We start from the raw sequence: 57,671 nt of genomic DNA on the forward strand, positions 1-57,671 counted from the left end.
AAGAGAAGAGGCGGGGCATGCCCCGCCTCTTACACCACATCTCTGCGCGCTACCCGATGCTTTTTCTCAAAATCGAGAAAAACGTCGAATGTTGGGACGGTTTGAGGCGGGGTGAGGAGCATGGAGGGCCAAAGCACCGTGCCCGAACGGGTTAATCCAGCTCTTTTAAGCCGTGCGCCAGCTGCCAGTACTCGCCGTGCTGGGCGAGCAACTCTTCGTGGGTGCCGCGTTCGATGATGCGGCCGTGTTCGAGGACCATGATCGCGTCGGCGTCGCGGACGGTGGACAGGCGGTGCGCGATCATAAACGTGGTACGGCCGCGCATGATGCGGTCCATGCCGCGCTCGATGAGCTTTTCGGTACGCGTGTCAATGGAGCTCGTAGCCTCGTCCAGAATGAGTACCGGCGGATCGGCCACGGCCACACGCGCGATGGCGAGCAGCTGGCGTTGGCCCTGTGACAGGTTGGCGCCGTCCGCCGTGACCGGCGTGTCGTAGCCTTGTGGCAGGCGGCGGATAAACGAGTCGGCGCAGGCGGCCTCGGCGGCAGCACGAACCTCCTCGTCGGTCGCGTCGAGCTTGCCAAAGCGGATATTCTGCGCAATGGTGCCGCTAAACAGGTGCGTATCCTGCAGCACAATGCCGAGCGACCCGCGCAGGCTGGCCTTGGCGATATGCTTGACGTCGATGCCGTCGTACGTGATCTCGCCGTCATCGACCTCGTAGAAGCGGTTGATAAGGTTGGTGATGGTCGTCTTTCCGGCGCCCGTCGAACCCACAAAGGCGATCTTTTGCCCCGGCTTGGCAAACAGATTGAGGTCCGTGAGCACGCGCGTGCCCAGCACATAGGAAAAGTCCACGGCATGGAAGCGTACGTCGCCGGCAAGCGGCACCAACCCGGTCACAAGTTCGGTGCCGTCGGCAGCCACCGCGCGACCCGCATCGTCGACCGAGGCCACGTCGTGCAGATGCCCGTACGCGCCCACGCCACGGCCCTCGGGAATCTTCCACGCCCACGCGGACTCGCCCGTCTGCACCAGCTCCACGCAGCCCTCGTCCACCTCGGGCTCAAGGTCCATCGCGGCAAACAGGCGCTCGGCACCGGCCAGCGCGTTGAGCAAGAAGTTGCCCAGCTGCGTAAACTGGTTGATGGGCATGGCCGCCTGGCGCACAAAGACCAGGTAGCTCGCGAGCGCTCCCACGTCGGCCAGGCCGTTGATGCAGAGCATGCCGCCCGCCACCGCAACGATGGCGTAGTTGGCATACCCGATCACCACGGTCATGGGCACCATCGAGTTGGCGTAGGCCTGCGCGGCGCCACCGGTGCGGCGCAGCTCATGGTTGCGCGCGTCAAAACCGGCAACGTTGGCCTGCTCGTGGTTGAAGACCTTGATGACCTTTTGACCCGACACCATCTCCTCGACATATCCGTCTAGGTCGCCGAGCGATGCCTGCTGGGCGGCAAAGAAACGCTTGGATCGAATACCCGAGTAGCGCGCATACAGCACGATGGCCGCATCGCACACGAGCGTGATGATCGTGAGCTGCCAATTGAGGATGATGAGCATAGCCGTGGTGCCGATCACCTGGATTGTCGCCTGGATCACGTTGGCAAAGCTGTTGTTGAGCGCCTCGGAGACCGTGTCGACGTCGTTGGTGAAAAAGCTCATGATGTCGCCCGAGCGCGTGCCGTCGAAGTAGCTGAGCGGCAGCGTCTGGATGTGCGCGAACAGGTCGCGGCGAATGTCGGACACCACGCACTGGGCTGCGCGCACCATGATCTGCGAGTAGCCCAGGGCCGACAGCACGCCCGCGGCATAGATGGCAGCCGTAAAGAGAACCTGCTTGGCGAGCAGCTCCTCCCCGCCCGTAGCCAGGCCGTTGACGATGGGGCGCACCATATAGGTGCCGGCAAGGCTCGCGATGGCGGCGATAGAAGCGAGCACACCTACCGCAAGCAGCGAGAACTTGGCGTGGCCCATATAGCTGAGCAGGCGGCGGAGCGTCTGCCCTAGATTGGCCGGGCGGGCCTGAGCGGATGTTTTAGGCATGGCGCTCACCCCCTTCTCGGGCCAGGGCATCTGCGGTCGTATCCCCCGCGAACTCCATCTGCGAGGCATAAATCTCCTGGTAGATGTTGTCACCCGCCAGCAGTTCCTCATGCGTGCCCACACCGTGAACACGCCCGTCGTCCAGAACCACAATGCGATCAGCGTCCATCACGCTCGCGATGCGCTGGGCGATGATGATCACGGTCGTATCGGGAATCTGCGCGATATGCTCGCGGATCTTGGCGTCGGTCGCCATATCGACCGCACTGGTCGAGTCGTCAAAAATGAGCACGCGCGGATGCTTGAGCAGCGTGCGCGCGATGCACAGGCGCTGCTTCTGCCCGCCCGAAACACCGGCGCCGCCCTGGCCCAGCTCGCCGTCGAGCCCGCCGATGCGGTCCAGGAACTCGTCTACACACGCCGCACGGCAGGCACGTAGCAGCTCCTCGTCGGTGGCATCGGGCGCGCCCCACTGCAGGTTCTCGCGCACGGTGCCCGTAAACAGCACGTTCTTTTGCAGCACAATGCCCACGGCATCGCGCAGGGCGGCCAGGTCGTAGTCACGCACGTCGCGCCCGCCCACGAGCACGTCACCCTCGGTCGCGTCGTACAGACGCGCGATGAGCTGCACGAGCGAGCTCTTGCCCGAGCCCGTGCCGCCGAGCACGCCCACCGTGGAGCCCGACTCGATGCGAAGGTCGATATGCTCGAGCACGTCCTCGGCAGCATCCGCGCGGTACTTAAACGACACGTCGCGGAACTCAATGCTTCCGTCGGCGGCCTCGCGCACAGCCACGTCTGCCGCGGGCGCCTGGATGAGCGACTGCTCGTCGATCACCCGCGAGATGCGCTCCACGCTGGCAAGCGCGCGCGTGAGCAGCAAAAACACGTTGGAAATCATCATGAGCGAGTTCATGATCAGCAGCACGTAGCTCATAAAGCCCGTGAGCGAGCCCACACCTAGCTCACCGGCAATAATCATGCGCCCGCCGATCCACAGGATGGAGATGGCGGCCACGTACATCGACAGCTGAAACACCGGCAGGTTGAGCACGGCATTGCCGAAAGTCTTCGTCGCCGTGTGCGCGAGCTCGGTATTGACGGTATCGAACTTGGCTTCCTCGTGCTCGGCGCGCACATACGCCTTGACGGCGCGCACGGCAGTGAGGTCCTCCTGCACCACACCGTTGAGGTGATCCATCGAGGTCTGCAGCTGGCGGTAGAGCGGACTCACACGGTAGGTGATAACACCCAGCACAATCGCCAGTACAGGCAGGATAATCGCGAAGACCGTGGCGAGCGGGCGCGACAGTACCAGGGCATAGACCAGGCCGACGATGAGCGTCACCGGTCCACGCACCATGGGGCGGAAGCCGTTGCCGATGGCGTTTTGGATAACGGTGATGTCGGTGGTCATGCGCGTGACGAGCGAGCTGGCGTCGTAGTTGTCCAGATTGCCAAAAGCGAGCGTCTGAATCTTACGATACTCGGCCTCGCGCAGGTTGGCGCCCAGACCCGAGGCCACGCGAGCGGACGTGCGGGCATAACCCAGGCCCAGTACCAGCGAAAACGCCGCGCACACCAGCATGCACGCGCCTTGCAGCAGCATGTAGTTGACGTCGCCCGCGGGCACGCCCACGTCGATGATGTTGGCCATGATGACTGGGATAAACAGCTCGAGCGCCGTCTCGGCCGTAACAAAGAGCACGCCGAGCATGGCGTCGCGACGGTATTCCCCCAAGTAGGAAAACAGGATTTTGAGATTGCGCACGCAGGTTCATCCCCCATCAAACGTTGTTCGCAAACGCACGTATTATTGCGCGCCGAGCGATGGTGTCAAGTGTTCCGAAATCGATTTCTATAAGGCCGGCGCAGGCGCTAAGCCCGCGCGGCGCGCGACCGTATTCAAATGGAAATGATTGTGGGCGAGAAATTTTCTCCCTACTGGCACATGAACCTTGACTCTACAATCGTTGTAGGGTTTTCACTACACTGGTACGTAAACGAACCAAGCCAGAAAGTGCCCGCCCATGGAACACGACCTCACACGCGGTAATGTCCTCAAGACCATCGCGGTCTTCGCCCTGCCTTATATGCTCTCGTACTTTTTGCAGATGCTCTACGGCATGGCCGACCTGTACTTTATCGGACAGTTTAGCGGTGCCGCCGGCATCACCGCCGTGGGCAACGGCGCGCAGACGCTTTACATCATTACCGTGACGCTCGTAGGCCTGGCCATGGGAACGACCGTCATCGTCGGCCACGCCGTGGGCTCGCGACGCTTCGACCGCGCCGAGGCCGCCATCGGCAACACCATCACGCTTTTTATGGGCGTCTCGGTGGTACTGGCCGCGCTTCTGCTCGCACTGTGCCCGCAGATCGTGGCACTCATCGGCACGCCGGCCGAAGCGGTCGAAGGCACTGCCGCCTACCTGCGCATCTGCTTTATCGGCATACCGTGTATCGCCGCATACAACATCCTTTCGGCCATCTTCCGCGGCCTGGGCGATTCGCGCTCGCCCATGTACGTGATCGGCGTGGCGTGCGTCATCAACATCGCGCTCGATTTTCTGTTTATTGGCCACATGGGGCTCGGCCCCGTGGGCGCGGCGCTCGGCACGGTGATCGCGCAGACGGCAAGCGTGGCCCTCGCGCTCGTCTGGCTCAAGAGCCGCCGCACAAACATCCACGTTAAACGTAGCGACCTGCGTCCGCAGCCCGAGGTGCTCAGCAGCATCCTTAAGATTGGCGTGCCCGTGGCCGTGCAGGACGGCTGCATCCAGGTGGCGTTTATGTTCATCACCGTTATCGCCAACCACCGCGGACTGGTCGACGCCGCCGCCGTGGGCCTGGTCGAGAAGATGATCAGCTTTTTGTTCATTGTGCCGAGCTCCATGGGCGCCACCGTCAGCGCGCTCACGGCGCAAAACGCCGGTGCGGGCAAGGGCGACCGCGCGCGTCAGGTGCTCAAGGACGCCATGACCATCTCGGTGGTGTACGGCTGCCTGATCACAGCCCTCATGTGGCTGGTGGCACCAGCGTTTCTCGGCTTTTTTGCCAAGGACGCCGCAGTGGTCGCCGCCGGCACCGGCTATATGCGCAGTTACATTTTCGACGCGATCTTCGCCGGCATCCACATTTGCTTTAGCGGCTTTTTCGCTGCGTACGGCAAGAGCTACATCGGCTTTGCGCACAACGTGCTGGCCGTCGCGCTCATTCGCGTGCCGGGCGCATGGTTGTTGTCGAACGCCTATTCCGACACGCTGTTTCCCATGGGCATCGCCTCGCCGTGCGGGTCGATTCTTTCGGCAGCCATTTGTGTGGTGGCGTTTACGGCACTCAACCGACGTGGCACTTTTGACAAGCTGGTGGCGTAGCGGGGCGACGCAAGCCTAGCAACCCTGTCCCGCTTTCTGCCGAAAGGAGCGATCCCGTGACTGACACGTCCAACGAACATACCGACGGCCTGCTCCGCATTGGCGAGGTGGCGCGCCTGTTTAACCTGAGTGTGGGCACGCTACGCCATTACGAGCAGATGGGCTTGCTGGAGCCGGCGCATATCGACCCCGCAAGCGGCTATCGATACTATGGAGCGCGACAGCTCTCCACCCTCAACACCATCAGCAACCTGCGCGTTCTTGACTTGCCATTGGCGCAGATACGCGAGTTTGTCGCCACGCGCGACGTGAATCTGATGCAGCGGCAACTGGCCCAGCAGCAGGAGCTCATCGAGCGCAAGCGCCGCGAACTCGAACGCGTGTCGCGCAAGATCGATGACCGGCTTGTCTTGTTGCGAGACGCTTTGAATGCCGAGCTCGACACCATCCGCGAGACCGAGGCACCCGAGCTTCGATGCGCCGTACTACGTGAACGCGTCAACCCTACCGACGCCTATGCGCTGGAGTGGCAGATCCGTCAGCTGCAAAAAGGGCAGCACGAGACCTTCGTCTTTCCCGGCAACTTGGGCGTGGGCATCGCGCCCGAGCGCCTTGCCGCCGGCGACTTCGATGGCTACGACGAGGTCTTTCTGCTGCTGGATGACACGGACGATTACCTGGGGGACGTCGAGGTTCGGTCCGCCGCACGCTGTTTGACCATTAGCTTCCGCGGCACGCACGGGCAGGCGGCGCTGCGCTACGAGCGCTTGCTCGATTACATGCGCGAGCGTAACCTATCCCCCGCCGGTCCCTCGCGCGAGATCGCCCTCATCGACGACATCATCAGCGACGACCCGGCGACCTACGTCACGCAGATCACGGTGCCTGTGTCGCTAGGCTAGACCGAGCTTCGCTTCTAGCTCGGCCAACGCCTCAAATGCATCGCGAGATATGCCTGCCGCGCGCTCGCACTCGGCAACGCGAATTCGCGCCATCAGGTGCTCTTTTGCCTGCGTTTGGGAGCGCCTCGTGCGCCCTTCCGCCTGCGAGTAATTGTGGTTCTCGATATCCATTACGCCTCTGGCACCTCACCAGTCGCAAGGATCTGCTCGAGTGCGTCCTCGTCCAGCACGGGCACGCCGAGCTGCTCGGCCTTGGTGAGCTTGGAACCTGCCTTGGGACCGGCGACCAGGTAGCTCGTCTTCTTCGATACACTGCCCGAAACCTTGGCGCCGAGCACCTTAAGCGCGGCACCCGCCTCGTCGCGCGTGCGATTGACGAGCGTACCGGTCAGCACAAACGTCAGGCCCGCAAGCGGCTGCGCGTCGGCGAGCTCGCCTGCTACGCCGGCATCGGCTGCAGCCTGCGCATGTGCGGCGCCCAAGTCAACCTCGAGTGACAGGCCCGCTTGACGCAGGCGTTCCAGCACGGCAAGGTTCTCGGACACAGCCAGGAACCGCTTGACGCTCGCTGCGATTTTGGGACCGATACCCTCGCACTCGGCGATGTCCTCTTCGCTCGCCAAGATGAGCTTGTCAATCGACAAGAATCGCTCAGCGATGAGCTCACCCACGCTCTTGCCCACGTGGCGGATACCCAGGGCAAACAGCACGCGACCGAGCGGCTGGCTCTTGGACTTGTTAAGCTCGGCAATAATCTTCTCGGCCGTCTTGAGACCAACCGGAATGGGATCGCCCTTCTTAACGCCCTTTTTGCTGTTGGAGCTCGCGTACACGCGGCCCGTGTCCAGGCCGGCAATGTCGTCGACCGTGAGCTGGTAAAAGTCGGCGACGTCATGGATCAGACCGGCGGCGATCATCTTGTCGACAATCTCGTCACCCAGGCCGTCCACGTCCATGCAGCCGCGGCTCACCCAGTGGAGCAGGCGTTCCTTGAGCTGCGCGGGGCAGTCGATGGAGACGCAGCGGTAGGCGACCTCGCCGTCCTCATGCACGACCGGACTGCCGCACACGGGGCAGACCTCGGGCATATGCCAGTCGACCGAATCGGCCGGGCGCTTGTCGAGCACCGAGCCCACAACCTCGGGGATCACGTCGCCCGCCTTATGAACGATGATGGTGTCGCCCTCGCGCACGTTTTTGCGGCGAATCTCGTCGATGTTGTGCAGCGTAGCGCGCGCGATGGTGGAGCCGGCGACCGTTACCGGATCGAACTCCGCGACCGGCGTGAGCACACCGGTGCGACCCACTTGGATGCGAATCTCGCGCAGAATGGTCTGCTTCTCCTCGGGCGGGAACTTAAAGGCGATGGCCCAGCGCGGCGCGCGGGCGGTAAAGCCCAGGTCGAGCTGCTGTTGGAAGCTGTCGACCTTAACGACCACGCCGTCGATGTCGTAGTCCAGATCGCCGCGATGCTCGAGCGCCTGAGCGCAGAACTCGTGGACCTCAGCCGGCGTGGCGCAACGGGCCACGTTAGGGTTGACGCTAAAGCCGGCGTTGCGCAGCCAGTCAAGGAACTCGCGCTGGCTATGGACGTGCAGCGGATCGGTATCGGCGATGGCGTAGATAAAGGTGGCCAAGTCGCGGCGCGCCGTAACCTTGGGATCCTTTTGGCGCAGGGATCCGGCAGCGGCGTTGCGCGGGTTGGCGAAGGGGTCGCGGCCCTCGGCATCGGCCTCATCGTTCAGGCGCACAAAGCTGCCCTTGGGCATGTAGACCTCGCCGCGGACCTCGATTGTACGCTCGCGATCGGCACCCATGTGAGCGAGCGCCGGCTCGGACAGGTGCATGGGCACGTCCTTGATGGTACGTACGTTGAGCGACACGTCCTCGCCCGTGGTGCCGTCGCCGCGCGTGGCCGCGCGCACGAAGGTGCCATTCTGATAGGTAAGCGCCACGCCCAGGCCGTCGATCTTAAGCTCGCAGGTATAGGTGACGCTACCGGCACCGAGCGCATCCTCGGTGCGTTGGAGCCACGCGTCGAGCTCGTCCAGATCCATGGCATCGTCCATGGAATACATGCGTGCCATGTGCGTGACCGGCGTAAACTGTTCGCTCACGTAGCCGCCCACGCGCTGGGTATAGCTGTCGGGCGTCACCAGATCGGGATAGACCGCCTCGATTTCCTGCAGCTCAACGAGCATTTTGTCGAAGGCGGCGTCCGTAATCTCGGGAGCATCGAGCATGTAGTAGCGGTAGGCATGGTAGTCGAGCTCGTGGCGCAACTCGGCCGCGCGCGCTGCTGCCTTGGCGCGGGCATCGGTCGGTGCGGTGGCATCCGCGCGCGCGGGCGTTTCGGTATCGATGTCCACGCCGTCACCAAACAGGCTCGATTGCTCCATAGCGGCACTCCTTCGCTCGATTTCAAACGGATACAAGAGTACCACCGGTCGCAACGGGGCCGAATAGCGGTCTCAAACCGCACCGAATCGGCAGCCGTCGGATCGGGGTGGACAGTTAGTTCAGATACGTATAAATCTGCGAACCGAATCGAGCTCAAATGGCGCCATTTCGCTCAATTCGATCGTCCCGGAGCGGCACGATCGGCTTATTTCTCCTTCCGAGCACCCATCCGAGCCTCATTTCCATCCCAAAACAGCTCCAAACACATCCCAGACTGCCCCAGATTTATACGTATCTGAACTAACTGTCCAGGCCCTTCCGAACAAAGCTGCTCGCCAGCTCAAAATGATCCGTTTTCCTCCGTCCCCGGGGGATCATTATGAAAAGAGGGGCTGTCCCGCGCTGGCGGAACAGCCCCCTCTGGCATTGGTATGTGCGAAACGGTTCGTTAGTAACCCTGGCCGTAACCCTGACCCTGGCCCCGCTGGCCCAGCAGCTCCTCCAGATACTGGCGTAGTTGCTCGTCGGTGATGCTACCGTTGCCGGTGTCGGTCGCGCTGTCGTCCTGCTGCTGGCTCTGCAGCTCCTCGTCGGAGCCCAGCTCGACGGTGACCTTCTTCTCGTCCTTGCCGCGCACGAGCGTGATCTCGACCTTCTCGCCCACCTCGTGGCTACGCAGCGCGATGATCAGGCCGTCGGCGCTCGTGATCTCGTCATCGCCCAGCTTGGTAATGACATCGCCCTCCTGGATACCGGCCTTGGCAGCGGGACCGTCCTCGACAACGCTCGCCACATACGCACCGCTATCGGTGCTCAGCTTGTTGGTACGGGCGTTGAGTGCGTTGACGCTCGAAAGCGTGGCGCCCAGGTACGGATGAACCGGCGTCTTGCCGTCGATAATCTGGTCGGCGATATTCTTGGCGTAGTTGACCGGAATGGCAAAGCCAACGCCCGAGCTAGAGCCCGAGTAGCTCTCGATGAGCGAGTTGATACCCACGAGTTCGCCGTTATCGTTGACGAGCGCGCCGCCGGAGTTACCCGGGTTGATGGCGGCATCGGTCTGAATCATGTTGGCATAGATGGTGTTGCCGCTGGTAGAGCTCATGGCCGTGGAGCGGTAGAGCGCTGACACAATACCCGTGGAGACGGACTGCTCGTTGCCGAACGGCGAGCCGATCGCCATGACCCACTCACCTACGTTGAGCTTAGAGGAGTCACCGATCTCGATCGGGGTGAGCTTGGAGGAGTCGGCGTCCTTGAGCTTGATGACCGCCAGGTCGCTCGAAGCATCGTTGCCCACGAACTCGGCCTCGTAGGTGGTGCCGTCGTCCATGGTCACCACGTACTGGTCGTAGCCGTCGACCACGTGGTTATTGGTGAGGATATGGCCCTCGGTATCGAGCACCACGCCCGAGCCGACGCTACCCGAGCTATCCGACTCGTCAGCGGACTGCGAAAGCGAACCACTCTGGCTGCCGCTCGAAGTAGCGGTAATGGAAACCACGGAGGGCAGTGCCTTGGCAGAGACGGCCTCGGCCAGCGTAGTGTCCTCGGAGTCGATCGTGATCTTTTGCGTCGACGATCCCGAAGCACCCGCCGTCACGGCATTCTTGCCGCCACCGATATCGAGTGTGCCGCTCATGATAAGCGCGATGACCAGCAGGGCGCCGCACGCGCAGCCGGCGAGTGCCGTAATGAAGATCGGCAGCTTTTTGGTCTTGGTCTTGACCACCGTGTGCTTGTTCACGACCTGCTGGCCGCCCAGCGGCTGGCCGGTCTGCGTGTCGTAGGCCTGCACATAGGGAATGTTGTTGCCACCGGCAGGCGTCGACTCCACCTGCACGCGCGGCTGCTGCTGGGTCTCGCCGGCGTTGCCCGCATCCTGGGGACGCTGGGAATCGTACTCGCTCATAGCTGCGATCCTTTCGTCTAATAACCAAAGGCCCGCCAAACATGTGGCGGGCCATCATTGTTCACGTTGAGTTGTACCCCAATATGCGGGCGCACGTGTATGAAAACGCAATCTTTTAGGAAGGCTTAAGTTCTGTTGCAAACCCGAAAGGGACCCGCACCTGCGGTAAAACCACCACAAAGGTGCCTGTCCCCTTTGTGGTGGAAATCTAGTCCTTAAACAGGTAGCCCACGCCGCGGACGGTGGTGATGTGCGCCGCAATCTGCGGGCCCACCTTGGAGCGGATACGACGGATGTGCACGTCGACGGTACGCGTGCCGCCGCAATACTCAAAGCCCCACACGCGGTGCAGCAGCACCTCGCGGCTGTAGGCGCGGTTGGGGTGCGTTGCCAAAAAGCTCAGCAGCGAGTACTCCATCAGCGTCAGATCGATGGGCTCATCGTCGAGCGTCACCTGGTAGGTAGCCAGGTTGATCTCGAGGTTATCGATGTTGAGCACGTCATCGGCGGTGACGGTCTCCTCCTCGCCCATCAGGCGCTGCGCACGAGCCTTGAGCTCGTTGGGCGTCGCCGTGGGGCATACGAAGTCGGCATGCGCGTGATTCGGCAGGCGCAGGGTGCCGAGCGCCTCGTCGTCGACAATCACCAGCATGGGAACGCCGCCGCGATCGTCGAGCCACTTGGCAATCTGATCGATACGGTCGCTGCGGATGCCGTCGGAATCGAGGATCAGCAGGTCAAAGTCGTGCGCCGCAGTCGGCGAATCGGGGGTGGCAAGGCTCACCTCGACACCCAGGGTGGTCGTCAGGCTGCGGGCAAACTCGTGGAAGCGCGTCGTGCGCGCCATGAACAGGGCACTCTTTTCGGACATATCGGCCTCCAAGGAAATGAGCTCAATCGTACTGGAACAAGTCAGCGCGATTAGGAGTTCGCCAGGTAGTGCTTGATCTCCCATTCGGTGATCGTAGACTCAAACTTATGCCACTCGTCGCGCTTCTTTTTGAGGAAGAAGCTGTGGATGTGCTCGCCGAGGGCATCCTTCATAAACTGCGAGTCCTCAAACACGTCGAGCGCCTCTTTGAGCGAGCGCGGCAGCGGCGTGTAGCCGGCCTCGACCATCTGACGGTCGGTAAGCTTGAGCGTCTCGGCCGTGGCCTCGGGCGGGAGCTCCAGCTTGCGCTCAATGCCGTCCAGACCAGCCGCCAGCGTGACGGCGTTGACCAGATACGGGTTAGCCATGGGATCGGGACTGCGCAGCTCGATGCGCGTGGACAGCTGCTTGCCGGGCTTGTAGACCGGGATGCGGACCATGCTCGCGCGGTTGCGCAGGCCCCACGTGGCGTACTGCGGCACGGAGTCGCCACCGGTGGTGATGCGCTTGTACGAGTTGACGGTGGGGTTGGTGATGGCGCTGATCTCGCGCGCGTGCGCCAGGATGCCGGCCATGTAGTGTTTGGCGACGTCGGAGAGATGGTACTTATCGTCGTCCTCGCCCCAAAAGACGTTGTTGCCGTCGTGGTCGAACAGCGATTGGTGCAGGAACATGGCGCTGCCGTCCTCGCCCGCCAGCGGCTTGGGCATAAAGGAGGCGTGGCAACCGCTCTCGTAGGCCTGCTGCTTAATGATGAGCTTGGCCGTGGTGATGGCGTCGGACATGCTCAGGGCCTCGGCGTGGCGCAGGCTCATGCCGTGCTGCGAGCGGCCGGCGGCGTGGAAGGTGTACTCCACGGGCACGGACATCTTCTCGAGCGTAAGGACCGTGTTGCGGCGCAGGTCGCGGGCGGCGTCGCTCACCGAAAGGTCAAAGTAGCCAACGTTGTCGAGCGGCTCGGGCGTGCGCTCGTCGGGGAAGTAGTAATACTCCAGCTCGGCGCCCACGTTGAGCAGGTAGCCGGCCTTCTCGGCCTTGTGGAACATGCGGCGCAGGGCATCGCGCGGGTCGCCGGCGAAAGGCTTGCGATCGGGAGTGCACACGTCGCAGAACACGCGGGCGACGCCGTTGTGGCTCGGGCGCCACGGCAGGATCTGGAAGGTCGAGGCATCGGGGAACGCGAGCATGTCGGCTTCCTCAGGCGTGGCAAAGCCCTCGATGGCCGAGCCGTCAAAGCCAATGCCCTCCTCAAAAGCGACCTCGAGGTCCTCGGGACTGATGGCAAAGTTCTTGAGGCGACCGAGAATGTCGACAAACCACAGACGAACAAAGCGGATGTCACGTTGCTCTACGGAGCGGAGTACGTAATCGATGTTCTGCTGGTTCATGTCGCTCCCCTTTCTTTCGGGCGGGTTTCGACTGTTCTATATCGCAGATACTATCGCAGAAAAATGTTTCCGCAGGGTTAAAGCGTGTCCGGCGCTCAAAAAACGTGCGCGAGCAGGCGAGTGCGGGTCGGTGGCCTAGCGCGAAGTGGAGGCTCGGGACTCGATGTGGCCGGGGATCTCGATGTGTTTGGGCGCGAGCCTTGCGGCTTCGCCTACCGTGGTGGTGACGATGTCGATGCGCTCGGATAGGCGCTCGACCACGCGCTCGGCGATCGCCAGAGTGTCCTGCGCGGCTGTGGTCACACCGCCAAAGAGCACGTGGTTCCAGGGATAGTCATCGAACGTCGCGATCTTAAGGCCTGCCGGCAGCGAGGGGCCAAGCTGGGCCAGCGCCTCGGTCAGGCGCAAGAAGACCAGGCCGTTGACGGCGATAAGGCCGAGCTTTTTACCCGCATAGCCGCGGATGGTCTCGTCCAGGCGACTGACACCCTCGACACCACCGTCCGCCAAGGTGACGACCTCGCCGGCCAGGCCGCGGCGCGAGAGCTCATCGGCAAACGCCTCGGCGCGTTCGCGACGCACGGGGCTGTCGTCGCTTGCCTCGGTGAGCAGGCACAGGCGCTCGCTGCCCGCAGAGGCCAAGGCGTCTACCAGGCCGGCGACCAGCTCACGGTTGTTGGAGGTCACCAGATCGACACCGCCGTCGGCAACATCGCGGTCGAGCAACACGACCGGTAGGCGACCCGCAGCCGCGGCGATCGCCGCGTCGTTGCCGCCGCAGGTGTTGACGACCAAGCCGTCCACGCCCGCATCGATGAGCCTGGTGAGCGACTCGCCCTCCTTGGCAGGGTCGTTGCCGCTGATGGCCGTCATAAGCGAGCAGCCGCGTGCGGCGGCGCTGGCGGAAAGGCCCTCGAGCATGGCGCTCGAGAACGGGTTGGCGATGTCGGCCAGGATCACGCCGATGAGGTTGGTGCGCGAGCTGCGCAGGTTGCGCGCGGCGGCACGGGGACGATAGCCGGTGCGCTCGATAACCTCGGCGATGCGGGCGCGAGTCTCCTCGGTCATCTGCCCAGGGCGGTTGTTGAGATAGCGCGAAACGGTGGCCGGGCTCACGCCCGCCTCGGCAGCAATGTCCTTGATTCTCATATGCGCCATAGCGCCCCTCGTTTCCCACTTAACGGCAATCCTTAGCCATTTAAGCATTTTTTAAAAATCTCGGTTGCAAAACGTTGTAGGTGAGTATACTACAAGCTGAAACGAAACCGATTTCGTAAACCGATTTCGGTAAGCGTTGGCACGGAGGTGCAAAGATGCACCCTACCGTCTTGGCACCTCCGTGCCAACGCCATATCAAAGGTGTACGCACAGACAAAAGGAGCTACGCGACCATGGGTAAAACGGTTCTTACCTTCGGCGAGATCATGATGAGGCTCTCGCCCAAAGATCACCTGCGTATTGAGCAGGCCACCGAGTTCGACGTCCGCTACGGCGGCGCCGAGGCCAACACCGCGCTTTCCCTGGCCTATCAGGGCGACAAGGCCGCTTACGTTTCCGTCGTTCCGGCCAACCGCCTGGGCGAGTGCGCCCTGCGCTCGCTGAAGGTCTACGACGTCGACACCACGCGCGTCGTGCGTCAGGGCGACCGTCTTGGCTCCTATGTGTTTGAGGTCGGTGCCTCGCAGCGCGGCAACGGCTGCGTCTACGACCGCAAGTACTCCGCCATCAACATGGCCAAGCGCGACGTCTTTGACTGGGACGAGATCCTCAAGGGCATCGACGTCTTCTACTTCTCTGGCGTGACGCCCGCCGTCTCCGACGAGATGGCTGCCGCCTGCAAGGACGCTCTCACCGCTTGCCGCGCCAAGGGCATCACCACCGTGTGCGACGTTAACTACCGCGGCAAGATGTGGTCGCCCGAGAAGTCGCAGGCAACCATGAAGGAGCTCCTTCCGCTCGTCGACATCTGCATCGCCAACGACGAGGACGCACCTGCCGGCCTCGGTATGACCTGCGTCTCCGGCTCCCTTGCCCACGGCATCGAGGAGCGCGACACCTACGTCGAGATGGCCCGTCAGATCTGCGCCGAGTACGGCTGCAAGAAGGTCGCCTCGGTCGTCCGCAACATCTCCTGCGTCGAGCGCTCCATCTGGATGGGCATGCTCTATGACGCCGAGAGCGGCGAGCACTGGTTCTCCCCTGCTCACGACGTGCACGTGCTCGAGGGCGTTGCCGCCGGCGACGCTTTCAACGCCGGCCTCGTCCATGCCCTCATCAACGACTTCGACCCGCAGGATGCCGTCAACTACGCCATCGCGGCCTCGATCCTCAAGCTCACCATCAAGGGTGATTCCAACCTGGTGACCGCCGACGAGATCGCTGCCGTGGCCAACGCCGCCGACGGTGGCACCCGCGTCGCCCGTTAATTCGTTCCCCATTCCGCGGGCTGCAGTTTCCCATACCCATACCTCTGCAGCCCGCTCCCCGATTTCTCCGGCCAGGTAGAACCACTTAGTCCCATTCCGGCTCTGCCTGGCATTCCTTCACGACTGGCCTCGTAGCCGGTTCCGAAATTGCTTGTGACCCAAGCAGTGCCTCCGATAACCAATCCGGAACCGGCTCATGGCCAATCTTCTTTAGCAATTACGCGCACTCGCGCGCCGCACATCGAAAGGAACATCATGTTCGATCAGTTCTACACCACGCTTGAGTCCCTGGGCATCGTGCCGGTCGTCGTGCTCGACAAGGTCGAGGACGCCGCTCCGCTCGCTCACGCCCTGATGGCCGCCGGCATGAAGTCCGCCGAGGTCACCTTCCGCACCGCTTGCGCTGCCGAGTGCATCGCCGCTATGGCCGAGGCCGAGCCCGAGATGTGCGTGGGCGCCGGCACCGTCCTGACCGTCGAGCAGGTTGAGCAGGCCCGTGCCGCCGGCGCTAAGTTCATCGTCTCCCCGGGCTACAACGAGGACGTCGTCAAGCACTGCATCGACATCGACCTGCCTGTGCTGCCCGGCACCGTGACCCCCTCCGAGGTCACCGCCGCCGTCAACCTGGGCCTCAAGGTCACCAAGTTCTTCCCGGCAGCCCTGTACGGCGGCCTCAACACCATCAAGGCCCTCGCCGCCCCGTTTGTCGGTCACCGCTTTATGCCCACCGGCGGCGTGAGCACCGCTAACGTCGAGGAGTACCTGAGCTCCTCCGCCATCATCGCTTGCGGTGGCACTTGGATGGTCAAGCCGGCCCTGTTCGCCGACGGCGACTTCTCCAAGGTCGAGCAGATCGCCCGCGAGGCCATGGACGTCGTCAAGAAGGTCCGCGGCTAGGGTTAGCTCTCTATCGTGAAAGGGGGCGTGTCCTAGACCTCGCCCCCTTTCTTTTAAAGCGGCTCGGAAGCGCGCCGTTTCCGTCACGAGCAAGAACCAAAACCGTCTTGCATGCTGATAGAACGTGACGGAAGCGACACGCCCCCGAGCCGCTTTGTCTACTCGGCTGGCAGTCGCGCTCAGCTGAGCCACCTCGACAAAAGCCAGTCCACCAAAACAGCTGCGGCGCCGTCTGGAGGAATGGACCCTTGCTTCCGGTCTTTTCCTCCAAGCGGCGCCGCAGCTTTTCATGCCCCGATTGCACCCCCGCACTTGCGGTGAAATACGGACTGTTTACGCCACCAGAGCCGCAAAACAGTCCGTATTTCACCGCAACTAAGTAAGGGAACGAGTTAGATTGCCGAGTCTTTGGACAGCTCAAAGTAGTCGGGATGCAAGGCGATAACCGGGCCCTGCTCCTCGGGCATTAGATGCAGGTGCGTCTCTGCCAGGTAGCTCGCCGTGTCGGTATCGCCCTTCTTAATGGCCTCAAGAATCCGGCGATGTTGCCCACGGATCGGCTCCCAGTCCAGATCCTGCGACACCATACGCAACCAGTTGTATCGCTCGAAATGCGTGTTGACGCTCTTCATCCAATCCCACAACATGTGGCGGCCGGCAATCTCAAAACATGTCTCATGAAACAGGTTGTCCAGGTCAAAAAAGCGACGCGTTTCGCTGTGGTCGAGCGACTCGGACTCGGCAAGAATCTGCTCGAGCCGATGCTTTTGCTCGGGCGTGGCGGCAGAGCAGCATTTAATGAGCACACTTCTCTCGAGTTTCTCGCGCAAGAAACAGGCGTTCTCGGCGCGCTCCATGCTGATTTTTGAGACATAGGTGCCGCTTTTGGGACGCGTTTCCACCAGCTCTTGCTCGCGCAGGCGCACAAAGGACTCGCGAATGGGCGTGCGCCCGATTCCCGTCTCCTTTTCCAGACCAATCGCCGAAAGGCGCGTGCCGGGCTTGAGCTCGGCATAGATGATCTTGGAGCGCAATGCGTTGTATGCCTGATCTTGCAGGCTCTGATAATGCTGGTGCTGTTCCATAAAGCCCTCGAATGAAGCCCACGGTTTGTCGAATCTCATCACGTAATACTATCGCATCCCCCATCCCCACAGTTGCGGTGAAATAGTTCCTGCTCGCAGCCTTCAGCAGCAAAACCAGGCAGTCTTTTTGGGACGGGGCTCTTTTAGCTACCCTGGCCCTCAGATCGGCCCCCTTGCCACAAAAGGGGCCGATCTACTACGTTAACGCGGATAGCCCCGACCATGCCGAAAAATGAGAAAACAAAACCGACGCTCCTATAAGTTGTCAAGAGGCAGTTTGCGGGAGCGCTCCCTTCAATTCGCACAGGAGCTCGTAATACCTCCTCTCCAGTTTCGTCGACCGCCGTTTCCCCCGCTCCAAGTGCCCGAGTGTGGCTGCGGACAGGCCGAGCTCCGCGGCGGCCTGCTTCTGAGTCACCCGCATCGCCTTGCGCATCTTCGCGAGCTCGGGCCCTTCCGGCGCGGCGCCGTCGGGGTTCGGGTCCATGAGCACGCGGTACACCTCCCGCGCTATGTAGCGCTTCAGGCAGCGGACCGCCTCCCGCCGGGACTTCCCCTCGGAGGTCCGCCTCGCCACGTACCTCCTCGTCCTCTCGTCGTACGCCATGCGCTTGATCGCGATCTCGTAGAGCGCCCAGTTCGCCTGCCGGTTGCCGCCGCGGTTGAGCCTGTGCCGTTCCGTCTTCCCGCTCGACGCGGGGATCGGGGAGACGCCGCACAGCATCGAGAACGCCGCCTCGCCCTTCAGCCTGCCGGGGTTGTCGCCGGCGGCCACGACCAGGGCGGCGGCGGTCGTCGTGCCGCAGCCCTCGACGCCGAGCAGCGCGGGCGCGTTCGCCTCCAGCAGCGCGCGGATGCGCTCGTCGAGGAACTCGACCTGGCTGCGGGCCTCCTTCCAGACCGTCGCGACGGACCGCAGCGAGGCCAGCACGCTCTCCTCGAGCGCGCTGGCCGCCTTCCTCCCGCGCGCGAGCAGCGGCATGAGGTCCTTCGGCCGCTCGCGGCCCCTGAACCGCTCCCTCAGGGCGCTCGGGGCCGTCGTGAGCATCGACTTCGCGCAGGCCACGCAGGACGTGGACGTCGCGACGGCCAGCCTGCGCGCGACGTAGAGCTGGCGCACCGCCTCGACCCAGCCGTCCTGCGACTTCGGCACGGAGCAGCCCCTCCCGGACGCCGCCTTGCGCGCCGCGCGCTCGGCGTCCAGCGGGTCGCTCTTCCCCTCGCCGGGCCTCACCTTGTCCCTCTTGGGCCTGAGCACCTCGACCACGTTGTACCCGAGCTCCACGAGCCTCCTCGTCAGCCCGGCCCCGTACGACGCCGTGCCCTCGACGCCGACGACCACGCAGCTCCCCGGGTCGCCTATCGCCTCCGCCAGCCTGTCGTAGCCCTCGGGGTCGGCCCCGAAGCTCCCGCTCCGGATCTTCCTCCCGAGGCCGTCGAGCAGGCACAGGACATGCACGTCCTTGTGCGTGTCGACGCCCGCGATGACCGTTTCGCCTTCCATTTTCGCTCCCCTCGGTCTGCCGCCTGCTCCGCGCCCGGGTCTCCCAGACATTGCACTGACGGGAGCGCTACAATCCAATTGGCTTGTCCGATTGTCCGCGCTCATGCTCCTATTAGGTCATGGCAGGACTCCGGGACGCGGATGCCGGGGCGAGACAGGTCGGATTTGAGGACGGCCGAAGAGGCGTCAGCAGGTCAGTGGGTCATCGTCCCGGCATTCAGCATCAGGGTAGCGCTGCGACGCGGAAATCGCGCGCCGTTGCCGCGCCCCGCAGTGCCCGCTTCCCCCGAGAACAATTATCAGTGCCGCGCCCCGCAGTGCCCGCTTCCCCCGAGAACAATTATCAGTGCAGGTAGACGGCTTGCCGATTTTCAAAAAAGCCGGCTATGGTTGACCCCTACGGCTTAAACGTAGTAGATAGCCCATTTTCGTGGCACAGCACTATTCCATCCCAAATTGGCGCCCCGGGCCAACTATAATTTGCGGTGAAATAGGGACTGATGGCGCCGCTGGAGCCGCTTAACAGTCCGTATTTCACCGCAACTTATGAGGGACTAAGGGTTTTACAAGTTGGCGATGATTGCCTGGGCGACCTCGTCGTACTGAGCCGGCTCGAGCGTGACGCGACCGGGATTCATGGCGAACACATCGCCAAACTCAAACGGGTCATCCTTGTACTTGGGGACGATATGCACATGCAGGTGATGCATGGTGTCGCCATAAGCACCAAAGTTGATCTTGTCGGGGTTGAACGCCTTGTGCAGCGCGGCGGCGACGTGGCGGACATCGGCCATAAAGGCGGCGGCGTCCTCCTCGGACATGCAGGAGATGTCGTCGACGTGCTGCTTGGAGGCCACGATTACGCGACCCTTGTGGCTCTGCTCCTTAAACAAGATGAGCTTGCTGGCGGGCAGGTCGAGCATGGGGACGCCAAAGGCATCGACGAGCGTGTTGTCGGTCCCGCACATGCAGTACGAGCAATCGGTGTGCTGTTCCATGGTGGTCCTTTCGATCCGGGTGAAAGCGTTCGCCGCAATGCGACCGACGGGCGCAACCAAGCTGGCCGGCAGTCCACGACGAACACACGATGCGCTCTCCAACCGTTGCGAAATCGGTTTCGAGTATGTCCTTGCCATGATACCGCCAACGAGTTGTTGCAATTAGGTGAACGTTCACCTTTTTATTATTTTTCTCTTTGCAAAAGGAATCCCATGCGTATACTAAGGCTCAAACGAAACCGATTTCGTTAAGCATGGGCAATAGGATGCTAAGACGCACCCTACCATCTTGGCATCCTATTGCCCACGTCCTGTCATTCACTTTTCTCCCGTCTCGTTGGCCCTTTAGTCCCATTCCGGCACAGCGAGACACTTTCTAGACGACTGACCGTGGGGCCGGCTTTTCTGCTTTTACAGCAGTGCCTCCGATAACCCTCTTTTGCCGGCCCAGGTCAGCCCAATTCCTTACAACCGAAAGGACGGCAGCAACATGCGACCGCTCATCATCATGAATGGCGAGAAGATCGACTGGTGCCATACCGTCATCAGAATGCTGATGTATTTAGCAGGTGTCGCGACGCTCGCCCTCGGCATGAGCATCCAGACCGCATCGGGCCTGGGCGTTGCCGCACTTACCTGTTTTGCCACGACGCTGTCCATGCTCACCGGCAAGACACTCGGCTTTTGGATCACCGCGACCTACGTCGCATACATCGCCGCACAGGCAGCCATCTTGCGCCGCGAGTTCCAGCCGCGCATTTTGCTCGAGCTCTTTTTCTCAACACTGATCGGTGGCTTTACCGACTTCTTTATGGACGTCAACCCTCTGCACCCCACCGCGTTGCCGGCACAGGTTGCGACCATGCTGCTCTCGCTTGCCATCACTGCGTCTGGTGTAAGCCTCGTCGTCAACATGGGAGTCGTTCCCAACGCGCCCGACGGTCTGGTGCAGGTCATTGCCGAAAAACTCAAACGCCGCTTTGGCGATGTGAAGGTCGTATTCGATTGCTCGCATGTCGCCGCCTCGCTCGCACTGTCGCTGGTTTTTATGCACAACCTGGGCGGCTTTGGCGTCACGACCGCCATCTCGGCATTATTCCTGGGCCATGTCATCAACATCGCCAACAAGCTGTTCGCCCAGCGCTTTATCCGCGCGGCATTCGGAAAATAGCACCACCGCAAGAACCCGCGAGCAGCGCTATACGTTGCTATATCTCACTATACGTTGCTATATCTTGCTATACTTTGCTATAACTTGCTATATCTTGAGCAAAGGTGGCTCACATGCAAACAAACCCTTTTAAGCCCACGGCAGGCAAAACACCTCCCACGATTATCGGCCGCGAAGATGTACTCGAGGAATTCAATGAAGGCCTCGTCAACGGGCCTGGTGCCCCGGGGCGCCTTATGCGCATAGCCGGCGTCCGCGGAACGGGCAAGACAGTCCTCCTTGACGAGTGCTCACGTTTGGCGCAAAGCCATGGTTGGACGGTCATAAGAGAGGTCGCAACTGAGGGGCTTTGCCAGCGCATTCTCGAACAGCTGCAGCCCAAATTCCAGGCCAAACACGCCAGATTTGAGCCCACCGTAGCTGGCATATCCATCGGCAGCATAGACATTGAGCGAATCGGTCCATCGCTGCGCGACGCCATGAGGCAGGCTATATCCAAGGATGGAAATGGCCTGCTCATCACCCTCGACGAGGTTCAAGACGCAGAGCTCGAAGAGGTCCGAACACTCTCCATTGCGATTCAGCAGGTTATCGGCGAAGACCTTGATATCGCCTTTGTTTTTGCGGGGCTGCCTTCGATGATCGAAAGTGTCATCAACGGAAAGACACTTACGTTTTTGCGCCGCGCCCTCCCCTTTGACCTGAAGGCTGTGGCAGTAACCGAAGTGTCGTACTCCCTCGAGGAAACCATTGAAGCGTCTGGCATGGAGCTACAGCCAGGTATTGCCGGGCAGCTTGCCGAGGCAACGCAGGGCTATCCTTTCATGATCCAACTCGTTGGATATTACGCATGGCAGCTGGCAAGACGCGCCCATACAACTGTTATTGGAGAGGAAGAGGCAAGGCGAGGCATCGCAACAGCGCGCGAACGCTTCTGCGCCATGGTGATTGAGCCCGCGCTGCAGCGCATTCCACCCACGTGCATCGCTTATCTGCTGAGCATGGCATCTTTGGGGCAGACGAGCTCGACCAGCATGGTTGCCGATGACTTAAACAAGACGCCTCAGCAGGTGAGCTCCGTCCGTAGCCGACTGCTCAGAGAGTCGATTATCGAGGCACCTTCGTACGGCAAGATATCGTTTGCCATCCCCTACATGCGCGACTACCTCAACGAACACAAAGCCGAACTGGAAGTTGAACTGTAGAAGCGGCAACCGCCCTGCAAGACGAAAACCGTTTGCGTACGGTTTTTAACCAGACGCAAACGGTTTTCGTCTTATTTGCGTACGGAAATGAGACGCAAATTTCGATTTCGTCTGATTATTCGCCAGACGTAACACACTTTCGTCCGGCAATACGTCCGCAATCCAGACGAAAAGAGCCCCGAGCTCGTATGAACTCGGGGCTCTTTGTGCTACGCATCTATGAGAGGAGAAATTCGATGCGTACGGGCGCTACTCCATGTAGCCACCCTGAATGGCGGAAACTGCATGCTCGGTAAAGAACTTGAGCGTGCCGGAGGTATAGCGGTTAGCCTTGGGCTTCCAAGCGGCGCGGCGCTCGGCCAGGACGGCATCGACCTCGGCCGGCTCCATCTCCTTGCCGGCGATGCCCACAACGGACAGCGAGCGCTCGGGAATGTTGAACTGGATAAGGTCGCCCTCCTCGATCAGGGCAATCGGACCACCCACGGCGCTACAACCGCAACATGATCACGGAAGGCGCACAGACGAAAAGCAAATAACTGGCATCGCAACAACCAATTTCAACCGTTCGCCTTTTAAAAGTGAACGTTCACCTATTTTTAAGGAAATAGGGGCGTTAGTTCCTCCGCTTCTCCTATACTGAGCTTGTATCAGAAGCAAGACTTATATAGATGAACGTTTCTTTTGAAAGGATCGCTATGTCTGATCTTATGGACAGCTTCCGCCTGGATGGCAAGGTCGCACTCGTGACCGGCGCCACCTATGGCATTGGCATGGCCATTGCCGAGGCGCTCGGCGAGGCCGGCGCCAAGATCGCCTTTAACGCACGTCACGCCGACAAGGTCGCCGAGGCCGAGAAGCACTATCGCGAGCTGGGCTTTGAAGCTCACGGCTACGTGGCCGATGTTACCGACGAGGCCGTTGTCGCCGAGCTTGTCGCCAAGATCGAGGCCGACTTTGGCACCACGCCCGATATCCTGGTCAACAACGCCGGCGTTATCCAGCGCACCCCCATGCTCGACATGAGTGCCGAGGACTTCCGTCGCGTCGTCGACATCGACCTTAACGCCCCGTTCATCGTCTCCAAGGCCTGCCTGCCCGGCATGATCGCTAAGGGTCACGGCAAGATCATCAACATCTGCTCGATGATGAGCGAGCTTGGCCGCGAGACCATCGCCGGCTACGCCGCCGCCAAGGGCGGTCTGAAGATGCTCACCAAGAACATCTGCTCCGAGTTTGGCGAGGCCAACATCCAGTGCAACGGCATTGGGCCTGGTTATATCGCCACGCCGCAGACCGCACCGCTGCGCGAGACGCAACCCGATGGCAGCCGTCACCCGTTTGACCAGTTCATCATCGCCAAGACCCCGGCCGCCCGTTGGGGCACGCCCGAGGACCTGAAAGGCCCCGCCGTGTTCCTGGCCTCCGACGCTTCCAACTTCGTCAACGGCCACATCCTCTACGTCGACGGCGGCATTCTCGCCTACATTGGAAAGCAGCCCCAGTAGGCTGCGGCCGCGTGAGCCACGCCATCTCGCTCACCGCGCTCCCACATTTAGGTTCATTTAGTAGTTGCGGTGAAATAGTTCCTGTATAGGCCATCTATCAGGATGAATAGGAACTATTTCACCGCAGGTTAGAAATAGGAAGGTATTTCGCAATGAAGATCGCTCTCATCAACGAGAACTCTCAGAACTCCAAGAACCCCATGATCGAGGCTGCCCTTAAGAAGGTCGTCGAGCCCATGGGCCACACCGTCTTTAACTACGGTATGTATGCCGACGCCGACTCCAAGCCGCTCACCTACGTTCAGAACGGCATCCTTGCCGCCGTGCTGCTCAACTCCGGCGCTGCCGACTACGTCGTGACCGGCTGTGGCACCGGCGAGGGCGCCATGCTCGCCTGTAACTCCTTCCCTGGCGTGCTTTGCGGCCATGTCGCCGATCCTCTGGATGCCTACACCTTTGCCCAGGTCAACGACGGCAACGCCGTCGCCATGCCCTTCGCCCTCAAGAACGGCTGGGGCCAGGAGCTCAACCTCGAGTACACCTTCGAGAAGCTCTTCGGCTTTGGTTCGGGCAACGGCTACCCGGCTGAGCGCGTCGAGCCCGAGCAGCGCAACAAGAAGATTCTCGACGGCGTCCGCGCTGTGACCATGCGTCCGCTCGTCGACGTCCTGGGCAAGATCGACCAGGACCTGGTCAAGGGCGCCCTGGCTGGTGAGCACTTCCAGGAGTACTTCTTCGCCAACGCCACCGACGAGGCCATCATCGCCAAGGTCAAGGAGCTCCTGGGTCTCTAATCGCGACCCATCGCATCTAACGCAAGCGGCGGCCGCCCCAAACACGGGACGGCCGCCGCTTTTTGCTATCGACTGGTGCAATGGGGTCAGGTTTGCATGCACCAAAACCGCAAGGGCAGCCCGTTTAAGATTCCTCGATAATCTGCCGGCATGCCGCTGCAAGAGTGGGAAACTCTGATGTCACCGCGTCCCAAACCACGGCGCGATCGACGTTGCCGTAATCATGGGCAAGATAGTTACGCATCCCGATGATACCGCGCCACTCAATCTCGGGATGCAGTCGCTGCGCCTTCTCGGACAGCTTACCCGCCTCCTCCGTCACCCTAAGGGCACACATAAGGAGAGAATCGGCGAGCGTCCTGGCCTTGATGTCATCCGCATGGAGGAACTCGTCTTCCGTCACACCGAACGCTTTGATTCTCTCGGTCGTCTCATCAATCGCCTCGAGAATCTCCTGAGCGCGCAACGCATCTGATTTACGGGCGAACATACAGCACCACGCCCTCCCTCTCGATAGCCTGCGCAATATCTTCTCGCAAGTGTTCGCTCGAAACGACGTCGACCTGCTTGCCTGTGGCCTCTTTGATCTCATCCGCGAACGAAGAAAGAGCGAATAACCCAAATGTCACATCGGGATCGACCTCTATACGCAGGTCGATATCACTATCGGCATTTGCGTCACGCCGGGCATACGAGCCGAACAACGTGACCGACCGAATCGCCTTTCGAGTACCCGCCGCGCGAATAACGGCATCCTTGATTTCGCCAACGGTCAAAACGTCGGTCTTACCCCCGCCCCTTTCGACTGAAAGAGAAGGGGTGAATGGAAGCGACCGCTCCCGCAGCATCTGTCGCATGAACATGTTGACCGCCACGGAAGACGTCATGCCGAGCTCCTCGCAGAGCTCGGCAAACGATTCCTTAATTGATGCATCAACACGGACGCTCAAAACTGAAGCACTCATCTTAGCCTCCTGTATGACAGTAGCTATACAATATCATACAGAGAAGCAAGATGACTGGTGCAAAGGGGTCAGGTTTGTATGCACCAGATTGGTGCAAAGTAACCTGACCCCCATGCACCAAGGGGTTGACTAGAGTTCGCAGGCAACCTTGTAGCCATCGCCGATGGCATCGCGGATGTTGCCGCACTTGTTGGCATCGCCCAGCACGTGGGTGGCAACGCCGGCAGCGGCAAGGTCGTCGGCCAGCTTGGTATTGGGACGATAACCCATGGCAAGCACCAGCGTATCGGCACCGGTGATGGTGTGGACCTCGCCGTCCTTCTCGTAGCTGATAGTATCCTCGGTGATCTCGGTCACCTTGGCCTCGGTCAGCACGTGAACGCCCTTGGAGAGCATGCGCGTGATGAGCACCGCGCGGCCGGCGCCGCCCTCGTTGGCGGCAAGGGTCTTGGTCATCTCGATGACGGTGACGTCGCGGTTGGCCGGCGACAGGTCGTTGACCAGCGGAGCCAGATAGTCGGCCGTCTCGCAGCCGACGGTGCCGCCGCCCACAATGACGATCTTCTTGCCCGGGAAGGCATTGCCGCCCAGCAGGTCGTCAGCCGTCATGACCTGCTTAAAGCCCTGCATAAAGGCCGGAGCGATAGGCTCGGCGCCATAGGCCAGGACAACCTCGTACCCGGCGTAGTCGCGCTGAATGTCCTCGGCCGAAAGCTCGGTACCAAAGACGCACTTCACGCCGGCCTCGGCCAGACGACGATACTGGTACTTAATCACGCGGGTGAGCTCCTGCTTTGCCGGCGGGACGGCCGCGATGCGCATCTCACCACCCGGCTCGTCCTGCTTGTCCACGAGCACCACGTTGTGTCCGCGCTTGGCGGCAATGAATGCCGCCTCCATGCCAGCGGGACCGGCGCCCACAACGAGCACGTTCTTGGCCTCGGCGGTAGGCTCGTAACCGGCCTCGTCGCGCTCGACATCGGGGTTAACGGTGCAGGAGATGCGCTTGCCAAACATGATGCCGTTCAGGCAGCGCAGGCAGCCGATGCAGGGGCGAATCTCGTCGGCGTTGCCGGCAGCCGCCTTGTTGCAGAACTCGGCATCGCACAGGTTGGCGCGACCCATCATGCAGATGTCGGCGGCACCGTCCTCGATCAGCTCCTCGGCAATCCATGCCTCGTTAATGCGGCCGACCGTGGCGACGGGAATGTTCACGTGCTTTTTGATCTCACGCGAGCAGGCGGCGTGCGAGGCCTGCTGGGTACCGGCGGCGGGAATCGCGGAGCCGCGCTTGATGGTGGTGCCGCCCGACACGTGGATCATGTCGACGCCGGCCTTCTCCAAGCGACGCGAGACGTAGATCATGTCGTTGAGGGTCAGGCCGCCGTCGGTGTACTCGTCGCCCGAGATGCGGACGTCGATGATGAAGTCCTTGCCGCAGCGCTCGCGAATCTCGGCGATGACCTCGAGCAGGAAACGCATGCGAGCATCGAGCGAACCGCCGTACTCGTCGGTACGCTTGTTGTAGAGCGGGGTCAAGAAGCCACCGAGCATGCCGTGGGCGTGGGCAGCATGGACCTCGACGCCATCGACGCCGGCCTTCTGCATACGCACGGCAGCGTCGCCAAACTGGTGCGTGAGCTCATGGATCTCATCAACCGTAATGGGGCGCGGTGCCTCGCGGGCATAGGACGGGCCCACGAAGGACGGGGCGATCAGGCGCGGCGTGCCCGGGATATTAAAGGCCATGTAGGCGGGGTGGAAGAGCTGCGGCATGATCTTGCAGCCGTACTCGTGCACGGCGGCGGCGAGCTTTTCCCAACCGGGAATGAACGTGTCGTCATAGCAGCACATGTCGCCCGGCAGGTAGGTATAGGTGGGCTCGACCGTCACGACCTCGGTAATGATGAGGCCCACGCCGCCCTTGGCGCGAGCGCGGTAGTGGTCGACCAGGTCGTCGGTCACATAGCCATGGTCGGCCAGGTTAGTGGATACCGGCGGCATAAAGACACGGTTCTTAACCTCGGTCGTACCAACCTTGATGGGGCTAAAGAGCATCGGATAGGCGGAGGACTCCATGCAGGCTTCCTTTCGTTTGGGCCGCGCAAGGCGGCATTTGCTAACTCACCTATCGTATCAGCATCCGCCCGGCGCACGGCCGCACGCACTCCCCCGGCTTTCGCTCGACGCACAAAAAGTTGCGGTGGAATACGGAGCAATTGAGGCTTTTGACAGCAAAAACAGTCCGTATTTCACCGCAACCAATAAGGGTGGGATGGGTTAGAGGCCCAGGTAGGATGTCATGCCTTCGACGGCGAGTTTGGCGCCGGCCACGGCATGGACCACGGTAAGCGGGCCGTTGACCACGTCGCCGGCGGCAAAGACGCCCGGCACAGTGGTCATGCCGTGCTCATCGACCGAAAGCAGGCCGCGATGGTCGGTCTCCAGGCCGCCCGTCGTAAGCACGAGCTTGTCCTTGGGCACCTGCGAGGCCGCGATGACGATGGTATCGGCCGCGGCATGGTCGAGCTCTTCCTCGTAGCCCACCACGTTGTTGTCCTCGTCAAAGATAGCCGTCTCGAACACGGGGCCGTTATCGTCGATAGCGCAGATGGCCTTGCCGCACACGATCTCGGCACCGTCGAGCTCGGTCAGCTCGACCTCGTCGTCAATTGCCGAGATGTGGCGTGAGCGGGCATACACGGTAACCTTACGAGCGCCCGAGCGCAGTGCGGTACGGGCAACATCCATAGCGACGTTACCGGCGCCGATAACCGCCACGTTCTGTCCGATCGCCACACTTGTGGGGTCGACCAGATAGTCGATGCCAAACAGCACGTTGCCGCGCGACTCACCGGGAATCCCCAGCTTGCGAGCACGCCAAGTGCCGGTACCCACAAAGACCGCGTCATAACCGTCGCGCAGTAGATCGTCGATATGCAGTGCGCCGCCGATAGTCGTCGAGGGGCGCACGCGCACGCCGAGCGAGCACATCACGTGGCGGTACTTTTGCACCAGCGAACGCGGCAGTCGGAACTCGGGGATGCCGTACTCCAGCACGCCGCCGATCTCGGGGCGCTGCTCAAACACGGTGACCGCGCAGCCCAGCTGGGCCATCTTGATGGCCACGGTAATACCGGCAGGACCCGAGCCGACCACGGCGACCTGTTTGCCGCACGACGGCGCAGGCTTCCACTCCTTGCGATCGAGGTAGGCCGTGGAGATATAGTTCTCGATGCTCGAGAAATGCACCGGCGTACCCTTGCGGCCTTGAACGCACGAACCCTCGCACTGGCCCGAATGGTTGCACACCATGGAGCAGACCGCGCTCATCGGGTTGTTCTGGAACAGCAGCTCGCCCGCTTCCTCCAGACGACGCTGCTTAAACAGATCGATGACCTGCGGAATGGGCGTCTGCACCGGGCAGCCCTTGATCTGGCAGAACGCCTTTTTACAACCCAGACAACGATTTGCTTCCTCGACAATGTGGATAGCCACGCGATTCCCCTCTGATTTGCATCAACACAATAGCGGGCAGTTCCAGATGCTGCCCAGTACCGTCTAGCCGTCCGCCCGTAGCGACCGTCGGCCACGCTACATCTCCCGATGCGCGCCTTCGCAACGGGCAGACATACGCTCGAGCGTCGTCAGACAACCAGCTGCTGTCGCCGGCACGCTATTCTCGACCACACACGGAATGCCCGGGCAGGCAGCGGCAGCCCAGGCAACGACAGGCTCAAAGTCGTAACGACCCGTCTCGCCCACGCCGTGGCACACCAGACGCGAGCCCGTGCCATCGCACCAGCCAGCCTCATCCTCGTTATCCACGACCTCGTAGTCCTTGGCATGTAGCACGCGAACCTTGCTGCCGCACAGATAGAGCATGTCCGATGTAATCTCCTGTGCCTCGCCGACAACGCTCGGATGCAGCAGCGACACCGGGTCGTAAATCACGCCGAGTGCCGAGCTCGGCACGCGCTCAAGCACCTCGCGGCAACGCTGGGGCGTGTTGACCGTCTCGTTCCAGCCGGGCTCAATCAAAATCTGACCGCCCGTTGCCTCGGCACGACCACAGACATACTTGAGACCCTCAACAAACGCATCGAGCGCCTCGTCGGTCATGCGATCGTCCGCCACGTTATTCTGCACGTTGGGGCGACCGGTCTCGGTGCCCACCGGGCAGCCGCCGAGCATCTTGGCAAAGTTCAGGCATGCCTCGTACTCGGCAAAGTTATCCATGAGCTGTTGACGATCGGGGGTCGCCAGGTTTTTATAGCAGCCGAACACGGCGACCGAAACGTCTGCCTCGTCGAGCACCTCGCACAGGTGGTCGGCGAGCTCGCGGGTCAGACCGCATCGATCGATTCCCATTGATGCGTAGAGCACCTTGCTCGGCAGCTGAATGCACGAAAAGCCCAGCTCTCCTGCCATGCGAATGCGTTCCTCGACGGTCCCCTGCGGAAGGTCGTGTAAACGCACGCCCGGAGTAATGGCCCCCACGCTATTCACGCCCCTTATGAGCATTGATGCCCGGGGTGTATCCGCCAAACGGGTCGTCGATGGAGCACACGCCCGAAGGGGCAAGCGGATCGCGCTTACCGGCAAGCTTGTCATGATGCATGGTCTCGATATAGGCAAGCACCAGCGGCGCCACGCCCTTCGCGTCGTTTTTGACAACGGGCTCGCTCATGTAGTAGCCAAACGTGCCCTCGCGGTGCGTGGTGTTGCCAAGGCCCGCCACCAGGCAGATGTTGTCGAGCGCCAGCTGTCCGTCGCGCTCGGACAGGCACGTGTCGCAGATGCCGTCAAACGCACGGCGGCCGTACTGGTAGTAACGCTCGCCCAGCACGCCCAGACGCACACCCTTCATGATGGCATTGGCAAAAATCGCGCTGCCCGACTCCTCCAGATAGTTGGGGGCGATATTGGGCAGGTTGATGACCTGGTGCCACATGCCGGTCTTCTCATCCTGATACGGCAGCATAGCGTCAATCAGGTCGTGGAACATCTTGCGAATCTCGTCCTTTTCCGCCGACATCGAGGGCGGCATGAGCTCCCAGGTATCGATGAGCGCCATGGCAAACCAGCCCTCGGCGCGCAACCAGAAGTTGGCCGAAAGGCCGGTGACGGGATCGCACCAAAACTGCTTGCGGCTCGCGTCGTAAGCGTGATAGTACAGACCGTTGAGGGGGTTGCGCATCAGGTCGTGCACCACTTGGAACATATGGAAGCTATCCGAGCAGGCACGGCGGTTGTGGAAGCTCAGCTCGTACTGCATGTAGAACGGCTGCGCCATGTACATGCCGTCGAGCCAGATCTGGTTGGGATAGACGGCCTTGTGCCAAAACACACCCTCTTTGGTACGCGGCTGGGTCTCGAGCTGGCGATAGATCGTGTCCATGGCGGCACGGTACTTGGGCTTGCCCACCAGGTCATAGAGTTTGTAGAGGGTTTTGCCCGCGTTGACGTTGTCGAGGTTGTACTCCTCGGGGTTGTAATGCTTGATGGTGCCGTCATCCTGGACAAAGAAGTCGATATAGTCGTCGGCGAAGGTCAGGTAACGCTGCTCGCCGGTGATCTCGTACAGCTCGATGAGTGCCTTGATCATGCAGCCGTCAATGTAATTCCAGGTGTTCTCCTTGCCGGCGCGAAGCTTTTCGATATTCCAGGCCGGCGCCTGCGGCGTCGATGTCTCGATCAACTGCTCGATGTAGCTATCCAGAATCTGATTGCAACCCATTGCTGTCCCCTCTGACGTTGGTGATGGGTGAACGTTTCCCCTAGTGTAACGCGAACGGGGATTATAGGGTGAACGTTAACCCTATAATCCCCGTGAACGGCAAACTTTTAACGGCAAACGGCGGTGAGGCCCGCAGCGATGCGATGCGCCAGGCGCTCATAGCCGGCAGGGCTGTAATGCAGACCGTCCGGCATGTAGAGCTCGCGGTGCTCCGGCAAAAACGGGCTGATGCCGCTTTGCGCATACAGGTCGATCACCGGCACCGAGTAGCGATCGCAGACCTCCAGCATCGCGCGCACATAGGCGTCTTGCGTCAGGCCCAGATGGTTGGCCTCGTTGCTTGCCGGAATATCCTTCTCGTGTTTGCCGCTCGTCTTGCACGGCGTCATAAACATCAGCTTTGCCTGAGGCGAGCGCGCCGTGATGGTGCGGATCAGGTAGTCGAGCGCACCGTAGAACTCGTGCACGTCCGTGCTGCCCAGCTCTCCCAGCGGCACGTTACGGCTAAAGTCGTTAACGCCGCCAAAGACGATGCAGATATCTGCCGTGTGATCGATGCCGTCCAAGCGCTCAACAAACGAATCGCTACGGTCGGCCTTGACGGCAATACGCGAACCCTTAATACCAAAGTTCTCGATCGTAGCGCCGCCCAGCAGCGCACCCAGGTGCGAGGTCCAAGAGATGTCGTTGCCTCCCCCGCCGCATCCGTTATCGCCCCAGGTGGTCGAATCGCCAAAGCAGCAGACGGTCGATTCGCTCAAGTTTTTCGTTTCCATATTCTTCTCCTCACCCGCACACCGGCGGTCATACAGGTACATACCGTTCATTCACAACATACCGAGGGACTATGCGTGGGCGTATTCCGCAACTTGCGAATCGAGCCATTCGATATCCTCGGCAAGATGCGCCACGCCCAGGTGGTGTCCACCCGGGCAGACCTCGTGCAGAAGGTTTTCGTCCTTGCCCAGCAGCGCGTAGGCGTCGCGAACGATATCGAGCTGCTCGTCTACGTTCGCAAGCCCGCGGGCGCCGTTGAGATGGTCTTTCTCGCAGCTCTGAACCAAGAGCGGCCGTGGCGCGACAAGCGATGCAATGTCGCCCATGTCGAGCAGACGCCAGAGTCCAGGCGTGTAATTGCAGCTGCAATTGCCGTTGAGGTGCAGTAGCGAATCATCAACGCCGTACAGATAGCCCGAGACAAACGCCTTGCGCACGCGCGGGTCGAGCGCGGACAGGTACAACGTCATGTAACCGCCGCCCGAAAAACCAAAGCAGCCCAGGTCGTCCATGGCAATGTCACCGCGTGTCTCCAAGTAATCAATCAAGCGCATGTTGTCCCATGCGTTGAGGCCCGCGACCGTAAGACCCAGCGGCTCGGCCATACGTGCTTGATTCAGACACGTACCGCGCAGGTAGCTGTTCTCGTCGTCGCCCTGACCCTTCCAGTCACGACGGTATCCCCAACCACGCGCATCGGGGCAGACGGTCACATAACCCATGCGCGCCAAACGCAGACCGTAGTCGTAATTGAACTTACGCACGGCATCGTCGACCGCCGGCACGCCCGCAACGCCGGCTATGCTTGCAGCACCCGCCCCCTGGTGACCATGCGGGCAGATATAGCAGCGCTTGAGTCCCCGCTCGTCAAGCTTGGGGCGGGACGGCTCCAACAGGTAAAACGGCATCCACACATCGTGCTCAACCTGCAGCACCGCATGAGTACGCACGATGCTGCCGGCAACCCGCACGCGATTGAGCTCACGAATCTCAATCGGGGCGCGGTCCATAAGCGAAAGACCCAAAATATCGTACAGACGAGTCCTGGTCGCAGCCTTCCATGCCTCAAAGTCTGTGGGAGTCTTGCCCGTAAATGCGGCCGAGCGCCCCTCGCGCTTCAGTCGGGCGCGCAGCGCAGGTTCGTCCTCGTAGTACGTCTCGATGTGCACGGTGCGGCCATTGGCAGATAGCCCGGCCGTCTCTACCGCATCACCGTCGCCGCCCTCGGGATCCCAACCATCCGTGCCGGCAAGCACTCGGTCACGCGCATAGCGTTCGGAATCCTGACCGGTCAGGCAATGCGCCCACGGCACCCAAGCGGCAGTATCACCCGCCGGGCCAAACAGGGCACCGCCGGCATACAGGGTGCCGTCATGTGCCGCTGGCTTATTCCAATCCCACCAACCCTCGAGTGAAATATGGGGGCCCAGCCAGCATTCGAGCAAAACGGTCTGGGCCCACTCGCGCCATGGACGACCCAGATAGACCGATCCGGGGGCAATGCCCTCATCGGCTGTAAACGAACAGCCATGAAACACAAATCCGTACGGCTCGCCCTGGGGCGTGGAGGCTGCCGTTACATACCCGTTGACATCCATATCGCGGTTGAGCGAGCGAATCTCACACCCCTCAAAGTAGGCACGCGCGCCGCCAAAGATAAAGTCGACATCGCCCTCGATCCGGCAACGTCGAAAATACTGCCGCCCCACGCGGCGCGGGGCGAACTGCTTGGGGCCTATAAAGCCGCCCGGCTTGGTCTCGCGCGGCGGCAGCGGCCCCAAAAAGAGCGTGTCCTGGTGTCCCTTAATGCAGCAGGCATCGACAACCAGGCGGTCACCATCGGCATACAGGGCAATCGCCTGGCCGACCTCGCGCCCATCACCGGCGTTGTTTTCGATTGTTAGACCCGCAAGCGTCACGTCGTCGGCATCGACCAGCACCGTGTACGTACGGAAGGTGCCGAGTCTTCCATCCTGGCCGCTACCATCTTCCGAAGGCATCTTGGCACCCAGGCCTCCCACGATACGCACGCTGTCGGCCGTCTCGCCCTCGAGCGTCACATGCGGACGACGAATTTCGACCTGCTCGCGATACTCGCCCGGCTCCACCAGCACACGCACCGGCACGGTCGTATCGGACACGCACCGCTCCGCCGCCTCGAGCGCCGCCGAAATGCTGCGATACGCGCCTTCGCGTTCGAGCGATACCTCAAAGAGCTGCTCTTTACCACTCATCTGTCATTACGCTTTCTGTCACAGAACACCCACCATGCAATGCCGGCACCTATAGATTGCGTGCGACAGCCGGGCAGACCCGACCGTCGCACGCCTCAACATGCCGTATTCACTTGTGCAGGAGCACTACCCTACGCGCGGATAACCTTGTCGACGTTTTGCAGCTGCAGCTCGTCGCCATCCTGACCCTCGATGCGCACGTTCTGCAGGTCGAGGACTTTCACGTTCTGCGCGATGATGCCCTGGCGCACCATGGGCTCCACGCCGCAGGCCATGGCCGGCACAAAGGGCTCGGCATCGGCGGCAAAGGTCACATGGACATCCTGGAACGTCAGACGCGTCACCTTGCTCTCGGGCAGGCCCGTAATGTAGGCCGCAGCGGCATGGCAGTTGGTGGCCTCGATATCGCAGAACGTCGTGGCGCCAAAGCCGGGCGTGCGGTCGTCGACGGGCAGTGCCTCGCGGTTCTGGACGTAATCGGTCTTGCCGTCCTTGTCGCAGAAGTAGAACGAGTTGACCACGAAGGGCGTAAGCACCTTGTCCATGCGAATGTGCTCGAAGGTGATGCCCTCGTTGACGGCGTCCTTACCGCGACCGCGACGGGTCTTGACGCGCAGACCGCGGTCGGTGCGCTCGAACAGGCACTTGCTCACGGTGAGGTCCTTGATGCCGCCGGCCGCCTCGGAACCCAAGACCACGGCGCCGTGGCCATCGTGCATGTAGCAGTGCGAGATCAGCACGTCGTGCGTTGCGGGGCGGAGCTCGGGCTCAATACCCAGCTTGCCGCTCTTGATGGCGATGCAGTCGTCGCCCACCGAGAACTGGCAGCCCAGGATACGGACAAAGCCGCAGCTCTCGGGGTCGAAGCCATCGGTGTTGTGGGAGTTCTTGGGACCCTCGATGGACAGGCAGAGCGCATCGACGTGCTCGCACAGGATGGGGTGGATGTTCCATGCCGGGCTGTTGCGGACGGTAAAGCCGACCAGACTCACGTTCTCGCACTCGGACAGGAAGATCATGCGCGGACGGGCGACCTCGCGGCCCTCCTCGGGACGGAAGATGTTCTTAAAGTCCTTGTTCCACCAGTTGTCCTCAGCAAAATCGGTCTGGCCATCGATCGCGCCGCGGCCATAGATGCACACGTCGTGCACGCTTAAGCCGGTAAAGGTGGAGCAATAGGTCGAGAAGCTCTCGCCCTCCCAGCGGCCCAGCGGGGTCATGTCGGTACCGGCGTAACCGGCACCCTCGTCGCCCTTGACCGTACCGGGGATGTAGGCAAGCGCCGCGCGGTCGTGACGGGCCAGCAGCACGGCACCCTCGGCAAGCTCGATGTTGATATTGCTCTTGAGGAAGAGCGACTTGATGCGGTAGTTGCCGGCGGGGATCAGCACGCGGCCACCCTTGGGGCAGGCCATGATGGCAGCCTGGATGTTGGTGGTGTCGTCGTGCTCGGCATCGCCCTTGGCGCCGCAGTCGCGAACGTTAATGGTGAAAGGCTCTGCCGGCGTAGTGACGCCCACGCTCAGCTCGCGCTCGCTGCAAACAAAGCGGATCAGGTTGCGCTTGCCGGGAACCAGACCGTCGACATAGGTCTCGACCGTGTTCGTGGTGCCGGCGGGCTCGTCGTTGACAAAGATCTCCCACGTATCGGCGCAAGTAAAGTAGCCGCCGTCGTCGAGCTCGATCACGGCCGCGCGGGCGTTGCGCCAGATAACGTTCGTCTCCATGGGTTTCTCCCTCAAAAAGATTCTCTAAAAGTTAATTGTACGCTGTTGTAAAAAAGGGCCGTACCTGCCGGCGGATATCCGGTGGCACGGCCCTGTGATGTGGACGATGCGCTTGCCTTACTCGGCGGGCGTCACGCTGCCGTCCTGGAAGCCAACGTTATTGTGAGCGAAGCAGTCCTCATACTTGAAGCCGGAGAGCTCCTCGCAGAGCGCCTTGACCTCGGGCTGGACGTCGGCCATCTTGCCGCCCTCCTTGACGCGCTTGATCTCGTCGCAGAGGATGTCGCACTGCTCCTTGTCGATCTTGATGCCGCGGGCAAGGACAGCCGCGAGCAGGAAGAAGCCGGCGCAGCCGATGAGCATGTAGCCGCAGATGTACAGAGGCACGGTAGCGGGCTGGGTCACAGCGTCGCTGTTGCCGGCGGTCTGAATGAAGCCGGAGGCAGCGAGGACGATAGCCCATGCGTTGACGGCGACAGCCTGGGCGATCTGCTGGCAGAGCTGCTGAGCGGAGCTGTAGATTCCCTCGCGACGACGCAGGGTGATGAGCTCATCGACATCGGGGATGTAGTTGAGCAGAACATCGGGCAGATACTGGAAGCCAACGTAGAAGAACTTCCAGATGGCGAAGATGATGGGGTAGGCGATCATGGCAATGGCGACCGTAGAGGTGCCGTTGATCTGACCAAAGGCGAAGTAGTTGTACGCAATGATGCACGCAGCGCAACCGACGTTGGCCAGGTACCAAGACTTGTGGAAGCCCTTCTTGGCCATGAGGGCAACCCAGATAGCGGTGCAGACGATAGCGACGACCTTGCCGGGCATCTCCATCACGGACTCGTAGGACTTAGGAATCTGCAGGCAGTAGACGATGAAGAAGGACAGGCAGGCAGACCAGCAGGCAGCAGCGAGCTTCGTGGAGACCTGTGCGTACAGAACCTTACGGAAGGACTTGTTGCGGAAGGTGGAAACAACGTCGATGAAGAACTTCTTGATGCCCTCGCCGACGCTCTCGATCTTCTCCTGGGCAACCTCCTCGGGGGTGTGCTCCCAAGTGGACAGGTACACGCAGAGCAGCGAGATTGCCATGACCGAAGCGTTAATCGTAGCGATGATGAAGTAGCTGAACGGGTTGGTCTCGCCGAAAGTACCAAAGCCGAAGCCGACGAGTGCAGCCATCAGGAAGCCGGCAGCGTTACCAAAGAGGTGCTTGTAGCCGGTGAGGTACGTACGCTCCTTGAAGTCGTCGGTCATCTCGATGGTCAGCGGCGACAGGTTGGCGGTGCAGAACGTGTACGCGACGTTGTAGATCAGGTACAGCGCGAAGTAGTACGGGAAGCCAAACGGCGTAGCCACGAAGATGAGCGGCTCGGCGACCATCATCGGGATAGCCAGCAGAATCCAGAAACGGCGACGACCGAAGATACGGCCGACCTTGGTGGCGTAGAAGTTATCGGCCACGAAGCCCATCAGCGGGCAAAGGATGGCGTTGAGGTAAATGGCGAACGAGCTGATCAGAGCAGCCTCGCCTGCGGACAGGCCACACTCCGTGGACAGGAACAGCACCATGTAGCTGTGCGTAAAGCTCAGGGCACCGGAGTTGAGCATGCCGCCCATACCAAAGCCCAGGCGCGTCCAGAATGTGATCTTGCGCTTTTTACCGATCTTGTTAGTCATCGAGCTCCCTCTCTTTTCTCGATTGTCTTGTAACAAGACATTGGAGTCCATACCGATGTCTGTCTGCATATCGCCCACTCGTAGGGTGAACGTTTAGCTAGATTATGCGCGATTGCATATGATAGGTGAACGTTCACTTGTATATTATCCTTGAACGGTCGTTTTTTGCCGTTAAACGGATATCTGACTTGAAAAAAATCACGATTACATAGGTATTGAGTGGGTTTAAATTTGAGGTCGATTAGGTGAACGTTTATTGTTTTCGCCGCTCCCGTACCCTCAGGAAGACACGCCCGAACAGACAGAACAAACATGGCCCCGCCGGGAACACTCCCGACGGGGCCATGGTCAATAGCGCCCTATGCGAACCCATTTACCGCTACAGGCAGACGCCATCCTTCCAAATGCTGATCTCGTGGCAGCCGCGACGCTCGGCACTCGTAAGCTTGCCGCTCGCCGTGTCCAGCACCATCTGATACAGGTCGTCGGCAGCCTCATCGAGCGTGCGCTCGCCCGTAGCCACCACGCCGGCGTTAAAGTCCATCCAGTTGGCCTTGTGGTCGCACAGACGCTGGTTGGTGAACACCTTGAGTGTAGGCGCCGGTGCGCCAAACGGCGTGCCGCGGCCGGTCGAGAACAGGATTACGTGGCAGCCGGCAGCCGTCAGGGCCGTGGTGGATACCATGTCGTTGCCCGGACCGCACAGCATGTTCAGGCCATGCTTGGTAGCCTGACCGGCATACGGCAGCACGTCGACGATGGGGGCAGATCCGCCCTTTTGCACGCAGCCGCAGCTCTTGTCCTCGAGCGTGGTAATGCCGCCGTCCTTGTTGCCGGGGCTCGGGTTCTCATAGACGACCTCGCCGTGGCTGATAAAGTAGTCCTTAAAGCCGTTGAGCATGTCGGAGGCGGCATTGAAGACGTCCTGGCTCTCACAGCGATCGAGCAGAATGCTCTCCGCGCCAAACATCTCGGGAACCTCGGTGAGCACCGACGTGCCGCCGCGGGCGACAACCATATCGCTCACGCGACCGATCGTGGGGTTGGCGGTAATGCCCGAAAGACCGTCAGAGCCGCCGCACTTAAGGCCAATGACCAGCTCGGAGGCAGGAATGGGCTCACGCTTGGCCTGCTTGGCCAGGTCGGCAAGCTCGGACAGGATCTTGTGACCCTCGACCTGCTCGTCGGCTACATCCTGGCAGGCGAGGAATCGAACGCGCTCGCGATCAAAGTCACCGAGCTCGTCGAGTACCTGCTGGTGCGTGCAGTTTTCGCAACCGAGGGACAGGAACAGCACACCCGCAGCGTTTGCGTGACGCGAGAGCGCCACCAGCAGACGGCGCGTCTGGGCATGGTCGGCACCGGTCTGCGAGCAGCCAAAGGGATGCGGGAAGTAGTAAACGCCCTCCAGCGAGCCCTCGACCAGATCCTGAGCCTGCTCGCACATGGCACGTGCGACCTCGTTGACGCAGCCGACCGTGGGGATGATCCACAGCTCGTTGCGCGTGGCGGCGCGGCCATCGGCGCGACGGAAGCCCATAAAGGTCTCGGGCTCAACCGGCTCAACGACCGGATGCGTCGGGTTGTAAGCGTACTCGACCTCGCCCGAAAGGTTGGTCTTGACGTTATGCGTATGAAGCCACTGACCGGGCTGGATGTCGCCCGTCACGTGACCGATAGGAAGACCGTACTTGACGACGTCCTCCCCCGCCGCAATGGCACGCACGGCCATCTTGTGGCCCTGCGGAATATCCTCCGCGGCAACGACCTCGCCCACCCCGGGAACCGCGACGGCGGTGCCCTTGGCAAGCGGCGACAGCGCGACGATCACGTTGTCGGCCGGATTGATCTGGATAGTATTCATTACAAAGAGTCCTAACCCTACAGGTTGAGCAGAAGTCAGCGGGCGCCCGCCAGTTGCCCGGCGGGCGCACAGAAGGATTTAGGCCTGGGCGTTGGCAAATGCCTGCTTGGCGCCCTCGGCGCGCACAACGGCAAGCGCGTTGACGACAAACTCCTCAAGGCCGGCGATCTGCGTAAGGTCCTCGCCCCACATCTGCTCGTTGCTGAGCACGTCGTGCACCAGCTCGGCATCGTCTGCACCGGCGTGGGCGGCGTAGAAATCGAGCACGAAGGCATCGTCCTGAGCGGTGTACTCGGTGCCGTCGGCGCGGCGCAGGTGCAGGCCATCGCCCTCGCGAGCAACGAGCTCCTGCGTATAGAAGGCAATGAGCGTAGCGAGGCTCGTCGCCAGGCACTTGGGCAGGTTGCCGGTCTCGGCAACATAGTCCTTGAGCGTGGGCAGGTCGCGAGCACGCCATTTGGCGGTTGAGTTGAGGCAAATGGAGAGCAGCGCGTGGTCGATAAACGGGTTGTCGAAGCGGTTCTCGACGGCGGCGGCAAAGGCCTTGCAGTCCTCGACATCAAGATCGGCGGCAAGCGTCGGGATGACCTCGTCGTAGAGCATGGTGTTCATGAAGCCGCGAACGGTCTCGTCATGCATGCAATCGCGCACGATGTCAAAGCCGGCAACCCAGGAACCCGGAACAAAGGCAGTGTGGGCGCCGTTGAGGATGCGAACCTTGCGCTTCTTGTACGGGGTGACATCGGGGGTCACAAAGACGCCCGGCAGGCCGGCCTTCACGAAGGGCAGACGCTCCTTGAGCGACTCATCGCCCTGGATACCCCACATCTGGAAGGGCTCGCGCACGGCCAGGAAGGGATCCTCGTAGCCCAGGCGCTCGGCCACGGCAGCGGCCTCCTTGGGGTCGCGGATACGGCCGGGGACGATAGTGTCGACGAGCGTGGTGCAGACGGTGCAGTCGTTGGCCATCCACTGCGCAAACTCGTCCTCCCAGCCCCAGTCGCTCACGTACTGGTTCATGATGCGCAGCAGCTCCTCGCCGTTGTGATCGATGAGCTCACAGGCGAGCACGATGACGCCCGGCTTGCCGGCGGCCCAGCGGGTGTGGAGCACCTGGGCAAGCTTGGCGGGGAAGCTCGCGGGCGGCATGTCGTCGGCCTTGCAGGACGGATCGTAGGCGATACCGGCCTCGGTGGTGTTGGAGACGATAATCTCCAAATCGTCGGAGACGGCGACCTCCATCATGGCGCGGTAGTCGTCCTCGCGATACGGATTGAGGCAGCGGCTGCAGGCGCTGATCACACGGGACTCGTCGACCGTGTTGCCGCTCTCCTTGCCGCGCACCAGCACGGTGTACAGGTCATCCTGAGCGTTAATGCCGTCGGCAAAGCCAAAGGCACCGCTGATGGGCTGGACCATGACAACCTTGCCGTTCCAGCCGGTTGCCTCGTTGCCCATGTCAAAGAAGCGGTCGACAAAGGCGCGCAGGAAATTGCCCTCGCCAAACTGCAGAACCTTCTCGGGCGCGTCCTTGGGCAGCAGGTAGCCCTTGTAGCCGATCTTCTCGAGCGTCTCGTAGCTGATGTTCTCCATCGATGTCTCTCCTTAGATTGCTGTTAGCGTGCAGGCAAAACGGGGGCGCCGCGTGTGGCAACGGCGCTCCCGAGTTCGGTGTGATTCGATGCGGGTTTAGGCCTCGACGGTATCCAGGTCAAAGCCAAAGTAGCGGACCGCGTTGTTGTAGCTAATGTCGCGCACGATGGCTCCCAGCAGCTCCATGTCGACCGGATACTTGCCCTGCTCGACCCACTCGCCGATCACGCCGCACAGCACGCGACGGAAGTACTCATGACGCGGGTAGGACAGGAAGGAGCGGGAATCGGTAAGCATGCCCACAAAGTTGCCCAGCACGCCCTCGTTAGCCAGAGCCGTGAGCTGCTCGCGCATACCGATCTCGTTGTCGTTGAACCACCAGGCAGAGCCGTTCTGGATCTTACCGGCGGTCGGAGCCTCCTGGAAGCAGCCCATCACGGTATCGATCATGGTGTTGTCGATGGGGTTCAGGCTGTACAGAATGGTCTTGGGCAGACCCGTGGCCTCCTGGATGGAGTTGAGGAAATCGGCCAGCTGGTCGGACGGCGTGTAGTTGGAGATGCAGTCGTAGCCGGTGTCGGGACCGAGCTTGGCGAACATAGCGCGGTTGTTGTCACGCTTGCAGCCAAAGTGCAGCTGCATGGCCCAGCCAAGGCGGACATACTCGCCGGCGACGAACTGCATAAAGGCCGTCTTGTACTTGAGGACCTCGTCCTCGGCAAGCGGCTCGGCGGCAAGGCCCTTGGCAAAGATAGTCTCGATCTCGTCGGCGGTAGCCGGAACGTACATAACGTAGTCGAGCGCGTGGTCGGAAGCGCGGCAGCCCAGCTCGTGGGCAACGTCGTAGCGCTTGGAGATGGCAGCCTTCATGCCCTCGAAGTCGCTGATCTCAACGCCAGCAACCTCGGAGAGATGCTTGCAGTAGTCGGCGAACTCCTGGCCACGCTCGATGCGCAGGGCGGCATCGGGGCGCATGGCGGGAACGACCTGAACGTCAAAACTGTCGTCGGCGGCAATCTTCTTGTGCCACTCAAAGCTGTCGGCGGGGTCGTCGGTAGTGCAGATCATGCGGACGTTGGACTGCTTGATCAGGTTGCGGCAGGTAAAGCTGGCCTCAGCGAGCTTGGCGTTGGCAAGGTCCCAGACCTCCTGAGCGGTTTTGCCGTTCAGGACGCCCTCGTAGCCAAAGTAACGCTTAAGCTCCAGGTGGCTCCACTCAAAGACGGGGTTGCCCACACAACGGCCCAAGGTCTCGGCCCACTTCTGGAACTTCTCGCGAGCAGGGGCATCGCCGGTAATGAAGCGCTCGTCGACGCCGTTGGCACGCATCAGGCGCCACTTGTAGTGGTCACCGCCCAGCCAAACCTCGGTGATGTTCTCAAAACGCTTGTCGTCCCAGATCTCCTTGGGAGAAATGTGGCAGTGGTAGTCAACGATGGGCATGCCCTCGGCAAAGTTGTGGAACAGCTCCTCACCGGTTTTGGTGCTCAGCAGGAAATCCTGATCGTCCATGAAGTTTTTCATCAAACAACCCCTCTGTTGGCGGAGCGGGCGCATCGCGCGCTCGTTATCCTCTAGGTGAACGTTCACTATAGTAGTGCAAAATGGCGCGTTAGGTGAACGTTCACCTAACCATCACGGGGTGAACGGTAGGTTTTGGGCGTTTAACGGTTGTCACAAGGATCGCGCCGCACATATTGCGGCCCACAAAGCCATCCGACTATGGGCTCATAGCGCCTTCCGTCAGGGTGGGTCCCCATGCGACGTGCATTTTTGAGAGTATTCTGCAGCGCAGGGTCCCAAATACAGCCCGAAGCACCTTATTTGCCCCATGCACCGTGCTTGATTGGCACAAAGAAGGGCCTTTGATGGCAAAACTCGCCACCAAAGGCCCTCAAAACAGTCGTTATGCCCCTCTCCGGGACCCAACGTTGCTGAATACTCTCAAAAATGCACGTCGCTGGCGGGGGTACCCGCCCAGACCGGCTAGATGCCCGCGAGCTTGCAGTAACGATCGACGTTGCTGGCAAACACCATCTCCACGGCGCCCTTTTGCACGGGATCCGCAGGCGCTTTACCCCACAGCAGGTAATCCCCCAGCGTCTTGGCACCGCGATAGGCCAAACCGACCGGGTCCTTGTAGACGATATTGGTAAAGATGCCGTGGTGCAGGGCAAGCACGCTCTCGGGGAACAGGTCGTTGCCGATCACCATGACCTCCCCCGCCTTGCCGGCCGAAACGAGTGCATCGGCCACCAGCTCGGAGCCCACGGCGAACACGCTGCAGATCAGCTCGGGGGCATCCGGACCGTTAAGGCGGTTCTTGAGCTCGCGCTCGAGCTGCTTGACCTGGGCATGAGCGCCGGTAAGATCCTCGACCTGCCAGGGGACGTTGTGCTCGCGCAGGTAATTATGGAAGGCGCGGGCGGTTAGGTAGTGCGAATCGGTATAGGGGTCGCCCGCTAGCAGGAGCACACGGGCATCGGCGCCGGCGGCATGTACTAGGTTGGCCGCTTGCTCGGCCATCAGGCTGCCCGCCGTTGAATAATCGGCCAAGCTGGCGCCCAAGCGGTCGAGGTGTGGACGGTCGCCATCGACGAGCTCAATCGCCACGCCCGCCTCGGCAATTTGCTCCAGTAGATGGGTCGCACGGTCGTCACCCGGGACGTAGGCAAGCAAGCCGTCGATCTTCTCGCCCACTTGCAGGCGCTCATCGATTTGCTCGAGCGCATCGGCATAACCGCCCACGCCAAATTCAACGCGCTCAACGGTAATACCTTGATCGATGACCTCCTGCTCAAAGCGATTGCATCCTTCCCACAGGTAGCGATAGAAGTAAGCGCCCTCGCGCGATGCGCACGGCAGGCAAAACACCAGGTTGATATCCTTGCGACGCAGACTCGAAGCACTCGTGTTGCGGTGATAGCCCATCTCCTCGGCCTTATCGTTGACTTTGGCGCGGACGGACTCGCTCACACCGGCCTTACCCGTCAGGGCTTTGTGCACGGTATTGATGGAAACGCCGAGCTCGGCGGCTATATCCTTCATGGTTACGCGAGCGCTCATAGAGTTACTCCAGTATCGGTAGGCCGTTAATTAACAATACGGTTAACGATACCCCATAATCACCCGTTTACTCTCCATGCCTGTCCCCAAATGCGAAAAACGCCCCGCGAACGGATGCTCGCGGGGCGTTTGAGCCTGGGTTTTATTACTGAACGCCGCGACCCAGATCCTCGGCGATCTTGTCCACACCTTTAAGTGCAGCGCAAGTCTTTTTGTTGGAGCAATGCCCCGTGCAAGCGCCACCCTGGGCGCAGTCGGCGCAAGTGCCCTTACGGTAAATACGCACGCACACGGCGACAAACGCAACGCCGATCACAGCCAGAACAACAATATCGATAGGTGCCATAGCAAGCCTCCTTTAGTTAACCATCACTTACTTTACACCATCCCCCACCTGCCAAAAAGGGACAGGTTTATTTTGGTCGGTTTTATCTGCGGAAACGCCACATCTCCCCCATCAACTAAGTTGCGGTGAGATAGTTCCTGGATTCGCCATCCACGCCCTCAAACAGGAACTATTCCACCGCAACTTAGTTGGTGCAATGGGGTCAGGTTTCTTTACACCAACCTGGTGCAGACTAACCTGACCCCCTTGCACCAAAAAGCCCGGGTATCGCGGGGATACCCGGGCTCGTGGAAAGGGGCTTATTCCCAGTTGGACTTAGGCGGAAACAGCGGCGGAGGCGGTGTTAGTCTCGTCCTCGTCGGTCCAAGCGTGCTTGGGCATGGGACGGAAGATCTGGAAGAGCATCGCAACCAGCAGCACGATGGCCACAACCGTCCAGATACCAAACTGCCCAAGGACAAGCAGGTTATAGAACTGGTTGATGAACAGGCCGATGACCCAAGCGAAAGCGCACTCGTAGCCGATGGCAATAGCGGTCCACTTGCCGGAGTCCATCTGGTTGCGGATGGTGCCAATGGCGGCAAAGCACGGAGCGCACAGCAGGTTGAACGCGCCAAAGGCAACGCAAGCGCCCATGGTGGGGAACATGCCGGCAAACGCGGTCCACAGGCTCGGGTCGGTCTCGCCCGCGTCGGCGACGGACAGCAGCGAGCCGGCGGTGGCGACGACGTTCTCCTTGGCGACGAGGCCAGAGACGGTCAGTGCGGTTGCCTGCCAGGTGCTAAAGCCGAGCGGGGCGAAGATCCAAGCGACCAGGTTGCCCAGCATGGCGAGCACGGAGTAGTCCATGAACTCCTCGGGGATGCCGTCCATCGCAGGCAGGAAGCCAAAGGAGCCGTTGTAGCTACCAAAGTTGGAGAGGAACCAAACCACGACGGTGGACGCGAAGATGACCGTGCCGGCCTTCTTGATAAAGGCCCAGCAGCGCTCCCACACGTGCAGCGCCCAAGAGCGGATCGCCGGGAAGTGGTAGGCAGGAAGCTCCATAACGAACGGCGTCGGGCGGCCGGCGAAGAGCTTCGTCTTCTTGAGCATGAGGCCCGAGGCGATGACGGCAAAGACGCCCAGGAAGTAGAAGAGCGGGCTGATCCACGCCGCGGTGGTGGAAGAATCGCCGATGATGGAACCCATGAGCAGGGCGATGATCGGCAGCTTGGCGCCACAGGGAATGAACGTGGTGGTCATGACCGTCATACGGCGGTCCTTCTCGTTCTCGATGGTCTTGGTGGCCATGACGCCGGGGACGCCGCAGCCCGAGGACACGAGCATGGGGATGAAGGACTTACCGGACAGGCCAAAGCGGCGGAACACGCGGTCCATGATGAAGGCGACGCGGGCCATGTAGCCGCAGTCCTCCAAGAAAGACAGCATCACGAACAGCAGGAACATCTGCGGCACAAAGCCAAAGATGGCACCCAGGCCGCCAACGATACCGTCGCAGACCAGTGAATCGACCAGGCCACCGTCCTCGGTGCCGCCCGCCACAAGGGCGTCGTGCACCACGGTGGTGATACCCGGGACATAGGGGCCGTACTGTGCCGGGTCGACCGAGTCGGCATTGTCGCCCGCAGCCTCGACGGCCGCGTCGTAGGCGTCGCGGCCCTGACCGAGCACGTACCAACCGTCGGTGCCGAAGAGCTGGTCGTTGGTGAAGTCGGTCACCGTGCCGCCCAAGGTAGAAACGGCGATGTAGTACACGCAGAACATGATGACCACAAAGATCGGCAGGCCCAGGATACGGTTGGTAACCACGCGGTCGATCTTCTCGGAGGTGCTCATCTTTGCCGGAGCCTTGGCGAGGCACTCGTCAATGATGTGGGCAATCACGCCGTAACGCTCGCCGGTGATGATGGACTCGGCATCGTCGTCGCAGTCCTGCTCGCACTGGGCGACCAGCTGCTCCACGCGAGCGGCCTTCTCCTTAGTGAGGTTGATGAGCTTGCAGGCGTCCGCGTCGCGCTCAAACAGTTTGACCGCGTAGTAGCGACGCTTGTTGGCGGGAACGCTCGCCGGCAGGTTGTTCTCGATGTGGTCCAGAACGTCCTCGATGGAGGAATCGAACTTGTGCTCCGGCACCTGGCCCTTAGAAGCAGCGGACTTCTTGACCTGCTCGAAGAGCTCCTTGATGCCCTTGTTCTTAAGAGCCGAGATCATCATGACCGGACAACCGAGCTTCTTGGAGAGCTTGTCTGTGTCGATCTTATCGCCGTTCTTCTCGACCAGGTCGGCCATGTTGAGGGCAACGACCACGGGCAGGCCGGTCTCGATAACCTGAAGCGCCAGGTACAGGTTGCGCTCGAGGTTGGTGGCGTCGACCACCTGGACGACAACATCGGGCTCGCCGCTCATGAGGTAATCGCGCGAGCATTGCTCCTCGGGGCTGTAGGGGGAAAGCGAGTAGATGCCAGGGAGGTCCGTGATGGTAACGTTCTTGTCGCTTAGGAGCTTGGCTTCCTTTTTCTCAACCGTGACGCCGGGCCAGTTGCCAACGTAGCCGTTGGCGCCGGTGATCAGGTTGAAAAGCGTGGTCTTGCCGCAGTTGGGGTTACCCGCCAGCGCGACATGGATCTGAGAATCCGCCATTCAATCCTTCTTCCTTGTGTGCCTGCACTGCTTTCTCCGCGCAGGCTGGATAATGTGCTTCAAAGATGCTGCATTAAGTTAGAAAAACCTAACTTTATCTGCAGAAATATACGTCGCAAGCCCTTACTGGACCTCGACGACGGCCGCCTCCTCCTTGCGGATGGAAAGCTCGTAGCCGCGCACGTTGATCTCGACCGGATCACCGAGCGGCGCGACCTTCACGACCTTGAACGAAGTGCCCTTGATGAGCCCCAGGTCCATAAGGTGGCGGCGAAGCGCACCCTCACCGTGAAGCTTGACGATGGTGGAGCTCTCGCCCACCTTAACGTCACCCAACGTCTTCATTTACTTGTCCCCCTTTCAGTGCGTACAGAAATGCCGTCGACTAACCGACAGTCATGATGTGCATGGCAACCTTGGAATCGATGCCAAAGCGTGCGCCCAGCACCGTGACGATGATATTGGCGCCACTCGAGCTCACCACGTGGATTTCGTTGCCCTCGACAAAGCCGAGGTCCTTGAGGTGGTGCTTCATGTCCTCATTGCCCTTTACACGAGACACGCGCACGGTTTCGCCCGCCTTTACCATCGAAAGCGGCATAGCCGGCATCTGCGGTCCGCAAGACATGAGTGAGCTCCTAACATCGGTTCGTCCTCAATATCGACATGGCAAAAGTTAGCCACGTCTATGTTCCCTTTAGTAAACTAGCACGTGGTTAACTTTTTTGGAAGGGTCCCGATTCAGTTTTCGAAAAAGTTTCCTATACGAAACAAAAGAGGCACCGCAAAGACCATCTCTTTGCGGTGCCTTGTCATACCAATTTATGCAACAAAGGGGCCTGTCCCCTTGTCACATTGTTGAGGTTAGAGCGAGAGGTTTCTGATCGATGTGACGCAGGAGGCCTCATCCACGCCCGAAACGCGGAACACGATGTCTTCGCCACATTCGCCGTAGAGAGCCATGAGCCCCATCACATCGCGGCCGTCGGTATGGCGATCGCCGATGCTGACCGATACGTCGCTACGATGCTTGGCAATAATGTCATAGAGCAGCGCAACCGGGCGGGCATGCAATCCCAACGGATCTTTAATCGTCTTTGTAAACTCGACCATGTCCCCTCCCGCGGCATCGCACATTCGGCCGGCAAACCCAGCCACGTGGTAGTTATTGTACGTTACCGGCGCACCCCCGTCCCACAAAAAACGAGGGAAGGCACACGTCCTTCCCTCGTTACAGGCAATAGGTAGCCGCTTGCCTACATCAAGCGCAGGCTGACGTCCTTGAGCTGGGCGCCGGAAACGGCACTCGGGGCGCCCGACATGAGGTCGGAGCCGCTGGCCGTCTTGGGGAACGCCATGACGTCGCGGATGGAGTCGGAGCCGGTGAGCAGCATGCACACGCGGTCCAGGCCCAGGGCGAAGCCGCCCATCGGGGGCGCACCAAACTTGAGAGCCTCCATGAGGAAGCCGAACTGCGACTCGGCGCGCTCCTCGGTAAAGCCCAGGAGCTTGAGCATGGACATCTGCATTTCGGCGTTGTGGATACGCATACCGCCGCCGCCGGCCTCAAAGCCGTCCATGACAAAGTCGTAGGTGCAGGAACCGGCTGCCAGCGGGTCGGCCTCGATCTTGGCGATGTCGGTCTCGGTCGGCAGAGTGAACGGCTGGTGCTCGGCTGCATAGGCCTTGCGGTCCTCGTCCCAGTGGAACAGCGGGAAGTTGACAACCCACAGGAAGTCGTGGCCCTCGCGCTTGATCTCGAGTGTGTTGGCCATGTGAGAACGCATGCCACCCAGGATCTCGTCAGAGAGCAGGCGCGGGCCGGCGGCGAACATCACAAGATCGCCGGGCTCGACGTCCATGCGCTCGCGCAGGGCAGCCATCTCCTCGTCCGAGAAGAACTTGACGATGGGGCTGTTGATGGAGCCGTCCTCGCGGAAAGCGATCCAGGCCAGACCCTTGGCGCCAAACGTGGAGGCCACGCCGGCGAGCTTATCGATCTTGGCACGTGCCCAAGCACCGGCGCCCTTGGCGTTGATAGCCTTGACGACAGAGCCCTCCTCGTTTGCGGCGGTCGCAAAGACCTTGAACTTGGAGTTGGCAAAGATGTCGGTCAGGTCGACCAGGTGCATACCGTAGCGGGTATCGGGCTTGTCGGAGCCATAGGTATCCATGGCCTCCCAGTAGTTCATGCGACGCAGCGGCGTGGGCATCTCAACACCCATGCGACCGAAGGCATCGGACAGGACCTCTTCGAGCGCGCTCATGACATCGTTCTGGTCCACGAAGGACATCTCGATATCGACCTGGGTGAACTCGGGCTGACGGTCGGCACGCAGGTCCTCGTCGCGGAAGCACTTGGCAACCTGGTAGTAGCGCTCAACACCACCGACCATGAGCAGCTGCTTCAGGAGCTGCGGGGACTGCGGCAGGGCGTAGAAGTTGCCCGGCTGAATACGGCTGGGAACGATGAAGTCGCGGGCGCCCTCGGGCGTGGACTTGAACAGGGAGGGCGTCTCGACCTCCATGAACTCACGGTTGTGCAGCGCCTCGCGAATGGCAAAGGTAAAGTCGGAGCGCAGCTTGAGGTTAGCCATCATCTCGGGACGGCGGAGGTCCAGATAGCGATAGCGCAGACGGGTGTCCTCGCTGGTCTCGATGCCGTCCTCGATCTGGAACGGCGGAGTGACGGACGTGTTGAGCACCTCGGCATGGTCGGTCAGGACCTCGATCTCGCCGGTCGCGAGCTTGGTGTTGGTGGTCTCCTCGCCACGAGCGCGCACGACGCCGTGGATCTTGATGGGCCACTCGGGACGCATGGTCTCGGCGATCTTAAAGGCGTCGCCGTCGGAGTGCTCGGGGTCGAAGGTGAGCTGCGTGATGCCCTCGCGGTCGCGAAGGTCGCAGAAGATAAGGCCGCCGTGGTCACGGCGACGGCTCACCCAACCGGTGAGGGTGACCTCTTCGCCCACGTTCTCGAAGCGAAGCTCGCCGCAGGTACGGGTGTGCATGGAATGCTCATCGATGGGACGGGTCTGGCTCATACCAGTGATCCTCCTTTATGGATCTGTGCCGCCCCGTGTCGTTCCGGGCGGCGTCGTACAGATTTGCCCAGCCTGCGTAAACCGCGCAGCCGGACATGGCGTTCTATCTTATCGCACCCGCGTCGATGTGCCGCGGAAAAGTAGCTCATGCCCAAAGACTTGACGGAGACGAAACAATTGACGCGGCCTGGCCGTCGCCAAGGCACGCCGCGTGCGACAATGTGCCCCAATACAACTGCACTCGGAAAGGCCCGTCATGACCGCACGCCTCATCGTTATGGATATCGACTCCACGCTCATCAACCAGGAAGTCATCGACCTGTTGGGCGAGGAGGCCGGCGTGGGTGAGCAAGTTGCACAGATCACCGAACGCGCCATGCGCGGCGAGCTTGACTTTAAGCAGGCGCTCGAGGAGCGCGTGGGGCTGCTTGCCGGCTTGGACGAGAGCGTGTTCGAGCGCACCTTTGCGCGCGTGACGTTTACCCCCGGCGCGCTGGAGCTTGTGCGCTCGGCGCACAGCAAGGGCTGGAAGGTCGGCGTGGTAAGCGGCGGCTTCCACGAGGTCGCCGATAAGATTGTGTCCGCTGCAGGCATCGATTTTTGCCTGGCCAACCGCCTGGAAGTCGTGGACGGCAAGCTCACCGGCAAGCTGGCGGCAGACATTGTGACCAAGGAATCCAAACTTATCCAGCTGCTGGACTGGGCAGTTGAGTGCGGCGTCGACATGGCCAACACGGTCGCTATTGGCGACGGGGCAAACGACATCCCCATGATCCAGGCCGCAGGCACGGGCATCGCATTTTGCGCCAAGCCCAAGACGCGCGAGGCGGCCCCGTTTGCCATCGACGAGCGCAACCTGATGCTCGCCATGGACATCATCCTGCGTGACTAGCCGATCCATCTAAAAACAGAATCAGTCTGTCCTATAGTTTCCGAACAATTTTGTCTTAGTGTTCGGAAACTTGCCCTTGAGTGCTAGACTTTGCACCGTCGAAGGGAACATATATGGATAAGCGAGATCTTGAGCAGTTACTGAGCGATGTTGCCGACGGAGCAGTCACCCCGGCAGTCGCCCTCACGCGCATCCAAACGGCGCCAACCGCCGATCTGGGTTTTGCGCAGCTCGATCTTTCGCGCGGGGTGCGCCAGGGAGCCGGCGAGGTTGTCTACGGCGCCGGTAAAACCGCCGAGCAGATTGCCGCCATTATCAAAACGCTGCGCGATGCCGGCCAGGAGCGCATCCTGGTCACGCGCCTGGACGTCGAAAAGGCAGCCCGCACCTCGGAGCTCCTCGGCAACGAAATCGACCTGGGATATGCCCCGGACGCACAGCTCGCCCTCGCGGGCGGTAAGCCCTCCCCTACCGGCAACGGGCGCATCGTCGTCGCCTGCGCCGGCACGAGCGACTTACCCGTCGCCGAGGAAGCCGCGTTGACGGCCGAGTTCTATGGCAACGAGGTCGACCGCCTCTACGACGTAGGTGTCGCCGGCCTGCACCGCTTGCTCGCTCATGCCGAGGAACTTGCCCAGGCGCAGGTGGTCATCGCCATCGCCGGCATGGAGGGCGCGCTGGCGAGCGTTATCGGCGGTCTGGTGAGCTGTCCGGTCATCGCCGTTCCCACCAGCGTGGGCTACGGCGCAAGTTTTGGTGGCGTAGCCGCGCTGCTCGCCATGCTCAACTCCTGCGCCAGCGGCGTTTCGGTCGTCAATATCGACAACGGCTTTGGTGCCGCCTACCAGGCAAGCCTTATCAATCATTTGAGCGCCGGCACAACCCGCGCCCGTTAAGGAGCATTCCATGTCCAACCATCAGCACACGCTTATCATCGACGGTACCTCGGGCATCAGCGGCGATATGACCGTCGCGGCCCTGCTCGACCTGGGCGCCAGCGAGGAGCGCCTGCGCGAACAGCTCGCCACGCTGCCGGTCGACGGCTTTACGATCGCCGTGACGCGCGTAAACAAGCATGGCATCGACGCCTGCGACTTCGACGTCCAGCTTGCAGAGGAGCTCGAGAACCACGATCACGATATGGCCTGGCTCTACGGCAACGAAGAAGCTGCCGAGCACACGCACGAGCATGAGCACCACCATCATGATCATGGCGAGCACGAACACGAGCACTGCCACGAGCATGAGCACGAGGCCCACGGCCATGACCACGAGGGCCATCATCACGCCCACCACCATCACCATCGTTCTTTGGCGGAAGTCACCGTCATCATCGATGGCTCGCAGCTAAGCGATGGCGCCAAACGTCGCGCCCTCGCCATCTTTAACGCGCTCGCCGCCGCCGAGGCCAAGGCACACGGCAAAACGCCCGAGACCGTCATGTTCCACGAGGTGGGCGCCGTCGACTCCATCGTCGACGTCTGCTCTGTCGCCATCTGCCTCGACGACCTGGGTATTGATGACATCGTGGTCGAGTCGCTCTCCGAGGGCCACGGAACCATCCGCTGCGCCCACGGCCTCATGCCCATTCCCGTCCCCGCTGTCGTCAACCTGTGCCAGGCGGGCAATATCGCCCTCACGCCTGCACCGGTCGCCGGCGAGCTCGTGACGCCCACGGGCGCCGCCATCGTCGCCGCGCTGCGCACGTCCGACCAACTGCCCTCACGCTACCGCATCGAAGCCGTCGGCTACGGCGCCGGCAAGCGCCCCTACGAGGGTTGCTCCGGTACGCTCCGCTGCCTGCTCGTTCACGCGGACGCATAGCCATGGATGCCCGCAAAGAAAAAAGCCGCGCTGCCATCGTTACGGCGTTCTCCGAGCTGCTGCGCGAGGAAGATTACGGTAAGATCACCGTCGGCGACATCATCGCTCGCGCCCATGTGGGTCGTGCCACGTTCTACGGCCTCTTCAAGAGCAAAGATGACCTGCTGGCCGAGCTCGTGAGCGATATCTGCACCCATGCCCTCGACGATGACGGTACGCCCCTCGACGACCCGCTCGTACAGGTCGAGCATATCCTCAACAACCTCTGGGAACGCCGTCAGGGCGTACGGGCACTGGTAGCCGGCGCCGGCTCACGCATCTTCGCCGACTGCTTACGCAAGACCATCATGTCACGCGCAGCCGAAACCGTCCCTACCGACCCAAACGGCCCCGCCGCCACCATGGACCGAAGCTTCCTACTACACCACATAGCCTCAAGCTTCGTAGGAATGGTCCAATGGTGGGCCTGGCACAACTTCCAAGCAGATAAGGCCGACGTAGCCAAAGACTACCTATCAGCCATAAAACCCCTCTTCAACTAAGTAAACCCCTCATCCCAAAGTTCCGCCCCAACCCAAAGCACAATCATCCCAAAGTATCGACAACAGCCCAACGCCCCTACCAGCAACAAGCCCCTCCCATCCAAATTCAGATATATATGTTGGGTTGCTTGTACGAACGCAACAAAGACCCCGCAGCTGACCGCATGGGGTAACTTCCCAGCGCATTCCGCAGGATGCAAAAAGGCTCGCCGCACGAAGTGCGCAGCGAGCCTTTTTGCATGTCCGAGGACGCGCTGGGAAGTTACCCCATGCGGCCAGCGGACAACTATGTAGCCTCAGACTAGAACATGCCCAAGAAACCGTGCACAAACAGTGCGGCCAGAGCGGCGCCGACAAACGGAGCGATGCCAGGAACGAGCAGGCCATACTTCCAGTTGTTGTCAGCCTTGTTCTTGATCGGCAGCACCTGATAGGCCATGCGAGGACCAAGGTCACGAGCCTGGTTCATGGCGAAGCCGGTGATGCCGCCCATGCCCATGCCAACAGCCCAAACGATCAGACCGACGCAGATGGCGAGCATCAGAACGTTCTCGCCAGCGCGGCTAGCAGCGGCAAGGATGGCGCTGATGAACACGAAGGTGCAGATGGCCTCGCAGAAGAAGTTGCGGGCATAGTTCGTGCCCTCGGTGGTGGGGTTGGTCGAGAAGATGTTGCGCTGGGCAATGGGGTCGACGACGCCCTCGGAAGCCTTGAACTCATCGGCATACATAAGCCAAGCGATTACGGCGCCCACAAAGCCGCCGAGCATATCGGCAATCATGAAGGGGATGCAGCTGCTCCACGGCACCAGGCCTACGATGCACTGGGCAAGCACCATGGCGGGGTTCATGCACACGGCGCCGCCAAAGACAAACAGGCAGACCGAGATGCCAAAAGACCAGGTGGTGATGGCAAACATATGGCCGGAGCCCTGATACTTGGTGCCCTTGAGCACGGTATCGCAGTGCACGCCCACGCCAAAGACGATCATGAGGGCCGTCGCGCCGAATTCGCAGAGGAGTTTGGTAAGCATAAAACCTTATCTTTCTTGTCGGTTATAAACGATTCGTTTAGGCCGCGCACTAGTGCTGCGCAACAACAACGCCCAGGCCATCGGGAATGACGGCAACCTTGGCATCGGCACCCTTCATCTCAAAGGCGAGCTTGAGCGCCTCCTCGATAGTGTTGACCGGCGTCATGTGCATATCCTTGAGCATCTGGTGATCGCACAGATCGGTAACCATGATCACAGGGTGATGCGCCAGAATGCGGGCAAAGATCTGGCTCGTCCACTGGTCGGGCAGGGTCTCGTCCTTAGGACGGCCGATGCAGGCGCGCTCAAACTCTGCCGGATCGTTGTCGGCGATGTTGTGATAGAAGCCCTCGCCACCGTGACCGTCGGCGCAACCGGCGACATCGATGATCACACCGCCTTCGGGAAGCGTGGCCTCGGCAGCGCACATGCCCTTCACAGCCTGATAGATGTTCTGATCGAGCGGGTAGCCGCCGTTGGTGGTAATGGCGATCTCGCACTCAACGGGCTCAACGCCGGCAAGGCTCTTCACGAACTCGCAGCCGGCCTCGTGCGCCTTGTGGATGTCGCCGGCAAAGGAGCCGATGACCTCGTGCTTGCCGTTGAGCACAACGTTAAGCACAAAGGCAAGGTGAGCCATCTCGGCGGCGGCAAACATGTCCTCGCTCACGTGGTTGTGGCACAGGTTGCCGGCACGCGAATGGGAATCATTCACAAACTGACCGTTGTGGTTGTACATGATGGTCTTGTAGCTGGCGATGCCAGGCAGGACGGACTTGCGGCTACCAGAGAAACCGGCAAAGAAATGCGGCTCAATGAAGCCCTCGGCAAGCAGCAGATCGCAATCGGCAGCAATCTTGTTGATGATGCACTCGCCACCAGAGGGCAGGGTGCCGATCTTTTTCATCATGCTGTCGTCAGTCGCGACGTGCATAACGATTTCCTCGTTAGCAACGATCTCCTCGCCATACTTATTGACGAGCTCCTCGTGCGTCGACGGACGGTGCATACCCGTAGCAACCAGAATGCGCACGTGAGCCTCGGGCGCAGCGGAATGGATGTGATGCAGCAGAATAGGCATCGTCACACGCGAGGGAACGGGACGCGTATGGTCGGAGCTAATGATGACGATATCCTTCTTGCCAGCACAAAGCTCCTCGAGCGAAGGCGAGCCATAAGGGTTGGCAAGTGACTCCTCTACCAGCTCTTCCTGAGATTTTGTAGTCTTAAACTCGTTTTGATGACCTTCCATCACACCCACGAAGTTCTTATCCTCGAGCTCCAGATGCAACGTCTTGTGGTCAAACGGCAGTTCACATTCAAACAATGATGAGCGCCCTCTTCCTTTCAACTGACACACCAGATAAACCGTTGGAAGGATACGCCGCTCACCGAAAAACACCACCGTCCACCGACTCATTAACACAACGTTCATATTTGACCCACAACAAAACGACCGCGATCCCAAACGAAACCGCGGCCGCCCGTAAAAGACACAATAGAAAGGATGACTTACACAGCGCCGAGGCAAACATCTACCCCGAGACGTACGCACGTAAAGCATTTTGCATAAATGCGTCAATAATTGCATAAAATGGCGCATGGATTTCTAGCCGTAACAGGGTAGTACCCTCCGGAACGTGCATTTTTACGAGTATTCAGCATCGCGGGATAAGATTTTGGTGTCAAAAGTCTTTCAAAAAGTAGATAGTCCTCATGACTCGACCCATCTGGATAGCATGCGGCGAGAAACCAGCTATATATGGACATCGCCAAGGCCCAATTGTCGTGCAAAAGCATCAACAAAGGCAGCGAAAGCCGGCTATGGCCTTATGCATCAATCTTTGGCTGCTGAAAACTCCGTTTTTTGCACGTCGCCCCAAGCACCACCCTCACCCAGCGGCCAATCCGCTGAAGACCGGACATCGCAGGGCCCGCCATCAGTTTACTTTTAGGCACACTCCGCAGGACGCAAGAAGCCCTCGCCGCACTCCACATTGGGCGCGAAGCGCGCTTTATTCCCTTCAGCCCCAATCCCTGAAGACCGAGGACGAAGGGGCCCGACGGGTTTCCCTCTGAATGCGTTCCGCAGCACGAAGCCCCCTTATCCGTAGCTCCGAAGGAGCAGGATAAGGGGGCTTCAAGTGCGAGGATGCATCCAGAGGGAAACCCGTCGGGCCCCGGTGAGAGCCACAGGGTTATCGATTACCCCGTGTTCTGCAATCCTGCCGAGACGCCGGTCACAGTCGAAAGAATCAGGCTCATGTACTCGGCCTTCTTCTCCTCGGCCATCTCGTCCTGGTTCATACGCACCTCGCGAAGGGCGCGAACCTGGGCGATGGATAGGGCGTCAACATAGGGGTTACGCACGCGGACGGCGCAGCCGAGCACACGGCGGCGCTGCAGCGGCCATTCATCACCGACGATGGCAAGGACCCACTTACGGGTGAGCTGCATCTCGGTAAAGACCTTCTCGGACAGATCCTGGCGATCGCCCAGGTGCAGATACATCTTGGCGATGCGCTGGTCGGTCTTGGCGATCGACATCTCGATGTTGTCGATAAAGGTGCGGAAGAACGGCCACTCCTGGTAGGCAGCCTTAAGCTGGTCCAGATCGCCAAACTGCTCGCAGGCGGTACCCAGGCCGTACCAGGCGGCCAGATTGATGCGCGCCTGGCTCCAGCTGAAGATCCACGGAATGGTACGCAGGTCGTCGAGCGACTTGGCACCCAAACCGCGCTTGGCGGGACGCGAGCCGATCGGCAGCAGACCGACCTCGGTCAGCGGCGTCACGGTCGAGAACCACGGTGTAAAGTCCTCGGTGTTCAGCAGGTCCAGATAGCGCTCGTGGCTTACGGCGTTGAGCTTCTCGGCCATATCCCAGAACTTCTGCGTGGTCTCGGTGTTGGTCTTCTCGACGCTCGGGGCCGACTGCAAAAGCGTTGCGGCGGCAACGGACTCAACATGGCGCTGAGCCAGCGTGCGGTTGCCGTAACGGGCAAAGATGACCTCGCCCTGCTCGGTGAGCTTAAAGAAGCAGTTGACCGAACCCTTGGGCTGCGCCAGCACGGCCTTGTTGGCCGGACCGCCGCCACGGCCCACGGCACCGCCGCGACCGTGCATGAGTACCAGGTCGATATCGTTCTTCTCGGCCCACTTGGCAATGCGCTCCTGCGCGGAGTGCAGCGCGAGCATGGCCGTGGTAGGACCGGCATC

General features: G+C 60.9%; 47 protein-coding genes (1 of these 47 running past the window's edge). 12 read left to right on the plus strand and 35 right to left on the minus strand.

The features are described from left to right. Positions 1-151 precede the first annotated feature (151 nt). The gene (locus I2G43_RS09685; RefSeq protein WP_195535983.1) at positions 152-2,050 is read right to left on the minus strand and encodes an ABC transporter ATP-binding protein; all 1,899 of its coding nucleotides are present in this window, start codon (positions 2,048-2,050) and stop codon (positions 152-154) included. Next, entirely contained in the window at positions 2,043-3,767 is a 1,725-nt protein-coding gene (locus I2G43_RS09690; protein ID WP_229071787.1) for an ABC transporter ATP-binding protein, read from the minus strand. Before I2G43_RS09690 ends, I2G43_RS09685 begins: the two co-directional genes overlap by 8 nt. Before the next feature lie 313 nt (positions 3,768-4,080). Here I2G43_RS09690 and I2G43_RS09695 point away from each other — a divergent pair, with 313 nt between their 5' ends. Together I2G43_RS09695 and I2G43_RS09700 are read left to right on the plus strand one after the other, a co-directional pair. After that, complete coding sequence (locus I2G43_RS09695; protein WP_195535985.1) at positions 4,081-5,427, plus strand: MATE family efflux transporter; 1,347 nt, start codon at positions 4,081-4,083, stop codon at positions 5,425-5,427. 56 nt (positions 5,428-5,483) lie between these two features. Further along, positions 5,484-6,329, plus strand: a complete 846-nt coding sequence (locus I2G43_RS09700; protein ID WP_195535986.1) for a MerR family transcriptional regulator — start codon at positions 5,484-5,486, stop codon at positions 6,327-6,329. On the opposite strand, the gene I2G43_RS09705 is transcribed toward I2G43_RS09700, so the two are convergent. From I2G43_RS09705 to I2G43_RS09730, 6 genes are all read right to left on the minus strand, one after another. Beyond that, positions 6,321-6,500: a hypothetical protein gene (locus I2G43_RS09705; protein ID WP_195535987.1), complete on the minus strand. Its 180-nt coding sequence runs from the start codon at positions 6,498-6,500 to the stop codon at positions 6,321-6,323. The genes I2G43_RS09700 and I2G43_RS09705 overlap by 9 nt on opposite strands. After that, the gene (gene ligA / locus I2G43_RS09710) at positions 6,500-8,728 is read right to left on the minus strand and encodes an NAD-dependent DNA ligase LigA (RefSeq protein ID WP_195535988.1); all 2,229 of its coding nucleotides are present in this window, start codon (positions 8,726-8,728) and stop codon (positions 6,500-6,502) included. Before ligA ends, I2G43_RS09705 begins: the two co-directional genes overlap by 1 nt. 449 nt (positions 8,729-9,177) lie before the next feature. Next, positions 9,178-10,641 carry a S1C family serine protease gene (locus I2G43_RS09715; RefSeq protein WP_195535989.1) on the minus strand — a complete coding sequence of 488 codons (1,464 nt, stop codon included), beginning with the start codon at positions 10,639-10,641 and terminating at the stop codon, positions 9,178-9,180. Positions 10,642-10,849: 208 nt separating this feature from the next. Next, on the minus strand, positions 10,850-11,512 hold the full coding sequence (locus I2G43_RS09720) for a response regulator transcription factor (RefSeq protein ID WP_022095077.1): 663 nt from the start codon (positions 11,510-11,512) through the stop codon (positions 10,850-10,852). A gap of 50 nt (positions 11,513-11,562) precedes the next feature. After that, on the minus strand, positions 11,563-12,900 hold the full coding sequence (locus tag I2G43_RS09725; protein ID WP_195535990.1) for a glutamine synthetase family protein: 1,338 nt from the start codon (positions 12,898-12,900) through the stop codon (positions 11,563-11,565). Between the two features lie 135 nt (positions 12,901-13,035). Continuing rightward, complete coding sequence (locus tag I2G43_RS09730) at positions 13,036-14,058, minus strand: LacI family DNA-binding transcriptional regulator (RefSeq protein ID WP_195535991.1); 1,023 nt, start codon at positions 14,056-14,058, stop codon at positions 13,036-13,038. 233 nt (positions 14,059-14,291) lie between these two features. On the opposite strand from I2G43_RS09730, the gene I2G43_RS09735 reads away from it, so the two are divergent. Both I2G43_RS09735 and eda read left to right on the plus strand, forming a co-directional pair. Continuing rightward, a complete protein-coding gene (locus I2G43_RS09735; protein ID WP_195535992.1) occupies positions 14,292-15,326 on the plus strand; it encodes a sugar kinase in 1,035 nt (344 codons plus the stop codon). A gap of 255 nt (positions 15,327-15,581) precedes the next feature. Continuing rightward, complete coding sequence (gene eda, locus I2G43_RS09740) at positions 15,582-16,223, plus strand: bifunctional 4-hydroxy-2-oxoglutarate aldolase/2-dehydro-3-deoxy-phosphogluconate aldolase (protein WP_195535993.1); 642 nt, start codon at positions 15,582-15,584, stop codon at positions 16,221-16,223. 392 nt (positions 16,224-16,615) lie between these two features. On the opposite strand, the gene I2G43_RS09745 is transcribed toward eda, so the two are convergent. The 3 genes from I2G43_RS09745 to I2G43_RS09755 form a co-directional block, all read right to left on the minus strand. Next, positions 16,616-17,308 (minus strand): GntR family transcriptional regulator, encoded by a 693-nt coding sequence (locus I2G43_RS09745; protein WP_195535994.1) that lies wholly within the window; start codon positions 17,306-17,308, stop codon positions 16,616-16,618. Between the two features lie 265 nt (positions 17,309-17,573). Beyond that, a complete protein-coding gene (locus I2G43_RS09750; RefSeq protein ID WP_416378406.1) occupies positions 17,574-18,917 on the minus strand; it encodes an IS110 family transposase in 1,344 nt (447 codons plus the stop codon). Between the two features lie 458 nt (positions 18,918-19,375). Then, positions 19,376-19,810, minus strand: a complete 435-nt coding sequence (locus tag I2G43_RS09755) for an HIT family protein (protein ID WP_195535996.1) — start codon at positions 19,808-19,810, stop codon at positions 19,376-19,378. A gap of 490 nt (positions 19,811-20,300) precedes the next feature. On the opposite strand from I2G43_RS09755, the gene I2G43_RS09760 reads away from it, so the two are divergent. Together I2G43_RS09760 and I2G43_RS09765 are read left to right on the plus strand one after the other, a co-directional pair. Next, a complete protein-coding gene (locus I2G43_RS09760; protein ID WP_195535997.1) occupies positions 20,301-20,981 on the plus strand; it encodes a YczE/YyaS/YitT family protein in 681 nt (226 codons plus the stop codon). A 113-nt stretch (positions 20,982-21,094) separates the two neighbouring features. Then, entirely contained in the window at positions 21,095-22,186 is a 1,092-nt protein-coding gene (locus I2G43_RS09765) for an ATP-binding protein (protein WP_195535998.1), read from the plus strand. A gap of 249 nt (positions 22,187-22,435) precedes the next feature. On the opposite strand, the gene I2G43_RS09770 is transcribed toward I2G43_RS09765, so the two are convergent. Then, positions 22,436-22,672: a dihydroxy-acid dehydratase gene (locus I2G43_RS09770; protein ID WP_324249540.1), complete on the minus strand. Its 237-nt coding sequence runs from the start codon at positions 22,670-22,672 to the stop codon at positions 22,436-22,438. A gap of 212 nt (positions 22,673-22,884) precedes the next feature. Here I2G43_RS09770 and I2G43_RS09775 point away from each other — a divergent pair, with 212 nt between their 5' ends. Together I2G43_RS09775 and I2G43_RS09780 are read left to right on the plus strand one after the other, a co-directional pair. Next, positions 22,885-23,694, plus strand: coding sequence for a gluconate 5-dehydrogenase (locus I2G43_RS09775; protein ID WP_195535999.1), 810 nt, complete (start codon positions 22,885-22,887; stop codon positions 23,692-23,694). A gap of 152 nt (positions 23,695-23,846) precedes the next feature. Continuing rightward, positions 23,847-24,488: an RpiB/LacA/LacB family sugar-phosphate isomerase gene (locus I2G43_RS09780; protein WP_195536000.1), complete on the plus strand. Its 642-nt coding sequence runs from the start codon at positions 23,847-23,849 to the stop codon at positions 24,486-24,488. 124 nt (positions 24,489-24,612) lie between these two features. Here the strand turns inward: I2G43_RS09780 and I2G43_RS09785 are convergent, their stop codons facing one another. From I2G43_RS09785 to aspS, 20 genes are all read right to left on the minus strand, one after another. Next, entirely contained in the window at positions 24,613-24,978 is a 366-nt protein-coding gene (locus tag I2G43_RS09785; RefSeq protein ID WP_195536001.1) for a DUF86 domain-containing protein, read from the minus strand. Further along, a complete protein-coding gene (locus tag I2G43_RS09790; RefSeq protein WP_195536002.1) occupies positions 24,965-25,453 on the minus strand; it encodes a type II toxin-antitoxin system RelB/DinJ family antitoxin in 489 nt (162 codons plus the stop codon). The genes I2G43_RS09785 and I2G43_RS09790 overlap by 14 nt, the downstream gene beginning before the upstream one ends. Before the next feature lie 129 nt (positions 25,454-25,582). Continuing rightward, a complete protein-coding gene (locus I2G43_RS09795) occupies positions 25,583-27,532 on the minus strand; it encodes an NAD(P)/FAD-dependent oxidoreductase (RefSeq protein ID WP_195536003.1) in 1,950 nt (649 codons plus the stop codon). 201 nt (positions 27,533-27,733) lie between these two features. Then, positions 27,734-28,951, minus strand: coding sequence for an FAD-dependent oxidoreductase (locus tag I2G43_RS09800; RefSeq protein WP_195536004.1), 1,218 nt, complete (start codon positions 28,949-28,951; stop codon positions 27,734-27,736). A gap of 96 nt (positions 28,952-29,047) precedes the next feature. Continuing rightward, positions 29,048-29,953 carry a sugar phosphate isomerase/epimerase family protein gene (locus I2G43_RS09805; protein WP_195536005.1) on the minus strand — a complete coding sequence of 302 codons (906 nt, stop codon included), beginning with the start codon at positions 29,951-29,953 and terminating at the stop codon, positions 29,048-29,050. A gap of 1 nt (position 29,954) precedes the next feature. Then, positions 29,955-31,193: a glycoside hydrolase family 88/105 protein gene (locus I2G43_RS09810; protein WP_195536006.1), complete on the minus strand. Its 1,239-nt coding sequence runs from the start codon at positions 31,191-31,193 to the stop codon at positions 29,955-29,957. 107 nt (positions 31,194-31,300) lie between these two features. Beyond that, entirely contained in the window at positions 31,301-31,969 is a 669-nt protein-coding gene (locus I2G43_RS09815; protein ID WP_117778845.1) for an SGNH/GDSL hydrolase family protein, read from the minus strand. Positions 31,970-32,038: 69 nt separating this feature from the next. Beyond that, entirely contained in the window at positions 32,039-34,204 is a 2,166-nt protein-coding gene (locus tag I2G43_RS09820) for a pectinesterase family protein (protein ID WP_195536007.1), read from the minus strand. Positions 34,205-34,335: 131 nt separating this feature from the next. After that, positions 34,336-35,931 carry a glycoside hydrolase family 28 protein gene (locus tag I2G43_RS09825; protein ID WP_195536008.1) on the minus strand — a complete coding sequence of 532 codons (1,596 nt, stop codon included), beginning with the start codon at positions 35,929-35,931 and terminating at the stop codon, positions 34,336-34,338. Between the two features lie 117 nt (positions 35,932-36,048). Further along, positions 36,049-37,608, minus strand: coding sequence for an MFS transporter (locus I2G43_RS09830; RefSeq protein ID WP_195536009.1), 1,560 nt, complete (start codon positions 37,606-37,608; stop codon positions 36,049-36,051). Positions 37,609-37,987: 379 nt separating this feature from the next. Further along, the gene (locus tag I2G43_RS09835; RefSeq protein WP_117800000.1) at positions 37,988-39,472 is read right to left on the minus strand and encodes a UxaA family hydrolase; all 1,485 of its coding nucleotides are present in this window, start codon (positions 39,470-39,472) and stop codon (positions 37,988-37,990) included. A 78-nt stretch (positions 39,473-39,550) separates the two neighbouring features. Beyond that, entirely contained in the window at positions 39,551-41,065 is a 1,515-nt protein-coding gene (locus I2G43_RS09840) for a tagaturonate reductase (protein WP_117803648.1), read from the minus strand. A gap of 96 nt (positions 41,066-41,161) precedes the next feature. Further along, the gene (gene uxaC, locus I2G43_RS09845) at positions 41,162-42,589 is read right to left on the minus strand and encodes a glucuronate isomerase (protein ID WP_195536010.1); all 1,428 of its coding nucleotides are present in this window, start codon (positions 42,587-42,589) and stop codon (positions 41,162-41,164) included. 462 nt (positions 42,590-43,051) lie between these two features. Further along, positions 43,052-44,131, minus strand: a complete 1,080-nt coding sequence (locus tag I2G43_RS09850; protein ID WP_195536011.1) for a LacI family DNA-binding transcriptional regulator — start codon at positions 44,129-44,131, stop codon at positions 43,052-43,054. 145 nt (positions 44,132-44,276) lie between these two features. Then, entirely contained in the window at positions 44,277-44,477 is a 201-nt protein-coding gene (locus I2G43_RS09855) for a hypothetical protein (protein WP_195536012.1), read from the minus strand. A gap of 315 nt (positions 44,478-44,792) precedes the next feature. Then, complete coding sequence (feoB, locus tag I2G43_RS09860) at positions 44,793-47,120, minus strand: ferrous iron transporter B (protein ID WP_195536013.1); 2,328 nt, start codon at positions 47,118-47,120, stop codon at positions 44,793-44,795. A 123-nt stretch (positions 47,121-47,243) separates the two neighbouring features. Then, on the minus strand, positions 47,244-47,465 hold the full coding sequence (locus I2G43_RS09865) for a FeoA family protein (protein WP_006234774.1): 222 nt from the start codon (positions 47,463-47,465) through the stop codon (positions 47,244-47,246). A gap of 40 nt (positions 47,466-47,505) precedes the next feature. Further along, complete coding sequence (locus I2G43_RS09870) at positions 47,506-47,748, minus strand: FeoA family protein (RefSeq protein WP_022094360.1); 243 nt, start codon at positions 47,746-47,748, stop codon at positions 47,506-47,508. A gap of 236 nt (positions 47,749-47,984) precedes the next feature. Continuing rightward, positions 47,985-48,233 carry an HPr family phosphocarrier protein gene (locus I2G43_RS09875; RefSeq protein WP_035136856.1) on the minus strand — a complete coding sequence of 83 codons (249 nt, stop codon included), beginning with the start codon at positions 48,231-48,233 and terminating at the stop codon, positions 47,985-47,987. A 143-nt stretch (positions 48,234-48,376) separates the two neighbouring features. Beyond that, on the minus strand, positions 48,377-50,164 hold the full coding sequence (gene aspS / locus I2G43_RS09880) for an aspartate--tRNA ligase (protein ID WP_195536014.1): 1,788 nt from the start codon (positions 50,162-50,164) through the stop codon (positions 48,377-48,379). Positions 50,165-50,420: 256 nt separating this feature from the next. Here aspS and serB point away from each other — a divergent pair, with 256 nt between their 5' ends. The 4 genes from serB to I2G43_RS09900 all read left to right on the plus strand — a co-directional run bounded on the left by serB (position 50,421) and on the right by I2G43_RS09900 (position 53,422). Further along, positions 50,421-51,056, plus strand: coding sequence for a phosphoserine phosphatase SerB (gene serB, locus I2G43_RS09885; protein WP_195536015.1), 636 nt, complete (start codon positions 50,421-50,423; stop codon positions 51,054-51,056). 113 nt (positions 51,057-51,169) lie between these two features. Continuing rightward, positions 51,170-51,952 carry a nickel pincer cofactor biosynthesis protein LarB gene (larB, locus tag I2G43_RS09890; protein ID WP_195536016.1) on the plus strand — a complete coding sequence of 261 codons (783 nt, stop codon included), beginning with the start codon at positions 51,170-51,172 and terminating at the stop codon, positions 51,950-51,952. 10 nt (positions 51,953-51,962) lie between these two features. Next, positions 51,963-52,880, plus strand: coding sequence for a LarC family nickel insertion protein (locus I2G43_RS09895; RefSeq protein WP_195536017.1), 918 nt, complete (start codon positions 51,963-51,965; stop codon positions 52,878-52,880). A gap of 2 nt (positions 52,881-52,882) precedes the next feature. After that, positions 52,883-53,422, plus strand: a complete 540-nt coding sequence (locus I2G43_RS09900; RefSeq protein WP_195536018.1) for a TetR/AcrR family transcriptional regulator — start codon at positions 52,883-52,885, stop codon at positions 53,420-53,422. Between the two features lie 301 nt (positions 53,423-53,723). Here the strand turns inward: I2G43_RS09900 and larD are convergent, their stop codons facing one another. From larD to I2G43_RS09915, 3 genes are all read right to left on the minus strand, one after another. Further along, complete coding sequence (gene larD, locus I2G43_RS09905) at positions 53,724-54,455, minus strand: D/L-lactic acid transporter LarD (protein ID WP_117778830.1); 732 nt, start codon at positions 54,453-54,455, stop codon at positions 53,724-53,726. A 49-nt stretch (positions 54,456-54,504) separates the two neighbouring features. Further along, positions 54,505-55,782: a nickel-dependent lactate racemase gene (gene larA / locus I2G43_RS09910; protein WP_195536019.1), complete on the minus strand. Its 1,278-nt coding sequence runs from the start codon at positions 55,780-55,782 to the stop codon at positions 54,505-54,507. An 878-nt stretch (positions 55,783-56,660) separates the two neighbouring features. Further along, positions 56,661-57,671, minus strand: the 3' end of a protein-coding gene (locus tag I2G43_RS09915) for a phosphoenolpyruvate carboxylase (RefSeq protein ID WP_369832255.1). It continues 1,803 nt past the right edge of the window; 1,011 of the gene's 2,814 nt are visible here — the last part of the coding sequence; its start codon lies beyond the right edge, outside the window; the stop codon is at positions 56,661-56,663.

Origin of the sequence: Collinsella aerofaciens (assembly GCF_015557435.1) — a bacterium.
In the GTDB taxonomy this organism is placed as follows: Bacteria; Actinomycetota; Coriobacteriia; order Coriobacteriales; family Coriobacteriaceae; genus Collinsella; species Collinsella aerofaciens_Z.

What these genes read in the sequence shown, in the direction of transcription:
- I2G43_RS09895 (WP_195536017.1), top strand. Translation starts at nt 51,963, where the DNA reads ATGTCCAACCATCAGCACACGCTTATCATCGACGGTACCTCGGGCATC.
- I2G43_RS09840 (WP_117803648.1), bottom strand. Translation starts at nt 41,065, where the DNA reads ATGGAGAACATCAGCTACGAGACGCTCGAGAAGATCGGCTACAAGGGC.
- I2G43_RS09725 (WP_195535990.1), bottom strand. Translation starts at nt 12,900, where the DNA reads ATGAACCAGCAGAACATCGATTACGTACTCCGCTCCGTAGAGCAACGT.
- I2G43_RS09810 (WP_195536006.1), bottom strand. Translation starts at nt 31,193, where the DNA reads ATGGGTTGCAATCAGATTCTGGATAGCTACATCGAGCAGTTGATCGAG.
- ligA (WP_195535988.1), bottom strand. Translation starts at nt 8,728, where the DNA reads ATGGAGCAATCGAGCCTGTTTGGTGACGGCGTGGACATCGATACCGAA.
- I2G43_RS09780 (WP_195536000.1), top strand. Translation starts at nt 23,847, where the DNA reads ATGAAGATCGCTCTCATCAACGAGAACTCTCAGAACTCCAAGAACCCC.
- I2G43_RS09830 (WP_195536009.1), bottom strand. Translation starts at nt 37,608, where the DNA reads ATGACTAACAAGATCGGTAAAAAGCGCAAGATCACATTCTGGACGCGC.
- larD (WP_117778830.1), bottom strand. Translation starts at nt 54,455, where the DNA reads ATGCTTACCAAACTCCTCTGCGAATTCGGCGCGACGGCCCTCATGATC.
- I2G43_RS09730 (WP_195535991.1), bottom strand. Translation starts at nt 14,058, where the DNA reads ATGGCGCATATGAGAATCAAGGACATTGCTGCCGAGGCGGGCGTGAGC.
- I2G43_RS09815 (WP_117778845.1), bottom strand. Translation starts at nt 31,969, where the DNA reads ATGGAAACGAAAAACTTGAGCGAATCGACCGTCTGCTGCTTTGGCGAT.
- I2G43_RS09855 (WP_195536012.1), bottom strand. Translation starts at nt 44,477, where the DNA reads ATGGCACCTATCGATATTGTTGTTCTGGCTGTGATCGGCGTTGCGTTT.
- I2G43_RS09870 (WP_022094360.1), bottom strand. Translation starts at nt 47,748, where the DNA reads ATGTCTTGCGGACCGCAGATGCCGGCTATGCCGCTTTCGATGGTAAAG.
- I2G43_RS09875 (WP_035136856.1), bottom strand. Translation starts at nt 48,233, where the DNA reads ATGGTCGAGTTTACAAAGACGATTAAAGATCCGTTGGGATTGCATGCC.
- I2G43_RS09900 (WP_195536018.1), top strand. Translation starts at nt 52,883, where the DNA reads ATGGATGCCCGCAAAGAAAAAAGCCGCGCTGCCATCGTTACGGCGTTC.
- I2G43_RS09765 (WP_195535998.1), top strand. Translation starts at nt 21,095, where the DNA reads ATGCAAACAAACCCTTTTAAGCCCACGGCAGGCAAAACACCTCCCACG.
- I2G43_RS09705 (WP_195535987.1), bottom strand. Translation starts at nt 6,500, where the DNA reads ATGGATATCGAGAACCACAATTACTCGCAGGCGGAAGGGCGCACGAGG.
- I2G43_RS09720 (WP_022095077.1), bottom strand. Translation starts at nt 11,512, where the DNA reads ATGTCCGAAAAGAGTGCCCTGTTCATGGCGCGCACGACGCGCTTCCAC.
- I2G43_RS09790 (WP_195536002.1), bottom strand. Translation starts at nt 25,453, where the DNA reads ATGAGTGCTTCAGTTTTGAGCGTCCGTGTTGATGCATCAATTAAGGAA.
- I2G43_RS09745 (WP_195535994.1), bottom strand. Translation starts at nt 17,308, where the DNA reads ATGGAACAGCACCAGCATTATCAGAGCCTGCAAGATCAGGCATACAAC.
- I2G43_RS09750 (WP_416378406.1), bottom strand. Translation starts at nt 18,917, where the DNA reads ATGAGCGCGGACAATCGGACAAGCCAATTGGATTGTAGCGCTCCCGTC.
- I2G43_RS09760 (WP_195535997.1), top strand. Translation starts at nt 20,301, where the DNA reads ATGCGACCGCTCATCATCATGAATGGCGAGAAGATCGACTGGTGCCAT.
- serB (WP_195536015.1), top strand. Translation starts at nt 50,421, where the DNA reads ATGACCGCACGCCTCATCGTTATGGATATCGACTCCACGCTCATCAAC.
- I2G43_RS09835 (WP_117800000.1), bottom strand. Translation starts at nt 39,472, where the DNA reads ATGAATACTATCCAGATCAATCCGGCCGACAACGTGATCGTCGCGCTG.
- I2G43_RS09755 (WP_195535996.1), bottom strand. Translation starts at nt 19,810, where the DNA reads ATGGAACAGCACACCGATTGCTCGTACTGCATGTGCGGGACCGACAAC.
- I2G43_RS09715 (WP_195535989.1), bottom strand. Translation starts at nt 10,641, where the DNA reads ATGAGCGAGTACGATTCCCAGCGTCCCCAGGATGCGGGCAACGCCGGC.
- I2G43_RS09795 (WP_195536003.1), bottom strand. Translation starts at nt 27,532, where the DNA reads ATGGAGTCCTCCGCCTATCCGATGCTCTTTAGCCCCATCAAGGTTGGT.
- I2G43_RS09850 (WP_195536011.1), bottom strand. Translation starts at nt 44,131, where the DNA reads ATGAGCGCTCGCGTAACCATGAAGGATATAGCCGCCGAGCTCGGCGTT.
- I2G43_RS09775 (WP_195535999.1), top strand. Translation starts at nt 22,885, where the DNA reads ATGTCTGATCTTATGGACAGCTTCCGCCTGGATGGCAAGGTCGCACTC.
- aspS (WP_195536014.1), bottom strand. Translation starts at nt 50,164, where the DNA reads ATGAGCCAGACCCGTCCCATCGATGAGCATTCCATGCACACCCGTACC.
- I2G43_RS09735 (WP_195535992.1), top strand. Translation starts at nt 14,292, where the DNA reads ATGGGTAAAACGGTTCTTACCTTCGGCGAGATCATGATGAGGCTCTCG.
- uxaC (WP_195536010.1), bottom strand. Translation starts at nt 42,589, where the DNA reads ATGAAAAACTTCATGGACGATCAGGATTTCCTGCTGAGCACCAAAACC.
- I2G43_RS09865 (WP_006234774.1), bottom strand. Translation starts at nt 47,465, where the DNA reads ATGAAGACGTTGGGTGACGTTAAGGTGGGCGAGAGCTCCACCATCGTC.
- feoB (WP_195536013.1), bottom strand. Translation starts at nt 47,120, where the DNA reads ATGGCGGATTCTCAGATCCATGTCGCGCTGGCGGGTAACCCCAACTGC.
- I2G43_RS09820 (WP_195536007.1), bottom strand. Translation starts at nt 34,204, where the DNA reads ATGAGTGGTAAAGAGCAGCTCTTTGAGGTATCGCTCGAACGCGAAGGC.
- I2G43_RS09685 (WP_195535983.1), bottom strand. Translation starts at nt 2,050, where the DNA reads ATGCCTAAAACATCCGCTCAGGCCCGCCCGGCCAATCTAGGGCAGACG.
- eda (WP_195535993.1), top strand. Translation starts at nt 15,582, where the DNA reads ATGTTCGATCAGTTCTACACCACGCTTGAGTCCCTGGGCATCGTGCCG.
- I2G43_RS09825 (WP_195536008.1), bottom strand. Translation starts at nt 35,931, where the DNA reads ATGGAGACGAACGTTATCTGGCGCAACGCCCGCGCGGCCGTGATCGAG.
- I2G43_RS09785 (WP_195536001.1), bottom strand. Translation starts at nt 24,978, where the DNA reads ATGTTCGCCCGTAAATCAGATGCGTTGCGCGCTCAGGAGATTCTCGAG.
- I2G43_RS09695 (WP_195535985.1), top strand. Translation starts at nt 4,081, where the DNA reads ATGGAACACGACCTCACACGCGGTAATGTCCTCAAGACCATCGCGGTC.
- larB (WP_195536016.1), top strand. Translation starts at nt 51,170, where the DNA reads ATGGATAAGCGAGATCTTGAGCAGTTACTGAGCGATGTTGCCGACGGA.
- I2G43_RS09690 (WP_229071787.1), bottom strand. Translation starts at nt 3,767, where the DNA reads ATGCTCGGCGTGCTCTTTGTTACGGCCGAGACGGCGCTCGAGCTGTTT.